The organism is Brenneria izadpanahii, assembly GCF_017569925.1.
GTDB classification, from domain to species: Bacteria; Pseudomonadota; Gammaproteobacteria; order Enterobacterales; family Enterobacteriaceae; genus Brenneria; species Brenneria izadpanahii.
On record NZ_CP050854.1, the window covers coordinates 1,782,938 to 1,840,055 of the forward strand.

The 57,118-nt window shown below is 50.9% G+C and carries 54 protein-coding genes and 14 pseudogenes (2 of these 68 cut by a window edge); 11 read left to right on the top strand and 57 right to left on the bottom strand.

Going from position 1 to position 57,118, the window contains the following annotated elements; all coding sequences use genetic code 11:
• From HC231_RS07860 to HC231_RS07885, 6 genes and pseudogenes are all read right to left on the bottom strand, one after another.
• Positions 1-120, bottom strand: partial view of an ABC transporter permease gene (locus HC231_RS07860; RefSeq protein WP_208230497.1) — the 5' portion only. Its footprint begins 753 nt before the window's first position; the window shows 120 of its 873 coding nt (coding positions 1-120); it begins with the start codon at positions 118-120; the stop codon falls past the left edge of the window.
• Complete coding sequence (locus HC231_RS07865; RefSeq protein WP_208230498.1) at positions 117-1,064, bottom strand: ABC transporter permease; 948 nt, start codon at positions 1,062-1,064, stop codon at positions 117-119. Before HC231_RS07865 ends, HC231_RS07860 begins: the two co-directional genes overlap by 4 nt.
• A gap of 283 nt (positions 1,065-1,347) precedes the next feature.
• Complete coding sequence (locus tag HC231_RS07870) at positions 1,348-2,859, bottom strand: ABC transporter substrate-binding protein (protein ID WP_208230499.1); 1,512 nt, start codon at positions 2,857-2,859, stop codon at positions 1,348-1,350.
• Positions 2,860-2,914: 55 nt separating this feature from the next.
• Entirely contained in the window at positions 2,915-3,658 is a 744-nt protein-coding gene (locus HC231_RS07875) for a FadR/GntR family transcriptional regulator (protein WP_208230500.1), read from the bottom strand.
• A gap of 412 nt (positions 3,659-4,070) precedes the next feature.
• Positions 4,071-4,666 (bottom strand): annotated as a pseudogene (locus HC231_RS07880) (ATP-dependent Clp protease proteolytic subunit).
• 1,216 nt (positions 4,667-5,882) lie between these two features.
• Positions 5,883-6,794: a LysR family transcriptional regulator gene (locus HC231_RS07885; protein ID WP_208230501.1), complete on the bottom strand. Its 912-nt coding sequence runs from the start codon at positions 6,792-6,794 to the stop codon at positions 5,883-5,885.
• 100 nt (positions 6,795-6,894) lie between these two features.
• Here HC231_RS07885 and aptA point away from each other — a divergent pair, with 100 nt between their 5' ends.
• Positions 6,895-8,226, top strand: coding sequence for an omega-aminotransferase AptA (gene aptA / locus HC231_RS07890; RefSeq protein ID WP_208230502.1), 1,332 nt, complete (start codon positions 6,895-6,897; stop codon positions 8,224-8,226).
• 31 nt (positions 8,227-8,257) lie between these two features.
• On the opposite strand, the gene HC231_RS07895 is transcribed toward aptA, so the two are convergent.
• Positions 8,258-8,647: a tautomerase family protein gene (locus tag HC231_RS07895; protein WP_208230503.1), complete on the bottom strand. Its 390-nt coding sequence runs from the start codon at positions 8,645-8,647 to the stop codon at positions 8,258-8,260.
• Between the two features lie 105 nt (positions 8,648-8,752).
• Here HC231_RS07895 and HC231_RS07900 point away from each other — a divergent pair, with 105 nt between their 5' ends.
• Positions 8,753-9,673 (top strand): LysR family transcriptional regulator, encoded by a 921-nt coding sequence (locus HC231_RS07900; protein WP_208230504.1) that lies wholly within the window; start codon positions 8,753-8,755, stop codon positions 9,671-9,673.
• 129 nt (positions 9,674-9,802) lie between these two features.
• Here the strand turns inward: HC231_RS07900 and HC231_RS07905 are convergent, their stop codons facing one another.
• From HC231_RS07905 to HC231_RS07925, 6 genes and pseudogenes are all read right to left on the bottom strand, one after another.
• Positions 9,803-10,195: a DUF2750 domain-containing protein gene (locus HC231_RS07905; protein ID WP_208230505.1), complete on the bottom strand. Its 393-nt coding sequence runs from the start codon at positions 10,193-10,195 to the stop codon at positions 9,803-9,805.
• A 57-nt stretch (positions 10,196-10,252) separates the two neighbouring features.
• Complete coding sequence (locus HC231_RS24335; protein ID WP_208231256.1) at positions 10,253-10,441, bottom strand: polymorphic toxin type 8 domain-containing protein; 189 nt, start codon at positions 10,439-10,441, stop codon at positions 10,253-10,255.
• Positions 10,442-10,601: 160 nt separating this feature from the next.
• A complete protein-coding gene (locus tag HC231_RS07915) occupies positions 10,602-10,943 on the bottom strand; it encodes a hypothetical protein (RefSeq protein WP_208230506.1) in 342 nt (113 codons plus the stop codon).
• A 183-nt stretch (positions 10,944-11,126) separates the two neighbouring features.
• Positions 11,127-11,309 (bottom strand): annotated as a pseudogene (locus HC231_RS24340) (hypothetical protein); the annotation flags it as partial.
• A gap of 167 nt (positions 11,310-11,476) precedes the next feature.
• Positions 11,477-11,962, bottom strand: a complete 486-nt coding sequence (locus tag HC231_RS07920) for a hypothetical protein (protein ID WP_208230507.1) — start codon at positions 11,960-11,962, stop codon at positions 11,477-11,479.
• Positions 11,959-12,455, bottom strand: a pseudogene (locus HC231_RS07925) (RHS repeat-associated core domain-containing protein); the annotation flags it as partial. The gene HC231_RS07920 and the pseudogene HC231_RS07925, both read right to left, overlap by 4 nt.
• 113 nt (positions 12,456-12,568) lie before the next feature.
• On the opposite strand from HC231_RS07925, the gene HC231_RS07930 reads away from it, so the two are divergent.
• Entirely contained in the window at positions 12,569-12,793 is a 225-nt protein-coding gene (locus tag HC231_RS07930; protein ID WP_208228357.1) for a SymE family type I addiction module toxin, read from the top strand.
• Between the two features lie 70 nt (positions 12,794-12,863).
• Here the strand turns inward: HC231_RS07930 and HC231_RS07935 are convergent, their stop codons facing one another.
• From HC231_RS07935 to HC231_RS07945, 4 genes and pseudogenes are all read right to left on the bottom strand, one after another.
• Positions 12,864-13,223 carry a hypothetical protein gene (locus HC231_RS07935; protein WP_208228356.1) on the bottom strand — a complete coding sequence of 120 codons (360 nt, stop codon included), beginning with the start codon at positions 13,221-13,223 and terminating at the stop codon, positions 12,864-12,866.
• Positions 13,217-13,666 (bottom strand): annotated as a pseudogene (locus HC231_RS24345) (RHS repeat-associated core domain-containing protein); the annotation flags it as partial. The pseudogene HC231_RS24345 and the gene HC231_RS07935, both read right to left, overlap by 7 nt.
• 784 nt (positions 13,667-14,450) lie before the next feature.
• Positions 14,451-15,464, bottom strand: coding sequence for a site-specific tyrosine recombinase XerC (xerC, locus tag HC231_RS07940; RefSeq protein WP_208230508.1), 1,014 nt, complete (start codon positions 15,462-15,464; stop codon positions 14,451-14,453).
• A gap of 33 nt (positions 15,465-15,497) precedes the next feature.
• A complete protein-coding gene (locus HC231_RS07945) occupies positions 15,498-18,491 on the bottom strand; it encodes a DNA primase (RefSeq protein ID WP_208230509.1) in 2,994 nt (997 codons plus the stop codon).
• A gap of 122 nt (positions 18,492-18,613) precedes the next feature.
• On the opposite strand from HC231_RS07945, the gene HC231_RS07950 reads away from it, so the two are divergent.
• Positions 18,614-19,024: a helix-turn-helix domain-containing protein gene (locus tag HC231_RS07950; protein ID WP_085690227.1), complete on the top strand. Its 411-nt coding sequence runs from the start codon at positions 18,614-18,616 to the stop codon at positions 19,022-19,024.
• Positions 19,025-19,114: 90 nt separating this feature from the next.
• Complete coding sequence (locus HC231_RS07955; RefSeq protein ID WP_208230510.1) at positions 19,115-19,453, top strand: SymE family type I addiction module toxin; 339 nt, start codon at positions 19,115-19,117, stop codon at positions 19,451-19,453.
• Positions 19,454-19,517: 64 nt separating this feature from the next.
• On the opposite strand, the gene HC231_RS07960 is transcribed toward HC231_RS07955, so the two are convergent.
• The 7 genes and pseudogenes from HC231_RS07960 to HC231_RS07985 all read right to left on the bottom strand — a co-directional run bounded on the left by HC231_RS07960 (position 19,518) and on the right by HC231_RS07985 (position 26,169).
• A complete protein-coding gene (locus HC231_RS07960; protein ID WP_208230511.1) occupies positions 19,518-19,844 on the bottom strand; it encodes a barstar family protein in 327 nt (108 codons plus the stop codon).
• Positions 19,798-20,211, bottom strand: a complete 414-nt coding sequence (locus HC231_RS07965; RefSeq protein WP_246494729.1) for a ribonuclease domain-containing protein — start codon at positions 20,209-20,211, stop codon at positions 19,798-19,800. The genes HC231_RS07960 and HC231_RS07965 overlap by 47 nt, the downstream gene beginning before the upstream one ends.
• Positions 20,212-20,397: 186 nt before the next feature.
• Positions 20,398-20,835 carry a hypothetical protein gene (locus tag HC231_RS07970; protein WP_208230512.1) on the bottom strand — a complete coding sequence of 146 codons (438 nt, stop codon included), beginning with the start codon at positions 20,833-20,835 and terminating at the stop codon, positions 20,398-20,400.
• Between the two features lie 2 nt (positions 20,836-20,837).
• On the bottom strand, positions 20,838-21,155 hold the full coding sequence (locus tag HC231_RS23870) for a hypothetical protein (protein WP_246494731.1): 318 nt from the start codon (positions 21,153-21,155) through the stop codon (positions 20,838-20,840).
• A gap of 102 nt (positions 21,156-21,257) precedes the next feature.
• Positions 21,258-21,344: pseudogene (locus tag HC231_RS24350) on the bottom strand (RHS repeat-associated core domain-containing protein); the annotation flags it as partial.
• Positions 21,345-22,128: 784 nt separating this feature from the next.
• Positions 22,129-23,142 carry a site-specific tyrosine recombinase XerC gene (gene xerC / locus HC231_RS07980; protein ID WP_208230508.1) on the bottom strand — a complete coding sequence of 338 codons (1,014 nt, stop codon included), beginning with the start codon at positions 23,140-23,142 and terminating at the stop codon, positions 22,129-22,131.
• Between the two features lie 33 nt (positions 23,143-23,175).
• Positions 23,176-26,169: a DNA primase gene (locus tag HC231_RS07985; RefSeq protein WP_208230509.1), complete on the bottom strand. Its 2,994-nt coding sequence runs from the start codon at positions 26,167-26,169 to the stop codon at positions 23,176-23,178.
• 122 nt (positions 26,170-26,291) lie between these two features.
• On the opposite strand from HC231_RS07985, the gene HC231_RS07990 reads away from it, so the two are divergent.
• The 3 genes from HC231_RS07990 to HC231_RS08000 all read left to right on the top strand — a co-directional run bounded on the left by HC231_RS07990 (position 26,292) and on the right by HC231_RS08000 (position 27,463).
• Positions 26,292-26,702 (top strand): helix-turn-helix domain-containing protein, encoded by a 411-nt coding sequence (locus tag HC231_RS07990; RefSeq protein WP_085690227.1) that lies wholly within the window; start codon positions 26,292-26,294, stop codon positions 26,700-26,702.
• Positions 26,703-26,792: 90 nt separating this feature from the next.
• Positions 26,793-27,122, top strand: a complete 330-nt coding sequence (locus HC231_RS07995) for a SymE family type I addiction module toxin (RefSeq protein ID WP_208230513.1) — start codon at positions 26,793-26,795, stop codon at positions 27,120-27,122.
• The gene (locus HC231_RS08000) at positions 27,119-27,463 is read left to right on the top strand and encodes a SymE family type I addiction module toxin (protein WP_208230514.1); all 345 of its coding nucleotides are present in this window, start codon (positions 27,119-27,121) and stop codon (positions 27,461-27,463) included. Before HC231_RS07995 ends, HC231_RS08000 begins: the two co-directional genes overlap by 4 nt.
• Before the next feature lie 65 nt (positions 27,464-27,528).
• On the opposite strand, the gene HC231_RS08005 is transcribed toward HC231_RS08000, so the two are convergent.
• The 4 genes and pseudogenes from HC231_RS08005 to HC231_RS08020 form a co-directional block, all read right to left on the bottom strand.
• Positions 27,529-27,879, bottom strand: a complete 351-nt coding sequence (locus tag HC231_RS08005) for a hypothetical protein (protein ID WP_085653871.1) — start codon at positions 27,877-27,879, stop codon at positions 27,529-27,531.
• Between the two features lie 5 nt (positions 27,880-27,884).
• Positions 27,885-29,162, bottom strand: a pseudogene (locus HC231_RS08010) (RHS repeat domain-containing protein); the annotation flags it as partial.
• A 194-nt stretch (positions 29,163-29,356) separates the two neighbouring features.
• Positions 29,357-29,719, bottom strand: a complete 363-nt coding sequence (locus tag HC231_RS08015) for an SMI1/KNR4 family protein (RefSeq protein ID WP_208230515.1) — start codon at positions 29,717-29,719, stop codon at positions 29,357-29,359.
• A 32-nt stretch (positions 29,720-29,751) separates the two neighbouring features.
• Positions 29,752-30,267: pseudogene (locus HC231_RS08020) on the bottom strand (Rhs family protein); the annotation flags it as partial.
• Positions 30,268-30,416: 149 nt separating this feature from the next.
• On the opposite strand from HC231_RS08020, the gene HC231_RS08025 reads away from it, so the two are divergent.
• Positions 30,417-30,611 carry a SymE family type I addiction module toxin gene (locus HC231_RS08025; RefSeq protein ID WP_208230516.1) on the top strand — a complete coding sequence of 65 codons (195 nt, stop codon included), beginning with the start codon at positions 30,417-30,419 and terminating at the stop codon, positions 30,609-30,611.
• A gap of 69 nt (positions 30,612-30,680) precedes the next feature.
• On the opposite strand, the gene HC231_RS08030 is transcribed toward HC231_RS08025, so the two are convergent.
• From HC231_RS08030 to HC231_RS24355, 7 genes and pseudogenes are all read right to left on the bottom strand, one after another.
• On the bottom strand, positions 30,681-31,037 hold the full coding sequence (locus HC231_RS08030; protein ID WP_208230517.1) for a hypothetical protein: 357 nt from the start codon (positions 31,035-31,037) through the stop codon (positions 30,681-30,683).
• Positions 31,038-31,394: 357 nt separating this feature from the next.
• Positions 31,395-32,102, bottom strand: a pseudogene (locus tag HC231_RS23875) (RHS repeat domain-containing protein); the annotation flags it as partial.
• A complete protein-coding gene (locus HC231_RS23880; RefSeq protein WP_246494734.1) occupies positions 32,083-32,268 on the bottom strand; it encodes a transposase in 186 nt (61 codons plus the stop codon). The gene HC231_RS23880 and the pseudogene HC231_RS23875, both read right to left, overlap by 20 nt.
• A gap of 116 nt (positions 32,269-32,384) precedes the next feature.
• Positions 32,385-32,672, bottom strand: a complete 288-nt coding sequence (locus HC231_RS08040; RefSeq protein WP_208230518.1) for a hypothetical protein — start codon at positions 32,670-32,672, stop codon at positions 32,385-32,387.
• 11 nt (positions 32,673-32,683) lie between these two features.
• Positions 32,684-34,048, bottom strand: a pseudogene (locus tag HC231_RS23885) (RHS repeat domain-containing protein); the annotation flags it as partial.
• A 448-nt stretch (positions 34,049-34,496) separates the two neighbouring features.
• Positions 34,497-34,790 (bottom strand): TNT domain-containing protein, encoded by a 294-nt coding sequence (locus tag HC231_RS08050; RefSeq protein WP_208231260.1) that lies wholly within the window; start codon positions 34,788-34,790, stop codon positions 34,497-34,499.
• A 60-nt stretch (positions 34,791-34,850) separates the two neighbouring features.
• Positions 34,851-34,934 (bottom strand): annotated as a pseudogene (locus HC231_RS24355) (RHS repeat-associated core domain-containing protein); the annotation flags it as partial.
• Between the two features lie 122 nt (positions 34,935-35,056).
• Here HC231_RS24355 and HC231_RS08060 point away from each other — a divergent pair.
• Complete coding sequence (locus HC231_RS08060) at positions 35,057-35,281, top strand: SymE family type I addiction module toxin (RefSeq protein ID WP_208228357.1); 225 nt, start codon at positions 35,057-35,059, stop codon at positions 35,279-35,281.
• Positions 35,282-35,351: 70 nt separating this feature from the next.
• Here HC231_RS08060 and HC231_RS08065 read toward each other — a convergent pair whose 3' ends face one another.
• Both HC231_RS08065 and HC231_RS08070 read right to left on the bottom strand, forming a co-directional pair.
• Positions 35,352-35,711, bottom strand: a complete 360-nt coding sequence (locus HC231_RS08065; protein ID WP_208230519.1) for a hypothetical protein — start codon at positions 35,709-35,711, stop codon at positions 35,352-35,354.
• A pseudogene (locus HC231_RS08070) lies at positions 35,705-36,548 on the bottom strand (RHS repeat domain-containing protein); the annotation flags it as partial. The pseudogene HC231_RS08070 and the gene HC231_RS08065, both read right to left, overlap by 7 nt.
• A gap of 5 nt (positions 36,549-36,553) precedes the next feature.
• Here HC231_RS08070 and HC231_RS23895 point away from each other — a divergent pair.
• A pseudogene (locus tag HC231_RS23895) lies at positions 36,554-36,755 on the top strand (transposase); the annotation flags it as partial.
• Between the two features lie 13 nt (positions 36,756-36,768).
• Here the strand turns inward: HC231_RS23895 and HC231_RS08080 are convergent.
• The 20 genes and pseudogenes from HC231_RS08080 to tssG form a co-directional block, all read right to left on the bottom strand.
• On the bottom strand, positions 36,769-37,140 hold the full coding sequence (locus tag HC231_RS08080) for a hypothetical protein (protein WP_208230520.1): 372 nt from the start codon (positions 37,138-37,140) through the stop codon (positions 36,769-36,771).
• Positions 37,137-41,599: pseudogene (locus tag HC231_RS08085) on the bottom strand (glycohydrolase toxin TNT-related protein). Before HC231_RS08085 ends, HC231_RS08080 begins: the two are co-directional and overlap by 4 nt.
• Positions 41,600-41,602: 3 nt before the next feature.
• Entirely contained in the window at positions 41,603-42,043 is a 441-nt protein-coding gene (locus tag HC231_RS08090; protein WP_208230521.1) for a DcrB-related protein, read from the bottom strand.
• 463 nt (positions 42,044-42,506) lie between these two features.
• A complete protein-coding gene (locus HC231_RS08095) occupies positions 42,507-42,854 on the bottom strand; it encodes a hypothetical protein (RefSeq protein ID WP_208230522.1) in 348 nt (115 codons plus the stop codon).
• 233 nt (positions 42,855-43,087) lie between these two features.
• Positions 43,088-43,945: a hypothetical protein gene (locus HC231_RS08100; protein ID WP_208230523.1), complete on the bottom strand. Its 858-nt coding sequence runs from the start codon at positions 43,943-43,945 to the stop codon at positions 43,088-43,090.
• 175 nt (positions 43,946-44,120) lie between these two features.
• On the bottom strand, positions 44,121-44,720 hold the full coding sequence (locus HC231_RS08105) for a hypothetical protein (protein ID WP_208230524.1): 600 nt from the start codon (positions 44,718-44,720) through the stop codon (positions 44,121-44,123).
• A gap of 239 nt (positions 44,721-44,959) precedes the next feature.
• A complete protein-coding gene (locus tag HC231_RS08110) occupies positions 44,960-45,676 on the bottom strand; it encodes a hypothetical protein (RefSeq protein WP_208230525.1) in 717 nt (238 codons plus the stop codon).
• Positions 45,673-46,041, bottom strand: a complete 369-nt coding sequence (locus HC231_RS24230; protein WP_343073018.1) for a putative peptidoglycan-binding domain-containing protein — start codon at positions 46,039-46,041, stop codon at positions 45,673-45,675. The genes HC231_RS08110 and HC231_RS24230 overlap by 4 nt, the downstream gene beginning before the upstream one ends.
• A gap of 65 nt (positions 46,042-46,106) precedes the next feature.
• Positions 46,107-46,655 (bottom strand): hypothetical protein, encoded by a 549-nt coding sequence (locus HC231_RS08120; RefSeq protein WP_208230526.1) that lies wholly within the window; start codon positions 46,653-46,655, stop codon positions 46,107-46,109.
• Between the two features lie 237 nt (positions 46,656-46,892).
• Entirely contained in the window at positions 46,893-47,261 is a 369-nt protein-coding gene (locus HC231_RS08125; RefSeq protein ID WP_208230527.1) for a hypothetical protein, read from the bottom strand.
• Between the two features lie 229 nt (positions 47,262-47,490).
• Positions 47,491-47,847 carry a hypothetical protein gene (locus tag HC231_RS08130; RefSeq protein ID WP_208230528.1) on the bottom strand — a complete coding sequence of 119 codons (357 nt, stop codon included), beginning with the start codon at positions 47,845-47,847 and terminating at the stop codon, positions 47,491-47,493.
• Positions 47,848-47,903: 56 nt separating this feature from the next.
• Positions 47,904-48,698: a glycoside hydrolase family 73 protein gene (locus HC231_RS08135; RefSeq protein WP_208230529.1), complete on the bottom strand. Its 795-nt coding sequence runs from the start codon at positions 48,696-48,698 to the stop codon at positions 47,904-47,906.
• A 20-nt stretch (positions 48,699-48,718) separates the two neighbouring features.
• The gene (locus HC231_RS08140) at positions 48,719-49,429 is read right to left on the bottom strand and encodes a hypothetical protein (RefSeq protein WP_208230530.1); all 711 of its coding nucleotides are present in this window, start codon (positions 49,427-49,429) and stop codon (positions 48,719-48,721) included.
• Positions 49,426-49,707, bottom strand: a complete 282-nt coding sequence (locus tag HC231_RS23905; protein WP_246494802.1) for a putative peptidoglycan-binding domain-containing protein — start codon at positions 49,705-49,707, stop codon at positions 49,426-49,428. Before HC231_RS23905 ends, HC231_RS08140 begins: the two co-directional genes overlap by 4 nt.
• 30 nt (positions 49,708-49,737) lie before the next feature.
• Positions 49,738-49,881, bottom strand: a pseudogene (locus HC231_RS23910) (glycosyl hydrolase 108 family protein); the annotation flags it as partial.
• Entirely contained in the window at positions 49,812-51,992 is a 2,181-nt protein-coding gene (locus HC231_RS08145) for a type VI secretion system Vgr family protein (protein WP_246494739.1), read from the bottom strand. The pseudogene HC231_RS23910 and the gene HC231_RS08145, both read right to left, overlap by 70 nt.
• A 55-nt stretch (positions 51,993-52,047) precedes the next feature.
• Positions 52,048-53,535 (bottom strand): serine/threonine protein kinase, encoded by a 1,488-nt coding sequence (locus tag HC231_RS08150; protein ID WP_208230531.1) that lies wholly within the window; start codon positions 53,533-53,535, stop codon positions 52,048-52,050.
• 26 nt (positions 53,536-53,561) lie between these two features.
• Complete coding sequence (tssH, locus tag HC231_RS08155) at positions 53,562-56,174, bottom strand: type VI secretion system ATPase TssH (protein ID WP_208230532.1); 2,613 nt, start codon at positions 56,172-56,174, stop codon at positions 53,562-53,564.
• Positions 56,175-56,255: 81 nt separating this feature from the next.
• Positions 56,256-56,813, bottom strand: a complete 558-nt coding sequence (locus HC231_RS08160; protein ID WP_208230533.1) for a hypothetical protein — start codon at positions 56,811-56,813, stop codon at positions 56,256-56,258.
• 172 nt (positions 56,814-56,985) lie between these two features.
• A protein-coding gene (gene tssG / locus HC231_RS08165) for a type VI secretion system baseplate subunit TssG (protein ID WP_208230534.1) crosses the window boundary here: on the bottom strand, positions 56,986-57,118 show its 3' portion. 932 nt of this gene lie beyond the right edge of the window; the window shows 133 of its 1,065 coding nt (coding positions 933-1,065); its start codon lies beyond the right edge, outside the window — the gene reads right to left on this strand; its stop codon occupies positions 56,986-56,988.

A 57,118-nucleotide genomic window follows, 5' to 3' on the forward strand; every position in this document is an offset into this window, starting at 1 on the left:
GGTGAAAAAGACGATGATGATCAGACCGGCAATCGAGCTACGGTTGCGCTTCATCTTTTTCCAGGCCCGGCTTTCCCGAACGGCCTGCGGCGCGGCCAACTGTGGATCGGAAATACTCATAGCGCGCTCCTCATTCGCGGGTTAAGCAGAACGGCGATAACATCGGCCAGCAGATTCATGAAAATAAAACCCACTGCGGTGCAGAGCACCACGCCCTGGACCACCGCATAGTCGCGGTTGAATACCGCATCGACAATCAGCTTGCCGAAACCGGGAATGGTAAAGATCTGCTCGGTCAGCACCGCACCGGCGAGCAGTTCGCCAAACAGCAGCGCCGTCAGCGTAATAATCGGCGAAAGCGCATTACGGAAAGAGTGGCTGAGCACCACCTCGCGATTGGAAAGCCCTTTGGCCCGCGCGGTGCGGATATAATCCGACTTCATCACCGACAGCATCGCCGAGCGGGTATGGCGCATCAGCGTCGCCGCCAGCGCCGTGCCAAGCACGAATGCGGGCATGATCGTGGTTTGCAGCGAGCGTGCCGGATCGACGAATATCGATTCATAACCGGAAGCGGGCAGCCAGCCAAGGTTTACGGAAACCAGCAGGATCAGCATGATGCCGAGCCAAAAGTTGGGAATGGAAAGGCCGGAAAGCGCCACGATATTGGCGATATAATCAACGAACGTGTTTTGTTTTACCGCCGCCAGAATACCGATCGGCACGCCGATAATCAGGGCGAAAAACATCGACATTAGCGCCAGTTGGATAGTGACCGGCAATTTTTCGCCGATAAGATCCAATACCGGTTGATTGGTGCGCAGAGATACGCCGAAATCTCCCCGGACAACGTCGCCAAGCCAATAGAAATACTGATAAACGACGGGATCGTTCATCCGGTACTTATCGCGCAATAGCTCAATAACGGCCGGATCGCGCTCTTCGCCCGCCATCGCCAGTATGGGATCGCCCGGCAGCAGCTTCTGCAATGAAAAAACGAAAATAGAAATGATCAACAGAGTCGGTATCGCTACCAGCAGCCGTTTACCGATGTAGATATGCATGAAAGCGACTCCTCGTTCAGACAAGGCTTAACCGGATATCCCGAAAAGCGCCGCAGACGTTTCCGGGATGTTGACGGAACAGGCTTACCCCTTCATCTTTCAAGCCGCAGGTGTGTTGGCTACGCTCATTACTTGGCCCTTCCCTGGGCCTCGCCCCGGTGGGGCCGCTGCAAGCAGCGTTCAAATCTGCTCCAGGCAGATTTGTCACCCGAATCACTTACTGGTGTAAGCTCATCGGGACTCTCTCTCTTGCCGCCTTCCTGCATCTTGAAATCTATCGGGCTTAATTGCCTTTCTTCACCCCCGTCAGGCGGATCATGCCGTCGGCCGACGGTTCGAAGCCGGTGATTTTTTTTGAGTAGGCATAAAGGTAGGCCTGATGGCCGAGATAGATAAGCGGCAGATCGTCATCCAGGATCTTGGTCGCGGCATCGTATTTTTCCTTACGCACGGCGTTGTCCGTCGATGCGCGAGCCTCGTTCAGCAGCTTGTCGACTTCCGGGTTGCAATATTTGGTGTCGTTGATGCCGCCCTTGCAGGTGACGAACTGGTGAATATTGCCGTCCGGATCGGGGCGGCCGGACCAGTCGGAGCGTGACAGAACATAATTTCCCGCCGTCTGTTCAGACAGCAGGGTGGCGAACTCGGTCGCCTTCAGCCTGACGTTAAAGCCCGCTTCGGCGGCCATCGACTGAATCACCTGCATCATCTGAGTCTGCGTGGTGTTGTTGGCATGCTGAAGTTCGATGTCGTATTTTTCGTACCCGGCTTCTTTCATCAGGGCTTTGGCTTTTTGCACGTCGCGCGCCGGAACCGGAATATTCTTGTTGTACCACGGGCTGGTGGATGGCCATGGCTGATTGCCGGCCAGCGCGGTTCCTTCAAACACCACCTGATTAATTGCTTCACGGTCGATGGAAAGCGAGAAGGCCTGACGCAGCCGCTTATCCTTGCCGAACGGATTATCAGCCTGCGGGCCATTGCCGATGTTGACGTACAGCGCCATATAGCCCGGCCCGACGACTTTGCCGTAAACGAGGTTCGGGTTTTTTTGCACCGCTTCGGTATCGGACGCCGACAGGCGCTCAATCATATCAAGCTCGCCGGACTGCAGGTTGGCCAGGCGCACCGTGGTGTCAGGAATTGGAAGGAAGGTAACCTTATCGATAAAGATATTGTCGGCATTCCAGTAGTCGGCAAATTTCTCCAGCACGATACGATCCTGCTGAACGCGCTGAACGAATTTAAAGGCGCCGGAGCATACTGGATTGGAGCCGAAATTGGCGCCCAGTTGTTTGCCGGCCGTCGGCGAAATCATCATGCCGGCACGGTCGGATAGCTGGGCCAGAAGGCTGGCGTCCGGACTTTTTAGCGTGAATTTGATCTGATATGCGCCGGTCGCCTCGACTTTAGCGATGGAGGCCAGCTCGCTCTTGCGGCGCGACTCCGGCATCGTCATGTAACGTTCGATATTATAGACGGCGGCCTCGGCGTTGAAGGGCGTCCCGTCATGAAACACTACCCCTTGACGCAGATCCATGGTTAGCGTGTTGCCGTTGTCGCCCCATTCCCATTTAGTCGCCAACTGGGGAATAATCGACAGGGTATTGTCCACATCGACCAGCTTGTCGCACAGACTAGTGTAGACGATACGACCGACGAAAGTTCGGGACTGTGCGGGATCCAATACGTCCGCATCATCTTGCAGACCGATACGCAGTTCCGCTGAAAACGCCGCGGAAGCCATTAAAGTCCCGGCCAGCAATAGCCCGGTCTGTTTGGTAAGTCGGTTCATGTCGTCATTCCTCTGGTCGGTTATCGCTGGCCGAATTGACGGCCCGCCTAAAATATCAGTCTGACTCTTCACCCAATGCCGCCGGGGCGAAGTAGCCCAGCGACGTTTGACGTATCAGCCTTTCCTCAAGGCTGAGCAAATGCCGGCGCATCGCCTCGCCGGCTTTTTCCGGATCGCGCGCGGCGATGGCCTCTATAATTTCGTTGTGGTGAATTCGTGATTCAGCCAGCGAAGCGTTCTGCCTGCGCGCCCGCTCGCGAATGGCCTGCCAGGCCGGGTCTTGCCGGACGCGGTTGACGACGTCGAACAGCGACAGAAAAAGCTGGTTGCCGGCGCTCTGCGCAATCAAACGGTGCAGTGAACCATCCCAGAGTTCGCGCCAGTCTGCGTCGGTTCGTTCGTAAATTTTATCGCGCAACGCCCGCATGCGTTCGATATCCCTCGGCTTGGCCCGCAACGCCGCCAACTGCGCCAACTGCGGCTCGATACGCAGTCTCACCTCCATGATCTCCATGAAATTGGTACCTTCGATGAGGTCGGCGGCGTGGGTGCCCCAGTGGTCCGGTTTTTGTCCGAGGAAGGTGCCGGCCCCCTGTTTGCGCCAAATAAGCCCCTCCGCTTCAACCACTTCCAGCGCCCGGCGGACCTCCCGTCTGCCTACGCCCCAGCGTTCCGAAAGCGCCCGTTCCGTAGGTAACTTGCCATTCGGCTCAATGGCGCTTTCGCTCAACAGCTCCCGTAATCGCTCCAACGCATAATTGGAATTCTCTGCCGCTTTTTTTTCTATGGTTCTACTCATTGGTTCATCCCAATTCTCAATTGGTTCAAACAGACCATGATATGTATGGGATGTCAATATGTCGGATAAAGGCGGGAAAGCGCGGCTATCTCACGAAATCACTACGGCATTGATGCTTTTTGCATCAATGTACCGTCAATTGAGTCGTAAATGGTTCAAAGGTTATTTCCGCAGCGGTTTTTACAGAGAGATATATCGTTCCGGGATGGCCATATTTTTATGTTATGCGTGAAAAATAGGGCAACGCCGGCTGGGACAGGTAACATCGGCGATAGGCATATAGACGCGATATGCCGGCAGAGATATTGATGGGATAAGCGGTTATATGGCGTTCCATGCTTGCAAGGCTACTATGCCGCCGCTTTTCGGCCAGCGTGCGGCATGAGGCGTGAATCCGTTTGGGCTGGCGGAGTTAGGCTTCCAGCTCGTCCCAACGCGTAATCAGATGGCTGGCAATGCCATAATCGATGGCTTGTTCCGGCGTCATCCAGTAGTTGCGATCGGTATCTTCCACGACTTTTGTCAGCGGTTGCCCGGTAGCCTCGCTGATCAGTTTGTTAATGCGAGTGCGGATACGCAACAGTTCATTCGCTTCAATCTGAATATCGGTGGCCGGACCCTGAACGCCGCCTAATGGCTGATGTATCATGAAGCGGGTATTCGGCAGGCTATAGCGATTCTGTTTATCCGCCGCCAGATAAATAGTAATGCCCGCGCTGGCCACCCAGCCGGTGCCGATAACCAGCACTTTGGGCTTAACGAATTTAATCATGTCATGGATAGTATCGCCCGCTTCGACATGTCCCCCTGGCTGTTAATAAATAACTTGATGGGTTCATCGCCCATTTCCTGCAAAATAAGCAATTGAGCGGTGACTTTCTCTGCCAGCGCTTGTGTTATTTCACCTGAAATAATAACCGAACGTGATTTAAGTAATTCATTGGTGGCGAAGGAAGCACTTTTATCCTGCTTGTCATTTTCTTGTTCTTTTTGCGGTTCTTTAGGCATTATCAATACTCCATTGTTTGGCGTCTTTAATATTTAGGGCTAGTTTAGCATGGTGAGGGTAATTATCGTGCGCCGATCGGATAAATAGCCGTAATAATAGACTATGCGTTTATTCTTCCATTAATTTCCCGGTAATGCAGTGACCGGGCGAATCCCCGAACGCGCGCCGAAACATCGCGATGAAATTACTTGTCGAGGCATATTCCTGCGAGTCCGAAACTTGCGTGACGGAGATGCCTTGCTCCAGCATCGCCAATGCGTGGAATGCTTCGCCTGCTGCCGCCAGTGCGAAATGCTTGGTCCCGTCTTCTTAACATCAGACCGTAATGTGCCGACTGACATCGCGCCCGCCTTGGCCCATTTTTCCAGCGTCAGGGGGCTTGCCGGGTCGGCAGGTATCTTCAGTGTTACTCGCAGCCGTCGCGGATTCGAGGGTAAAGGCAGAGGAAGGGGTTTGCGCGGCGCCGACGAGCTTCATCCTGGACTATGGAAGCAACGAGCGCTGGCTCTTTCCCTTGAGGCGTTATCTCTTTTTATGAATTTGTCTTTCAGTCTCTCTCTTTGGACTTGACAACGAAGCCAAAATAGAACAAAACTAAACCGTTTGGTTTTGTTATGTCTCTTTATAAATGGTTTTGTGGTTATGGGGGTTATATGAAGGCCGTGATTTTCCTGGGGTGTTTGGCGTCAGCGCTGCTGCTGACCGGGTGCGTTTCTCTGTTCTGATAAATATGTGAAGGATGGTGCGCGGCCGATGGCTGCGCTTACCGGAGATGATTTTATGAAAAAGCTATTTTTGCTGAGCAGTATAAGTCTGGTGTTTTTGCTATCCGGTTGTTTATCTATTGGGACTCATATCTAGATACATCGTTTTGTTACGAGCTAGAGAAGAAGGGGAATATCAACATTATCTGCATTGGTTGGCGTTCTAATGAGAAACGATGCAAGTTTTTCGATGAGTCCTGATTCTTTATCTTACATAAAATCGAATGATATTGATTCGCGTTGTTGGTACGGGCCGTCACTCATTGCTGCGGCAAAAGAAAGATATTTGCCGCAGCTTGAGGGCGAGCTACGTATTTCGCCGTTACCCAAGTCCGCGCCGTTCCCATTAAGCCGTTAAAAGATTATTTATATATAACTGGGTGATTATCCCATTCTGTAAAGTTGCCGGCGCGTTGGCCTGCGGTACGGCCATATATATAGATGGGGAAGATTATTTTTCGATGCCAAGTGCGGAGAGAAACAGTTTCAATATCATATTGGGTTGAGTGCCTTTGCGGGTAACGATGGCTATTTTTGAGCTGTAGAACAACCTGTCCGTTTCGATGGCTCGCATCATACCTCGCTCCACCCAGATATTCGCATAATGGTCGGGGAGGAAGCCTACAAATTTCCCGGTAAGAATCAGAAATGCGATGCCTTCGCGATCTGACGCCGTTGCACAGCAGTTAATCATCCGGTGGAGGGATATCTCTTCGGCGGTCATTCGATAACTGGGGGCCACCGCCTCCGTTGCGTTAAGTTGGCCAATACTGATAGGTTCCGTTTTGTCGAACAGTGCGTGCCCGCGTCCGCAATAGAGATTCGTCCGCTCTTCATAAATCTCAATATAATTAAGACTTGGCAGCGGGGAGATTAACGGCAGGGCGCCGACGTGTAATCGTCCCTCTATCAACCCGCGTTCAATCTCCGAAGGGGTGCTCATGCTTAAGTTGATTCGCACATCCATACCCTGACCGCGTAATACCGTTAGCGCGTTTGAAATAAGCATTCTGGGTTGGGTGATCAGGTTATTGATAATACCGATGTTGAATTCACCTCGCAGTTGCTTGTGCAACTGATTGACCTGCTGACGAAATGTTTCGATAGAGGTCAATAGCGATTCGCTGATACGAAGGATTTCCCGCCCCTCGTCCGTTAGCGCGAAGCCCGCGCGTCCCCGCTGGCATAGTCGCATACCCAGGCGTTTTTCCAGATTGGACATATGCAGGCTGATTGCTGAGCGGGTAATGCCTAGCAGACTTTCGGCGGAGGAAAAACTGCCGCATTCGGCGACGGTTTTAAATACTCTGAGTAGTTTGAGATCGAAATCGGTGACTTGCCCCAAACCTTTCTGTCTGCCCATAGTTTTAAAAAAACATAACTGATGATCGAATAATCTAGATTTAACTCACCATTGAATCTGAGGCAAACTTTTATTACAGAATCCTGTCTGGAATTGTCTCATGGCCGAAGTTAATGCACTAGATTCACTGAATCTCAACTCTCATTGGATGCCGTTTAGCGCCAACCGCAATTTTCACCGCGATCCGCGAATCATCGTCGGCGCGGATGCCCGCTGGTTAGTGGACGCTCATGGCCGCCGAATTTATGACAGTCTCTCGGGACTCTGGACCTGCGGGGCAGGGCATTGCCGCAATGAAATCCAGCAAGCCGTAGCCAAACAGCTTAGCACGCTGGATTATTCCCCAGGCTTTCAATATGGTCATCCGCTGTCTTTTCGTCTGGCGGAAAAGATCGCGGAGTTGATGCCCGGCGATCTCAACCACATATTTTTCGCCTGTTCCGGTTCTGAATGTGCGGACACCGCGGTGAAGATGGCTCGCGCCTATTGGCGGCTAAAGGGGCAACCGGCGAAAACCCGGCTGATCGGCCGCGCCCGTGGCTATCACGGCGTGAACGTTGCCGGGACCAGCCTCGGCGGTATCGGTGGCAACCGCAAGATGTTTGGTCAACTGATGGAGGCCGATCACTTGCCGCATACTTTGCAGGATGGTATGGCCTTTACCAGAGGAATGGCGGCGACAGGCGGCGTGGAGTTGGCTGATGAACTACTCAAACTAATCGAATTGCACGATGCTTCGAACATTGCGGCGGTGATTGTGGAGCCGCTTTCAGGCTCGGCCGGCGCGATCATTCCTCCGCAGGGCTATTTGAATCGCCTGAGAGAGATCTGCGATCGGCATGATATCCTGCTGATTTTCGATGAAGTTATTACCGCATTCGGACGCATGGGCAAATATACCGGCGCCGATTATTTCGGTGTTACGCCCGATATCATCAACTTTGCGAAACAGATCACCAACGGCGCCATCCCGATGGGCGGCGTCGCAGCCAGCAGCGAAATATATAATACCTTTATGCAGGCGCCGCTGCCTGAACACGCCATAGAGTTTGGTCATGGCTACACCTACTCGGCGCATCCCGTGGCTTGTGCCGCTGGTTTGGCAACGTTGGAACTGTTAGAGAAGGAGCAATTGATTCAGCAATCCGCCGCGCTGGCGTTGCCTTTTGAAAACGCGCTTCATACCCTGAAAGGAACGAAGAATGTCGTTGATATTCGTAACTGCGGGCTGGTGGGGGCGATTCAGATTTCGGCCCGAGACGGCGATCCTTCCGTGCGGCCGTTTGAAGCGGGAATGGCTCTATGGAAGAAAGGTTTCTATGTTCGTTTTGGCGGAGATACGCTTCAATTCGGACCGATATTCAACAGCACCGCTGACGAATTAGATCTGTTATTCAACGCAGTGGGCGAGACACTACAGCATCTCGCTTGAAAAATTCTGGCCGATAATTATAACGCCGGCACTACAAGGTGCCGGTTGCATATTGCGCTTCGCCATAACCGAAGCTCCAATCGCTTTTCTGATTAGTGATGAAGGTGATCATTAGATCATTGCCATTAATTCCGCAATGCCGTTTAAATTCCTCAGCCAGCAGCTTCATAAACCGCTGTTTCTGTTCATCGCTGCGAGGGCTGGTATAAACGCGCACCATAACCAGCTTATCGCTGCGTGTGAAACCTAATCCCGTATCCTGAAACAGCATCTGATTACGTTTTCTTTCATTAATAATCTGATAACGATCGCGTTCCGGCACTTGAAAAGCGGCCAGAACCACTTGGTGCGCTGTATCAAGCAGGGTTTGCAACTCGGCGTCCGAGCGGCCTTCAATAACATCAAATTGTAATAACGGCATACTTATTCTCTAGTAGGTGATATCAATGATGCCATTTTAGCTTTTCAGCTAGCCGAGAAAAAGCGCTATAGTTGAATTTATTATTTACTATTTTGAACAATCCCAATGAAGACTCCTCCAACAGATGCGTTATGGATGCACTTATACTTGCTGACCGTGCTGGCTGAGCAGCAAAGTTTCACCCGCGCAGCGGAACGGCTTGAAATAAGCAAAGCGGCAATGAGTCAGAAAATTAAACAGTTGGAGGAACAGATCGGCGTGGCGTTGGTACAGCGCACCACCCGCAGCGTCCGCCTGACCAGCGCAGGGGAGCAATTGGTGGCGGATCTGCAGCAGCCGTTTGCCCAAATATCCCAAAGTTTCTTGGCCGTGCGGGATGCGAGCGGCCCGGTACGCGGGCTGGTACGCGTTACCGCGCCGGTGGCGTTTGCCCGTCAGCAACTGGTTCCGCGCATCAGCGAGTACTTGCGCGCGTATCCTCAGGTACGCGTTCAGCTTGAAGTGTCTGACCGCATGGTGTCGCTGGTCAGCGAAGGATTCGATTTGGCTATTCGCCATAGCAACCTTTTGCCGGAAACCCATGTGGCGCAGCAACTGTGCGCTACGCGAACGCTATTGGTCGCGTCGCCGGATTATCTTGATTCGCACGGAACGCCCGACCATCCATTGACGCTGGCGGATCATGACTGTCTTTATTATCCGCGCGGCACCGATCTGCCGCGTTGGCGTTTTATGCATTGCGCGCGGGCCGGGGAAACGCTGGCGGTGGATGTGAAGGGGCCGTTCGCCACGAATAATAGCGAATCTGTACGCGATGCCGCGTTAAGTGGGCTGGGGATTGCGATGCTGCCGGACTTCAGCGCGCGCACGGCCATTGAGTCAGGCGCGCTGCGTGAAGTACTGCCGGATTGGCGCATTGTCGACGCGTTCGCCGACAATATTTGGATTATACGCCCTTATGCGGCCCATGTGCCGCGTGCGGTAATATCGTTTTCCCATTGGCTGCGCTCGCAGTTCGTCCATTGACCAAGCCGGTGCCTACCTTCTTTTTACAACGGTTTATTTACCTAGCTTTGCTCATTTGAGAACGTAAACAATTTTAGTTTATATTAGGAGCTAAAATAAAAAGCTGGAGGCGCTTACGGTAATTATTAACTATTCATACTTCTCACATTCCGCAAGCAAATCTTTCAAAACATTTTTTGCAGGTAATGTAGGAACATTTATTTCATTTGAAGACATAAATATAACAAGGTCTACTGCATCTTCGATCAGTTGTGGCAACAATTCGTCAAGTAACTCGTCAAGAGATATTTCTTTTAATTGCAGACCCTCCCACTTACCTTTAGCATTAATTTGAGCATATTCTTTTGCTGGCCAGAGAGGAAGAAAGGTTCTACCATTATCATCTTCAGCGACGACATAACTATCGTCATCGCCTAAAGTCCATGCAGACTCCCAATCGACTACACGCTTAATGAAATATATATACCGATCTTTCGCAGGCTTACTGAACATAACTTCAATTTCTTTAGCCGAAACTTTCATTTTAATTCCTTAGCAACCTAATCCACGTTTACTTTACATGTATCACTGACTCTGAGCTTATTTTTTCCTGCCCCAATCATAACGCTGCTGAGAACGATATTGTTCATGAATCTGGGACTCAGAATAATGGTAATCAAATCCTTTTGTTGATTCATATCCTCTCCCGTGTACTAAGTCATATCCGGGGTATTTCGAATCGTTTTTCGACGCCCATCGGCAATCATATTCATATCCTGTGTGACCCAGCCTCTAATATGACTAGGCTGTTTAGGATCACTCGCCAGTGCCCTCAAATGTGCTAAAAAAGCTGGAAGGATCGTTAAGATCACTTTCGGCATTTATTTAACTATAAGTCATCAGGTTTCTATTTATTACTATAATCATCAAACCATTCACCATACTGGAATTAACCATCGCTAAGAGCCATTTTACTTAGCAGATAGTCGTATAATTTTTCAGCAATAAATTCAGCATGCTCATACTTCACAATTAAATTAAAAAAATAATACTGAGTATATAGATCATCTATGGCAGGATGATTGCACATGAAAAACGTAATATAAGATAAATATATGTTTTTCATATCATTAGATATATCTTCTAAATTAATATGATAATTAGTAATATCATAAAATATATTCATATACTCATGATTAATCCGACTAATTTCTATAAAAGGAGCGTTCAACTTTTCACACTGTTTCCAATGAGAATTTTTCTGCTTGCTATCTTTATAGGTGAATTTCATAATCAATCCTTTATCTTGTAATCAGTAACATGCGTCATTTTTCCACTCTTATCAATCTTTGCCATATAATGAACAATTACATTATTGATCTTCTGTTCACCTTCGCCCACCCTTTTCCTTTAAAATGGGGATCTCCAATTTGATCCGTTTTAATAATTACCGTTCCGTTTTCAGGGTGTTTCATTACATGGCCGAAAGCAAACCTTTCATTCTTATTCCGTAGCTTTGTTCTACCTGTAGATTTAGATTTAATTTTTTAGGTTTATGTGATAAAGAGCATTTTCTTAACCCAAACGGATCAATCCACCCCAACGCATTCGGCGCATACTGATAAAGGTTAATACCACCCGCCAGTCCTATCGGGTCAAATGCAATATATCATCCGACTCTTAGCTCGTACTACCGACCTAAATCATAAACTACCTTCATTTAATCACTGTAATGTAAGAAAACGTTCACGCTACGTAGCATAATGCCGATAGGAAAATGAGTTAATATTATATACCTTGTACGTCAAGTTATTTTTTAATAACTTAATAATTGATATATGTTATATATATTCCACAATTAAATGATTTGGTTTCATAGGATACGGTAATTCTACCCCAATTAAATTCCCATCTTTTACCATTATTATCCATTTTATTGCTATCATAGAGAGAAAATTTATCCATAATCCAAATAGATAACTCAAGTACCTCTTTATCAAGCATTGTAATATTAGCTCGCTCATTCCAATTGCTAAGTGAACTATAATAGCTACCATTTTTATCTACTAAATAAAGCATAAAAGGAATATTATCGAAACATTTAGGTCGTATAGTAACCTCGAAATTTTTCCCCATCCATTTTACATCATTTATAAGATAATGATGTGGAGTAATTTCCCTTATCTCTTTTTTATTGACTAAATGCTTATAAGTCATTGAATTTATAAAATCATCTTCAGTTAGATCTTTTAAAAAAGCATTATCTAATGATATACTGCCAGTATTTATATCAAGCTCTAAATTAATCATATATCAATAACCTTTCCCGGAATAAGTAAATGTCTTGACTCTTCAGGTATGAAGAACTGTAATCCGCCACCATCGCCATATTGTTTATTAGCTAGAGCTCTCCCATATGCAACATCGATGTCCTCAGATACATAAAATGCTCTTACTTTTCCCCTAATCGGCCAACGCGGATCAAGCTTAACTTGCAGGGCTTCATGATACCCAATAGGATTTCCTTTATATTGTCTTACCGTTGGATAAGTAACTGTGTAAGAAGGCAACTGATCTCCGTTTGGATATAATGCATACAAAATTGTGCCTTTTTTCAATCTCCTGTTTTTGTACACATCAATACCAGGATAATCATCGTTAGCAGGTCCTTGCCATTTCGTTGCTTCTTTGGATGGATCTTTACATGTTTTTGCTAACCCCAACGGATCGATCCAAGTGAGGGGATTTGGGGCATAAGCATAAAGATTCAGTCCCCCGCCAGCCCTATGGGGTCCGTCGCAATAATCTATCCGACTTTCGGATCGTACTACCTGTTTCGGCTGTAAATTATCTTCATATCGTCGTCATAGTGCAGGAAATCGATCATGCTACCGCCCGCCCACGAGAAAGTTGACTATGGCTGAGATGCATTCTAAGTCAGACAGCGTGCTAAATAAAGCAGCTAAAACAGAACGTTACTACACGGTGGGATACGCCACGCAAAACGGCAGACCCAACCCGCCCTCCGCCATCAACCTTAAAGGCCGCTGGCTGGAAGAGTCGGGGTTTATGACCGGGATGCCGATAACGGTGACGGTTGAGTGGGGAAGGATAGTGATTGAGAGCGAAATTAATCTCTGATATCGCACATAATAAATAACAGATAAAAATAATCCGGAAGGATCTTGGAGATCGCTTCCGCATTTAATAACTATTTGTAGCTCACTTCACATTGGCCAATTACATCAAAAACATGATCGTAAGTACTTAAAATATAATGATCATCTTTTTCTTTATCGAATATTTTATCGAAACATGATTTCTTTGACAATTGATATTTTGATTCATCAATCATCGTAATAGTTAGGCTCTTTATATTTTTAAACTTAAAGCAAACTAAAGCTTCCTCACTTAAATCCTTGCTTGGTTGGCAAAACGACAAATCAAGAGAGGTTATTACCTCTATTTCCATAGGATACATATCTAATATGACGTTTTTTAAAATTAAAGCGTCTCTTCCATGTATTTCCCCATATATTGTCTCAATGGCTTGATTATTTACTGTTAGCATCTCACTCTTATCCCTTTTCCACCAGTTTTTGTTGAAAATCTATCATTTAGATTAATTGACTTCAAATCAGATTCAGTTGCCCAGACAGAAGGCATATTCTTTATACCAGCCTCTTTAGCTGCGTATAGTCGTCGATTATCTAAAGTAAATACGGAATGTTTATTTGCACCTTGTGAGATTAATCTTTCTTGAATGTTAGTAGGTAAATCAGTAAGTCTTACCTTCCTGATTGGTTCTACTTGATTGATATACGAAGGATCATTTTTCAATCTATAGATTAGATCATTAACTTTTTGACCATTCGAGAAAACGGAACCAATGCTATCTTGAGAGAATAAAACAGTGTTAGGACTGACAGGCGATAACCCCCACGGATCCACCCACCCCAACGCATTCGGCGCATACTGATAAAGGTTAATTCCCCCCGCCAGCCCAATGGGGTCATAGGGACGATCCCGACGCCGTCGTACTTTTTATCGCACCTAACTCACTGATACCAATGGTTTTTTAAAGAGCACTTTTTATAGCATTAACACCACCTTAACCCGAACACCCCGACGCGCACTTTTGCCCCCGCACACGCTACCGCCACGCTGTGACTGCCCTGTCTGCCTGTGCCACATCATAGCAGCGGCGTCAGCCGCTGCCATTAGTCGTTTGCTGTTGAACCGGGGTTAGCGCGGCGCGAGCCGTTCCGCAGCTTGCTGTGGGACGGTGAAGCGTCTGCCGGGGGCGGGCTGGCGAAGCCCGCAGGAGAAGAGGTTGAACAGGGAGGCCCCCGGCGGGGGCCGCACGGGGCGGAGATGGCGAGCACGGGAACGAGCAAGGAGCCTGCGACTGCGAGCCGGGCGCAGCAAGTCGCAGCGGGGTTGGGGCGGGGGCGAGGTGAAGCCGTTTAACGCCGTGACGAAGGAACGGCTTCTGCTTTGGGGTTGACGTTGATGTTGGCCGAGCGTTGGCACAGATGCCTGCGCCGCCAGGGACGGCGGCCACGCCGTGGATGCCGAAGAACGCTTGCCGCTGCCGACAGCAGAGGGCGCAGCCCTGTGCGCCACACTGCACCACGAACCCGACCCCGGCGGCCAGCCGCTCACCGTGGCCGGGGCAGACCGCAGCGCGCCCTTGCGCTAGACGGCGCCGGAGTGCCGAGTCTGACCAAGGCAAGCGGTGCGCCACGGACGGCGCAGCGTTTGCCCTGCACCGTCCTGCGGCCTTGAAGGGAACGAGCTACTTTTTGCCACTGTCCCGTTTACGTCGGGCTGTCTGCTTCCGCTCTGCCGGATGCGTCTGTTCATGCACCTTCTGTAAGTGACCGATGGCAACCCGCGTATAGATTTGCGTCGTCTCCAGCTTCTCATGGCCAAGTATCGCCTGGATATGTCGCGTGTCAGCCCCGTTCTCCAGCATCTGCGTCGCCATACTGTGCCGGAACACATGGCACGCGCCCGGTTTATCCAGGTGACCCGTGCCCCGGATGGCCTTGCCCGCCATCTGCGTCAGCGTCGCCCGCGCCAGTCCTTTTCCTCTGTGGCTGATAAACAAGTGGCCGCTGTCATACCGTTTCGCCAGTTCAGGCCGGGCATGGTTCAGATAACGTACCAGCCACTTACACGCTCGTTCACCCAGCGGCACCACCCGGTCTTTATTGCCCTTGCCCTGACGCACCGCCATCACGCCCCGACTCAGGTCGATATCACTCAGCATCAGATTAGCGGCTTCTGTCCGGCGAACGCCCGTACTCCACAGCACTTCCAGTATCACCCGGTTACGCAGCCCGATAACGGTGCCGCTCTCCACCGACTGCAACACGCCGCCCGTTTCCTCCTCGCTCAGCACCTGCGCCGGTAAGCGTTTTTCCTCTTTCGGCAACGCCAGCATCTCCGCCGGGTTATACAGGATAACGTGACGCCTGAGCAGCCAGCGGAACAGCATGCGGATAGCCGACAGGCGGTTTAACTGACTGCCCGCCGTTAACGGTTTCCCGTCCGCTTTACGATAGCCCCGCAGCCAGCGCTGATACCCTTCCAGCACTGACAGACTTACTTGTGGTGCATGAAGCAACCCTCTGTCCTCGCACCATGCCACGAACGGCAACAGCCGCTCCCGGTAGCTCTCCATCGTGCGCCGGCTGTAGCCTGCCGCGCTCAGATGGTCGAGGTAGTCCGTCAGATGCTGGCGCAGCGTCTCGCTCTGGCGGCTAAGATAAGTGGCTTCGGGTGTCGGCGGTATCGGTCGTGTCATGGCGGCGCGTCCTGCGTGAGGATGAGAAGGGAACTACGGTACGACAGGTTTATTGCGTATCACCGGAACAGCGGTTTTACCGTTAACCCGACCGGATGACGCGGAAGCCTTGCGGGTACTGACTTTAACAGAGATGGCCTTATCCGACTGACTACCGACCACACCCCGACCTGAGGCCGACCGCTTTTCATTTACCCCCGACCGGACGGCGTCGTAGTTATCTTTCTCTGTCGTTTTTACTGTTTTAGCAGGCGCTTCTGGCACGTCGATAAGCCCGCACAGGTGCGCGTTATCGGTCTGTGCGTCTCCGTCGAACAGCAGTTCGTAGCAGAACGTCAGCCCGCGCTTGTGCAGCAGCAGGTATTCCAGTTCAACCAGTCGCGCAAGGTGGATTTTCAGTTGCGTATCACCCCACTGCACCGCATCCCGTAGCTGTTTGCGGGTAAAGTGAAGCTCCGTTTTCGGCTGGCCGCTGTCCGCTACCCAGCTCTGTATCAGCATCAGCAACTTCCGCGTCTGCGGCGGCATTTCGTCCAGCGTGCGGCCAAGGATTTCATGCGCTAACCGATTGGCCAGCACGATATCCGACCGTTCGACCTCGATATACTCGATAACCGCGCTACGGTGCTCCACCGTCTTCACCTCCCGCTGGTACTGGTGCAGCAGCGCGATGCTCTGTATCAGCGTCAGGTACTTCATATGGTCACGCCGCGTGCGGGTTTTGTCGCTCAGGAACGTTAACTGGCTGGCGAACGGGTTCACCACCTTTAACGGTTTCAGTAATCGCTGGGCATTCTGGTGCAGCCCGGTGAGATACCCTTTCTCGTTCTCCATCAACAACCCGTCCAGCGTTTGTTTATGCCGCTGCAACGCGTGGATAGCTTCGGTCTGTTCGCGGGATTCGTTCACCGTCAGCACCAGACAGCGGTTCAGCAACTCTTCATCCACGTCGATGGCCGTGGTGGTCAGCATCAGCATCACCGGGCCTTTCACCGTATATTGCTTCGTCACCAGATTGCCTGTGGCGTCATCCTTGCCCGTGCTGGCGATGGTTAGTTCACCATCTGACTGCAACAGCTTCAGCGCATACGCTGCTTGTCTGACGCCTTCTTCTTCGGCGATGGCGAGGATTTTATGCTGGAGATTGGTTTCACCCAGATAGAACAGGCTTTGTCCGGTCATGGCCGAGTATTGCAGCCGCTCTTCCGGCGGGATAAGGCCCAGCACCGCGTCCATTAAGCTGGATTTACCCGCCGCCGAACTGCTCTGTATCAGCACCGCCAACGGCTTGTCCAGCTTGCGCGATACCGCCGACAGATAACCGGCCAGCAGGTTGGTCGATTCGCCCACCACGCCGCAGGCCGCGAGGTCGTCCGTTATCCTGCCGGTAAGCGCCGGGTCGCGCAGCAACGCCAGCGCCTCCGCTTTGGCGTCGTCATCCAGTTCAGGAACGCTTTCACCGTGGGTTTCCGGTCGGCTCAGATGGTTTTCCAGTGCCAGCAGCACCCGCCCCAGCGACTGTTTCAGTGCGCTTTCAGCCAACCCTAACTCCGCCGCGGCCAGCCGCGCATAGCCCGCACGACTGCGGGCGCTCATCATGTCCACGCTGTCCGCGAACACCACGCCGCTGGCCGTGTCGAGTACCTGCGCGTTCACCTTGAGCGCCGCCGCGCCCGGTTTTACCTGCGCCATGCCCCGGATGCGCCATTGCTGCCCGGATAAGGTGATTTCAAGCTCACCACCCGGCAACGCCTCAAGCACCACGCCCGGTTCATCCGCCTGCGCCGCTCTCACCGCCTCAACCCCGGCGGCTAACGATGAGACGGGCAGCGTCGCTGCCTCTCTCTCCGGCAACGTGTCCGCCACGTCTGTGCCGGCCGCATCGTTCATCGGCACCGCGCCGTCGATTAACAGTCCGAACTCGCGTTCAGGCGCCGGACAGGGATGTCCCAGTGTCGCGGGCGCAGGATGCGCAGGAGCGACCTCCGCCACCTGACACAGATAGCCGTTGGCGTCCATTTCCGCCGGGAACACTACCCTGAACGGTGCGATGCCGTCAGCGGCTAACGATGAAGCCAGCCTGACCGCCGCGTCATTGCCCGCCGCATCGTTATCGAACGCTATCAGCACCTGTTTGACGCCGTGGCGGATAAACGCCTGCCGCATCTCATCCGTGAACCCGTTCACCCCATACGCCGCCGTCACGTTACGATAACCCGCCACCCAGAACGACATCGCATCGATGAGCGATTCACACAGGATGACCGTTTTACCCGCCGCTAACGCCGGCTCGTTCCACACCCCGCCGTGTGGCCCCGGCAGGTACAGATGCAGCGGCGTGCCTTTGCGTAACTCACTGCTGACCTTGCGCCCGTACAGTTCACGCATCTGACCATTCATATCGATAACCGGCACCACGAGCGACCCCGCCAGATGTTCATGACCGGATGAACGCAGTATTCCCAGCGCCTGCAACTGACCCCGGATAGCCGCGCCGTCTTTGAGTTTCTTTGCTGGCAGACGATACGCCAGCGTGCGGTTGGCGAACCCCAACTTAAAGGCAGCGACTAACTCAGGATGATTCAGGCGGCGCTTTTCCAGATAGGCGATGGCCTCCGGCGCGTTCAGCAGCGTGTGATGGTAGAACTCAACCACGCGGGAGAGCAGCGCCTGACGGCCCGCCTCATCCTCCGCGAACACCGCCGGTTCATCCTGACCGACCAGCGGCAGAACAGACGGATTCTCGCCCAGTTCGCCGCGCAGCCGTTCGACCGCCTTGCGCAGACTTAAGCGTTCCGTCTGCATCACCCAGTCCAGCACCGACCCGCCCGCATTGCAGCCGAAGCAGTGATAGAGATTCTTCTCCGGGCTGAGCACGCATGACGGCGTTTTCTCGTCATGGAACGGACACAGCACCACGAAGTCTTTACCGCGCTTAAACACCTGCCGCCCCTGCGAACGCACCACGCCCACTAACGGCACGGAGGCTTTCAGGTGCTGTAACTCGGAGTCGGGGATGCGGGCCATAAACGGATTTCCTTAAAAATGCGTCAAGATTTATTTTGATTCGACATGCGATACATTATATATTCGTATTACGATAGTAAAGCAAGTCGTTTTCAGAACACACCTTACACTTGGAGCACCTTATGGCTGACGTGATAGATGAGATTATGCAGACCGAAGAACAGCGCCGGGCGTTTGGTCAACGACTTAAGGCATTACGTAATCAGCAACGCAAGACACAGAAGGAAGTCGCCGCCCTGATTGGGTTACAGCTTTCCCAGTACAACAAGTATGAGTCGGGGATGCACATTCCCCCGGCAGACAAGCTCATTCAACTGGCCGAGTTGTTCACCACAACCATTGATTACCTGTTGCTTGGCTCGCACGACGAGCAGGCACCGATTAGGAACACGCGATTAATGGAACGGTTTAAAGCACTGGCTCAGTGCCAGCCGGAAGAGCAGGAGACAGTGATTAAGCTGATTGATGCGGTGATTGTGAAGCACCGGGTTGAGTCGGCGATACGTCCGGTTGATCAGGAGAAGGGCAGCTAGCAGCTAACGTAAACGATTTTTTTAGCGCGGGGTTGAAGTGCGCGAACACAACAACCCCGCTCACCACAACCAACTGACAAGGAGTTGACTATGGCTGACGCGCATTCTACGCCAGATACCACCATTTTTAAAATCTCTCAGCCGGAGCGCTATCAGCGTGTCGGCTACCGCCCCAACAGGGGCGACACCTCCACGCCCGCCATCAATATCAGCGGCAAGTGGCTACAGGAAGCCGGATTTAGCTCCGGGCAGCCGCTCAAGCTGCGTGTGATGCCTGGCTGCATCGTCATTACCGTGCAGGATTTACGGGAACTGTGGCACTGTCTTGAAGGACTCAGCCGGGAACCGTTCGATGAACGCGCCGCCGCCGACTGGCTTAACCGCTTTCCCGGCGGGTTGGATCTGGCGGGGATTACGAGTAGTGAATGACCGATAATTAAAAAGCCGGAAGGATCGTTGAGATCACTTCCGGCTTATTAAATTACAGCCTCTATTAATCAAATAATAAATATATTAAAGGGTCGTCACCAAATGATATTGAACCATAATTAATTGCCTTTATTGATAGCAAGAAATTATATCTAAGTTCATCAGATATGAGGTCTATTTTTTTCACTTCCAACAACAAATATTCATCTTTCTTGAGATGAATACTACTCATGCCATCTTCTGGATATCTAAGACTATTCAAGCAATCATTAAATGCATTAAAATTCATCCCGTAAAAATCAGGGAATCCAAATAATACTTTCATCGCATTATGAAAATCATCATCAGTTTTGATATAAGAAAAATCGATAGACAGCTTTTTTAACTTCATTACTTCCACCCCCAAGATTAATTTCTATAAAAGAATCATAGTGATCGTGGCTGTAATATGCTTGACCAGTTTTTTTATCAACAACAACACGTCTTGTTCCTCGATTACCCACCCCAGGCGTTCTTACTGTCCATTCTTGGTAAGGCCCACTACCTGTATTAAGACGTTGGCTATTAGGAGATATACGATAATTATTTTCAAAAGTTATGCCATCTCTAGCATGAGCCGGACGGTTTAACTTTATATTATCTATAGTATTTTGAAGTTCTCGCATTTCTTTCGGGGTCATATCATGTCCCCATTTATCTTTAATGGCAGCATGAGCCTGTTTTGGATTCTTAGCTGAATGAGTACATTTCAACCCCAACGGGTCGATCCACGTCAGCGGATTAGGAGCGTATTGGTAATTGTTTAATCCACCAAGTAGCCCTATCGGGTCATCGGGACGACTCCCTTGAACTTTTGGATCGTACTACCTGTTTCGACTGTAAGTTATCTTCATTTTTTCGTCGTAGTGTATGAAAAATCGCTAACGTTTATGCTATCTCTCATCCTATTGAGTATAATGGCATACGATTTCCGCTGTCTGATTATGAGGGTCATATGCAGCATCAATTATTCCCCAGTCTGCACTTACTGGCAAGATAATAGCTGTTCTTGAATTAAACCAAGTTCGAAGAGCTTTTGTGAGCTTGCCTTCTGGTCTTTTTTGCTGACCTGTAAATTTATGAGTTGGGGCACATAGCCAACTTTTTAATGAAGAACTGTCCAACGATGAACCATTAAAATTTATTACGACAGTTATTTTTTCATGACCGTGAATATCCTTTATATCAATTACTGTTCTATAATTAAATACTACACCATTTATCTTTGGAAACCATTCTTCCCATATAACATTTTGAGACAGAATCTCTTTCTTTTTCATATATGGCGAAAGAGATAATTTTTCACTTAACTCAAGAATTCCGTTATCACAATTAAAATTCATAATCACATTCCTAATAAAAAAGGCGAACCTATTGGTTCAAGTACTGTTTTATAATTTGATAAGAAAAATTGTGTTCCACCGCCTTGACCAAATATAGTGACATCTTGTGATAGCGCTTGCCCTGTTCCTGCAATTGCATCGCGTTTTACACGATAAGCTTGAATTTGACCTCGATAGCCGAAATCACGGTGTGGCAGCACCTGCAAACTTTCCCATAATTTCTGTCTGCTACCGCCAGCGGCATCAAGCGTCGCCTTATCAAAATAAAAGCCAGACTGTCCAGGCGCACCGCCGTAGACGATATCACCTTCTTTTAACATAGTGTTAGACCACGAGTCGCGTCCTTTATACGCACCATGACCTTGCCACTGCCTACCGAAAGCAGCCTGATTATGGTCATTTGCTTTCGTCGGTGCACATTTGGGTTTCAACCCCAACGGATCTATCCACGTCAGCGGATTCGGCGCATAAGCGTAGTTGTTTAATCCCCCCGCCAGCCCTATCGGGTCATCGGGACGATCCTGACGCCGTCGTACTTTTTAGCGCACTTAACCCATTGATGCAACATGCTTTTCAGACAGTGTTTTCGGCCTATTTAACATCACCGCAACCCGAACACCCCGACGCGCACTTTTACTCCCGCACACGCTACCGCCATGCTGTGACTGCCCTGTCTGCCTGTGCCACATCATAGCAGCGGCGTCAGCCGCTGCCATTAGTCGTTTGCTGTTGAACCGGGGTTAGCGCGGCGCGAGCCGTTCCGCAGCTTGCTGTGGGACGGTGAAGCGTCTGCCGGGGGCGGGCTGGCGAAGCCCGCAGGAGAAGAGGTTGAACAGGGAGGCCCCCGGCGGGGGCCGCACGGGGCGGAGATGGCGAGCACGGGAACGAGCAAGGAGCCTGCGACTGCGAGCCGGGCGCAGCAAGTCGCAGCGGGGTTGGGGCGGGGGCGAGGTGAAGCCGTTTAACGCCGTGACGAAGGAACGGCTTCTGCTTTGGGGTTGACGTTGATGTTGGCCGAGCGTTGGCACAGATGCCTGCGCCGCCAGGGACGGCGGCCACGCCGTGGATGCCGAAGAACGCTTGCCGCTGCCGACAGCAGAGGGCGCAGCCCTGTGCGCCACACTGCACCACGAACCCGACCCCGGCGGCCAGCCGCTCACCGTGGCCGGGGCAGACCGCAGCGCGCCCTTGCGCTAGACGGCGCCGGAGTGCCGAGTCTGACCAAGGCAAGCGGTGCGCCACGGACGGCGCAGCGTTTGCCCTGCACCGTCCTGCGGCCTTGAAGGGAACGAGCTACTTTTTGCCACTGTCCCGTTTACGTCGGGCTGTCTGCTTCCGCTCTGCCGGATGCGTCTGTTCATGCACCTTCTGTAAGTGACCGATGGCAACCCGCGTATAGATTTGCGTCGTCTCCAGCTTCTCATGGCCAAGTATCGCCTGGATATGTCGCGTGTCAGCCCCGTTCTCCAGCATCTGCGTCGCCATACTGTGCCGGAACACATGGCACGCGCCCGGTTTATCCAGGTGACCCGTGCCCCGGATGGCCTTGCCCGCCATCTGCGTCAGCGTCGCCCGCGCCAGTCCTTTTCCTCTGTGGCTGATAAACAAGTGGCCGCTGTCATACCGTTTCGCCAGTTCAGGCCGGGCATGGTTCAGATAACGTACCAGCCACTTACACGCTCGTTCACCCAGCGGCACCACCCGGTCTTTATTGCCCTTGCCCTGACGCACCGCCATCACGCCCCGACTCAGGTCGATATCACTCAGCATCAGATTAGCGGCTTCTGTCCGGCGAACGCCCGTACTCCACAGCACTTCCAGTATCACCCGGTTACGCAGCCCGATAACGGTGCCGCTCTCCACCGACTGCAACACGCCGCCCGTTTCCTCCTCGCTCAGCACCTGCGCCGGTAAGCGTTTTTCCTCTTTCGGCAACGCCAGCATCTCCGCCGGGTTATACAGGATAACGTGACGCCTGAGCAGCCAGCGGAACAGCATGCGGATAGCCGACAGGCGGTTTAACTGACTGCCCGCCGTTAACGGTTTCCCGTCCGCTTTACGATAGCCCCGCAGCCAGCGCTGATACCCTTCCAGCACTGACAGACTTACTTGTGGTGCATGAAGCAACCCTCTGTCCTCGCACCATGCCACGAACGGCAACAGCCGCTCCCGGTAGCTCTCCATCGTGCGCCGGCTGTAGCCTGCCGCGCTCAGATGGTCGAGGTAGTCCGTCAGATGCTGGCGCAGCGTCTCGCTCTGGCGGCTAAGATAAGTGGCTTCGGGTGTCGGCGGTATCGGTCGTGTCATGGCGGCGCGTCCTGCGTGAGGATGAGAAGGGAACTACGGTACGACAGGTTTATTGCGTATCACCGGAACAGCGGTTTTACCGTTAACCCGACCGGATGACGCGGAAGCCTTGCGGGTACTGACTTTAACAGAGATGGCCTTATCCGACTGACTACCGACCACACCCCGACCTGAGGCCGACCGCTTTTCATTTACCCCCGACCGGACGGCGTCGTAGTTATCTTTCTCTGTCGTTTTTACTGTTTTAGCAGGCGCTTCTGGCACGTCGATAAGCCCGCACAGGTGCGCGTTATCGGTCTGTGCGTCTCCGTCGAACAGCAGTTCGTAGCAGAACGTCAGCCCGCGCTTGTGCAGCAGCAGGTATTCCAGTTCAACCAGTCGCGCAAGGTGGATTTTCAGTTGCGTATCACCCCACTGCACCGCATCCCGTAGCTGTTTGCGGGTAAAGTGAAGCTCCGTTTTCGGCTGGCCGCTGTCCGCTACCCAGCTCTGTATCAGCATCAGCAACTTCCGCGTCTGCGGCGGCATTTCGTCCAGCGTGCGGCCAAGGATTTCATGCGCTAACCGATTGGCCAGCACGATATCCGACCGTTCGACCTCGATATACTCGATAACCGCGCTACGGTGCTCCACCGTCTTCACCTCCCGCTGGTACTGGTGCAGCAGCGCGATGCTCTGTATCAGCGTCAGGTACTTCATATGGTCACGCCGCGTGCGGGTTTTGTCGCTCAGGAACGTTAACTGGCTGGCGAACGGGTTCACCACCTTTAACGGTTTCAGTAATCGCTGGGCATTCTGGTGCAGCCCGGTGAGATACCCTTTCTCGTTCTCCATCAACAACCCGTCCAGCGTTTGTTTATGCCGCTGCAACGCGTGGATAGCTTCGGTCTGTTCGCGGGATTCGTTCACCGTCAGCACCAGACAGCGGTTCAGCAACTCTTCATCCACGTCGATGGCCGTGGTGGTCAGCATCAGCATCACCGGGCCTTTCACCGTATATTGCTTCGTCACCAGATTGCCTGTGGCGTCATCCTTGCCCGTGCTGGCGATGGTTAGTTCACCATCTGACTGCAACAGCTTCAGCGCATACGCTGCTTGTCTGACGCCTTCTTCTTCGGCGATGGCGAGGATTTTATGCTGGAGATTGGTTTCACCCAGATAGAACAGGCTTTGTCCGGTCATGGCCGAGTATTGCAGCCGCTCTTCCGGCGGGATAAGGCCCAGCACCGCGTCCATTAAGCTGGATTTACCCGCCGCCGAACTGCTCTGTATCAGCACCGCCAACGGCTTGTCCAGCTTGCGCGATACCGCCGACAGATAACCGGCCAGCAGGTTGGTCGATTCGCCCACCACGCCGCAGGCCGCGAGGTCGTCCGTTATCCTGCCGGTAAGCGCCGGGTCGCGCAGCAACGCCAGCGCCTCCGCTTTGGCGTCGTCATCCAGTTCAGGAACGCTTTCACCGTGGGTTTCCGGTCGGCTCAGATGGTTTTCCAGTGCCAGCAGCACCCGCCCCAGCGACTGTTTCAGTGCGCTTTCAGCCAACCCTAACTCCGCCGCGGCCAGCCGCGCATAGCCCGCACGACTGCGGGCGCTCATCATGTCCACGCTGTCCGCGAACACCACGCCGCTGGCCGTGTCGAGTACCTGCGCGTTCACCTTGAGCGCCGCCGCGCCCGGTTTTACCTGCGCCATGCCCCGGATGCGCCATTGCTGCCCGGATAAGGTGATTTCAAGCTCACCACCCGGCAACGCCTCAAGCACCACGCCCGGTTCATCCGCCTGCGCCGCTCTCACCGCCTCAACCCCGGCGGCTAACGATGAGACGGGCAGCGTCGCTGCCTCTCTCTCCGGCAACGTGTCCGCCACGTCTGTGCCGGCCGCATCGTTCATCGGCACCGCGCCGTCGATTAACAGTCCGAACTCGCGTTCAGGCGCCGGACAGGGATGTCCCAGTGTCGCGGGCGCAGGATGCGCAGGAGCGACCTCCGCCACCTGACACAGATAGCCGTTGGCGTCCATTTCCGCCGGGAACACTACCCTGAACGGTGCGATGCCGTCAGCGGCTAACGATGAAGCCAGCCTGACCGCCGCGTCATTGCCCGCCGCATCGTTATCGAACGCTATCAGCACCTGTTTGACGCCGTGGCGGATAAACGCCTGCCGCATCTCATCCGTGAACCCGTTCACCCCATACGCCGCCGTCACGTTACGATAACCCGCCACCCAGAACGACATCGCATCGATGAGCGATTCACACAGGATGACCGTTTTACCCGCCGCTAACGCCGGCTCGTTCCACACCCCGCCGTGTGGCCCCGGCAGGTACAGATGCAGCGGCGTGCCTTTGCGTAACTCACTGCTGACCTTGCGCCCGTACAGTTCACGCATCTGACCATTCATATCGATAACCGGCACCACGAGCGACCCCGCCAGATGTTCATGACCGGATGAACGCAGTATTCCCAGCGCCTGCAACTGACCCCGGATAGCCGCGCCGTCTTTGAGTTTCTTTGCTGGCAGACGATACGCCAGCGTGCGGTTGGCGAACCCCAACTTAAAGGCAGCGACTAACTCAGGATGATTCAGGCGGCGCTTTTCCAGATAGGCGATGGCCTCCGGCGCGTTCAGCAGCGTGTGATGGTAGAACTCAACCACGCGGGAGAGCAGCGCCTGACGGCCCGCCTCATCCTCCGCGAACACCGCCGGTTCATCCTGACCGACCAGCGGCAGAACAGACGGATTCTCGCCCAGTTCGCCGCGCAGCCGTTCGACCGCCTTGCGCAGACTTAAGCGTTCCGTCTGCATCACCCAGTCCAGCACCGACCCGCCCGCATTGCAGCCGAAGCAGTGATAGAGATTCTTCTCCGGGCTGAGCACGCATGACGGCGTTTTCTCGTCATGGAACGGACACAGCACCACGAAGTCTTTACCGCGCTTAAACACCTGCCGCCCCTGCGAACGCACCACGCCCACTAACGGCACGGAGGCTTTCAGGTGCTGTAACTCGGAGTCGGGGATGCGGGCCATAAACGGATTTCCTTAAAAATGCGTCAAGATTTATTTTGATTCGACATGCGATACATTATATATTCGTATTACGATAGTAAAGCAAGTCGTTTTCAGAACACACCTTACACTTGGAGCACCTTATGGCTGACGTGATAGATGAGATTATGCAGACCGAAGAACAGCGCCGGGCGTTTGGTCAACGACTTAAGGCATTACGTAATCAGCAACGCAAGACACAGAAGGAAGTCGCCGCCCTGATTGGGTTACAGCTTTCCCAGTACAACAAGTATGAGTCGGGGATGCACATTCCCCCGGCAGACAAGCTCATTCAACTGGCCGAGTTGTTCACCACAACCATTGATTACCTGTTGCTTGGCTCGCACGACGAGCAGGCACCGATTAGGAACACGCGATTAATGGAACGGTTTAAAGCACTGGCTCAGTGCCAGCCGGAAGAGCAGGAGACAGTGATTAAGCTGATTGATGCGGTGATTGTGAAGCACCGGGTTGAGTCGGCGATACGTCCGGTTGATCAGGAGAAGGGCAGCTAGCAGCTAACGTAAACGATTTTTTTAGCGCGGGGTTGAAGTGCGCGAACACAACAACCCCGCTCACCACAACCAACTGACAAGGAGTTGACTATGGCTGACGCGCATTCTACGCCAGATACCACCATTTTTAAAATCTCTCAGCCGGAGCGCTATCAGCGTGTCGGCTACCGCCCCAACAGGGGCGACACCTCCACGCCCGCCATCAATATCAGCGGCAAGTGGCTACAGGAAGCCGGGTTCAGCACCGGGCAGCCGCTCAAGCTGCGCGTGATGCCGGGCTGCATCGTCATCACCGTGCAGGATATTCGGGAACTGTGGCGCTGTCTCGAAGGACTCAGCCTGCAACCGTTCGATGAACGCGCCGCCGCACAATGGCTGAACGCCTTTCCCGGCGGGCTGGACAAGGGAGGCGCGCAATGAGCATACAGACGGCGTTTTATCAGGGGGAACTGCCGGAACTGACCTTAACAGGCAGAGAACTGGCTCAGGCGGGCTTTACCGCCAATACCCCGTTCCGTATCAGCCTGTACCGCAACGGGTTGATACTGACACGACTCGATGAGGATACCGATATCGCCGCGTTGCTGGCAGAACTCGACGGCCATGACAGCGAAGGCGCCGACTGGATACGCGAGAACGGCGAACTGACTCTGGCGGGCGACTGGCTGACACGAAGCGGCTTGCTCGGCCAACCGCTGGAGATTGAGGTGCTGCCCGGCAAGATGATTATTCGGGCGGAGTTTGGGGTGATACTGGCTTAATAATATAAGCCGCCAAATAAAATAGCCGGAAGGATCTTGGGGATCGCTTCCGGCTTTGTTTTTATTTAATTAGCATTGAAGATGTCGTGCAGATCTTTATTGGCATTCAGCGTAACTGTTGAGTTTTTAGCGTTCTGATAATTAAGGATCAATTCACCTTTATTATCATCTTCTATCGCACGAACACCATCGATTACACACAACATTCCGAACACCGCATCGTCAGCAACATATTTCATTATCTTATTAATTAATAACTTACTCTCTTCATTTTGTTTATTATAAAACTCAGATAATTTAATAAGTTCTTTAGCTGGCTTTCTACCAGGAGGAGACTCAAGGATTGAGATCGTGTCTTCCACCGCAGCATCTCTAACCACAGTATTCAATACATCAATAAATTCTTGGGCATCCATTTTTATCACCTTAATTTAATAAAAGCTTCAGGGAACGTTTCTTTGTTTAATCTGATTAAGTCCTTAATAGCCGAAGGAGGGGCATTGGTATAGTTACGAAGATCTCTTATATCTTTTGCAAGCAGGTCTCTTGCTGTACCTGTAAACGGTCCTTTGATGGTGGGTATCCGCTTGTGCTCAGTTCTAGGAACAGCCATTGATGGCGCTGTTTTCGGATCATATCCGGTAATAATCTGACCTGCTGGATGCTTTTGCGTGACATGATGGATATCAAGTTTATCACCCACTTTTGAACGTCGTTGCAAATCGTCAAAAGTGCCAACTTCATACTTTTCAGTCGGACTACACTTACTCAACCCCAACGGATCGATCCACGTCAGCGGATTCGGCGCGTATTGGTAGAGGTTTATTCCCCCCGCCAGCCCTATCGGGTCCGGCTGGGTAAACCGTCCGCAGTCCGGGTCGTAGTAACGAAACAAATTGTAGTGCAGCCCGGTTTCCCTGTCGAGATACTGGCCCTGCATGCGCAGGTTCTGGGCGGCAACCGGGTCGGGCTGCGGGCTTTCGTGCAGCAGTTTGCCCCAGGCGCCGTTGCGGCCTTCCCAGCGCAGCCGCCCTTCGGCGTCCGTCAGCCGCTCCGGCGTGCCGTTGGGCTGGCAATGGAACCAGAAGATTTCGGGGGCGGTGACGCCGTCGATGCGCGCCAGCGGCGCGTAGCTGTCCGGGTCGGCGTACACATACGTCAGCGGCAGGCCGTCCCGGATTTCCTGCAACAGCCGGAAGCCCTCCCAGATAAAACGGGTGGTGACGGTTTTTCCCTGCGGCTCCCCGTGCAGCGTCTGCCGGCGGGTCTTGCTGATGCGCCGTCCCAGCGGGTCATAGCGGAAGCTGACGTGAACCTGCGGCGCATTGTGGCGGCGGGGCAGGCTGACCACGTCGGTCAGGCGGTGTTCGGTATCGTAGCGGTACTGCCAGCGGGTGTGGCCGTTGTCCTTTTCGACGGTGCGGCCGTGGACGTCATAACGCCAGCGGATGCCGTTCAACTGCGTGACGCGGTTATGGACAGGGGGAAGGGCGTCGGCAGCGTCGAGCGGATTGCCGGCGTTGTCCCAGCGCCACTGCTCGCGGCCGGGCAGGTCGCCGTCCTGTAGCAGCAGACGTCCGGCGCGGTCGTACTGCCAGCGCGTGGCGTTGAACAGGTCGTCGTCGCGCTCCTCGCGCACCAGGTTGTTGCGGTAGTCATAGTCCCAGCGCCGGGACCAGCGGCACGGGGCCGGGCGCTCACCCGGCTGGATGAGGATACCGATATCGCCGCGCTGCTGGCTGACCCGCAGCGGCTTGCTCGGCCGGTCGCTGGAGCTTGAACTGCTGCCCAGTAAGATGATTATTCGGGCGGAGTTTGGGGTAATGCTGGCGTAATAATAAAAAATCCGGAAGGATCTTATGATCACTTCCGGCTTTTATTTAATTATAAAAATTAAGCACGTAAATCATACAAATCCGTTGCTTCTTCATCCATATCTAAACTACCAAGAGCGCCAAGATCTAGGCTATAGATTTTATCATTATGTTTATCTAGACAAATGAAATAACCGATATCTCCATCTTGACCAATCAGAAAATAATTAGGAACAAAATCCTGTATCGCATAAGTTTCATTTCTTTCAAGTATATCTTGGTAATTATAAATATAAATAACATCTCCTCGATTATTATTTATTTCATAAACTTCTTTATCTCCCACTTCTTCAGATAAAAATTTTTTATATGCATTAGGTAAATTTTTACCTATGCTTTTTTCTATGGCATTTAATTCTTCTGTAATTTTATCTTTATCCACAGATAGTTACCTCACATTTAATTTATTGATTGTTAAATATCAAAGAAAGGATTGCCAATATTATTTTCTCTCAATCTATCAAAATATTTATATGCATCATTAAGGGACTTTTTGGCTTGACCAGAAGGAACGCCTGCATCAAGCATCTCTCTATAGCTAATATTGAACTCTTGTTTCAAGGAAGTGTCCCATCCTCCCGGCATAGCTCGTCTCGTTCGTTGAGCCGCACTAATTCCAGCATGAGGACTACCTGATGAGGATCCTAACAATGTAGCAGGAGCTGAGTTTCTCTGATATCCACCAATTCTTCTCTTAGCCCAGGCATCCTGAATAGGATGATGACTTTGAACAAAACCATCATATTTAGTATTCAGATGACCAGATGCTCTATTTGCACTTGGTGATAAATTACCGTGAGGATCAACGTCACCTGTTTTATATCCGTTTGGTGCATTACACCTTGCCAACCCCAGCGGATCAATCCACCCCAACGCATTCGGCGCATACTGATAAAGGTTAATTCCCCCCGCCAGCCCTATCGGGTCCTGCGCAATAATTTATCCGATTTTCGGATCGTACTACTTGTTTCGGCTGTAAATTACTTTCATTCAGTTGTCATAGTGCTGGAAATTGCTCACGCTACCGCCCGCCGACGAGAAAATTGACTATGGCTTAGGCGCATTCTAAGTCAGACGGCGTGGTAAATAAAGCAGCTAAAACAGAACGTTACTACACGGTGGGATACGCCCCGCAAAACGGCAGGCCTAACCCGCCGTCCGCGATTAACCTTAAGGGCCGCTGGCTGGAGGAGTCAGGCTTTATGACCGGGATGCCGATCACCGTTACCGTGGAGCGGGGCAGACTGGTGATTGAAACTGAGATTAATCTCTGATACCGCACGTAATAAATAACGGGTAATATAAGCCGGAAGCGATCTTAACGATCCTTCCGGTTTATTTTATTATTTTTTCTTGCTAAATTTATTTATCCATCCATCTTCTGTAAAAAGTTCACCGGATAACCCATCACTTATTTCGTTAATATTAACGTCTGATGCTAATATTTTTTTATCTTCATCTTCATCTTCTTCAAACATAAAAAGGAAATTAAATATAGTGTTATCAACGCACTCGGTAATTAAATCTTTAATTACCTCTTTTTGCTTTTCATCAAAATCCGACAATAGATTATGTAGTTCTATAGCTCTCTGTGATTTTAATGTTCCTAATTGAATTTTTTCAAACCTATCAATCGAACGGTCACGAACCATATGCATAACGGCACAACCAAATTTATCTAAAATCTCTTTATCTGCCATGGCGATAACTCACTTATACCAAGGGATATTTGAGGGAGCGATTGCACCTTGAGAGCGTAAATTCCATAGCGATTCAGCAACAAGACTTCTTGCTTGTTGTGTCGTTGCTCCTCCTGATTCTAGTGCATTGACTGCTATTTTCGTATGCTCTGCAAGAGTATTAGGCCGCCCACTATTATAAAGTTCCTTGAACGCCTGTCTTTGATATGAAGTCATAGCTTGATGATCTAACCCCATCTTATCCATGTAATCCTGACTAATTGAGAATCCTTTTTTAGGATCATATTTGGGATTGCTCTTAAAGCCTGCTTTAGCATGTATATGGTGTCCGCCGACATCTTTATATTCACCAGTTCCACACTTAGCAAGCCCCAGCGGGTCGATCCACGTCAGCGGATTCGGCGCATAAGCATACTGGTTCAACCCACCAAGTAGCCCTATCGGGTCCGGCTGGGTAAACCGTCCGCAGTCCGGGTCGTAGTAACGAAACAGATTGTAGTGCAGCCCGGTTTCCCTGTCGAGATACTGGCCCTGCATGCGCAGGTTCTGGGCGGCAACCGGGTCGGGCTGCGGGCTTTCGTGCAGCAGTTTGCCCCAGGCGCCGTTGCGGCCTTCCCAGCGCAGCCGCCCTTCGGCGTCCGTCAGCCGCTCCGGCGTGCCGTTGGGCTGGCAGTGGAACCAGAAGATTTCGGGGGCGGCGACGCCGTCGATGCGCGCCAGCGGCTCGTAGCTGTCCGGGTCGGCGTACACATACGTCAGCGGCAGGCCGTCCCGGATTTCCTGCAACAGCCGGAAGCCCTCCCAGATAAAACGGGTGGTGACGGTTTTCCCCTGCGGCTCCCCGTTCAGCGTCTGCCGGCGGGTCTTGCTGATGCGCCGCCCCAGCGGGTCATAGCGGAAGCTGACGTGAACCTGCGGCGCATTGTGGCGGCGGGGCAGGCTGACCACGTCGGTCAGGCGGTGTTCGGTATCGTAGCGGTACTGCCAGCGGGTGGCGTTGAACAGGTCGTCGTCGCGCTCCTCGCGCACCAGGTTGTTGCGGTAGTCATAGTTCCAGCGGCGTGCTGGAGAAAGCAGCTTCCGCCTTATCCTGATAGACTTTTTTCCAGTTGTAGAGCATGTTCTCTTTAATATCAAGCTCCTGTGCCATACGGGCAACAGACTTGCTGCTTTCGAGCAGTAACGCTACAGCCCTGCGCTTGAACTCTGGAGTATATTGTTGTCTCGTCATAGTGACCTCGCTTTCGTTGACTGATTTGAAAACAGGGTGGGAACTAAATCAAGGACAGATCAAACGTCAAAAGCGAGCATTATACATCAAGTTCAACTAATCAGAGGCATAACCCTTCAGCTGAGGCCGTCAGGCCGACTCCCTTTTTTTTTCTTAATCTCTTTTATCCATTCATTAAATTCCTTTTCTAAATAAGGATCTTTTTTCATCGACAATATTTTTTCCAGATATCGACATGTATCTTTATTACCCATGTCCACCACATATAAAGCAATGGAATCAACAATATCATTTTCAAACGAATCAACAGCTTCGCAATATATATTTATTAAATCTTTCAAACCACCATTAACATTTAATTCTAACTTATTTAAAGCTTCATTATACTGATGACGGATATCCATAAAACCTCGCATTAATTATATGGGAAGCGTCCCGGAGACATTGGAATGTGGACATCAGCATTATGATTTGGGTTGGTCCCTCGGTCGGAAATCCCCCCTGTAGCAGTACGCCTGTCAGTCACGTCTCTTGGACGATAATTCCCATTAGAAACACTAGACGTTGGAACTGTTTCAATATGCACATGAGGTACAGCATCAGCATAATGTGAAGGTGAACGAGGATTCGCTGGGTCAATTCTCACGGCAACAGTATTTCCGTCTGGTAAACCTTTTGTCCAGACTTCCCCACCACTATGAGCCTGTACGGATGAATAGCCTCGGTTACGCAAAGTTAGCCGTATTTGTCCTGGTGTTCTATTTGTAAAATTGGGTAGTCCAGATATTTCTTCCTGAATATTCCGGGCACTTCTGAACCGTCCATTACTACCTCTTAACCCACAGGTAGAAAGCCCCAGCGGATCAATCCACCCCAACGCATTCGGCGCATACTGATAAAGATTAATTCCTCCTGCCAGCCCTATCGGATCCGGCTGGGTAAACCGTCCGCAGTCCGGGTCGTAGTAACGAAACAGATTGTAGTGCAGCCCGGTTTCCCTGTCGATATACTGGCCCTACATGCGCAGATTCTGGGCGGCAACCGGGTCGGGCTGTGGGTTTTCGTGCAGCAGTTTGCCCCTGGCGCCGTTGCGGCCTTCCCAGCGCAGCCGCCCTTCGGCGTCCGTCAGCCGCTCCGGCGTACCGTTGGGCTGGCAGTGGAACCAGAATATCTCCGGGTCTTCCATACCGTCGATACGCGCCAGCGGCTCGTAGCTGTCCGGGTCGGCGTACACATACGTCAGCGGCAGGCCGTCCCGGATTTCCTGCAACAGCCGGAAGCCCTCCCAGATAAAACGGGTGGTGACGGCTTTTCCCTGCGTCTCCCCGTTCAGCGTCTGCCGGCGGGTCTTGCTGATGCGCCGTCCCATCGGGTCATAGTGGAAGCTGACGTGAACCTGCGGCGCATTGTGGCGGCGGGGCAGGCTGACCACGTCGGTCAGGCGGTGTTCGGTATCGTAGCGGTACTGCCAGCGGGTGTGGCCGTTGTCCTTTTCGACGGTGCGGCCGTGGGCGTCATAACGCCAGCGGATGCCGTTCAACTGCGTGACGCGGTTATGGACAGGGGGAAGGGCGTCGGCAGCGTCGAGCGGATTGCCGGCGTTGTCCCAGCGCCACTGCTCGCGGCCGGGCAGGTCGCCGTCCTGTAGCAGCAGACGTCCGGCGCGGTCGTACTGCCAGCGCGTGGCGTTGAACAGGTCGTCGTCGCGCTCCTCGCGCACCAGGTTGTTGCGGTAGTCATAGTCCCAGCGCCGGGACCAGCGGCACGGGGCAGAGCGCTCACCCGGCTGGATGAGGATACCGATATCGCCGCGCTGCTGGCTGACCCGCAGCGGCTTGCTCGGCCGGTCGCTGGAGCTTGAACTGCTGCCCAGTAAGATGATTATTCGGGCGGAATTTGGAACAATGCTGGCTTAATAATTGGGCGGGTAAATAAAATAGCCGGAAGGATCGCTGGAATCGCTTCCGGTTTTTTATTATCTATTCAATATGTTTAGATGACATTATTTAAAATATTAAAACCATTTTTTTATCCTCATGAGAAAAGCCTCACAAGCATCATGTTCATTTGTAAAATACTCAGGCTCAGTGCGATGACCCCGCTCACTATAAAAAACACACCAAACAAATCCATCGAAAATTAAACATAGAGATTCATTCTTTATATTATCAATGGAATAGCTGTCCTTTGGTATATGTGATTTATTTAAAGTATTTTTCAACTCTACTCTATCCACAAGATTTACCTTTTATTTTCTTAATCTCTTTCAAATGCCCAGAATCAATATAACTTTTCACAGATCTATCTAATTTATATTGAGTGCCCATACCTATCTCCCCAAACCATGGGGCAATTTTACTTTCCTGAATATTTTGCATCGGTTTAAGAACTTCATAAATAGTATAATCTCTATTATTAGTACCCGGAGGTAAAGCACGCATTGAATATGGGGTACCAACAGGAGACGTATAAGTACCACCAGGATGACCATAACGATCAATTAGAGATCCTGGTTCTAACATAGAGATTTTTATTTCACCATAGGCACCATCATTTGGTGGCCAATAGGTCACTAATTCATTACTCAACCCCAACGGATCGATCCACGTCAAGGGGTTAGGAGCATACTGATACAGATTTATCCCACCCGCCAGCCCTATCGGGTCCGTCGCAATAATCTATCCGACTTTCGGATCGTACTACCTGTTTCGGCTGTAAATTATCTTCATATCGTCGTCATAGTGCAGGAAATCGATCATGCTACCGCCCGCCCACGAGAAAGTTGACTATGGCTGAGATGCATTCTAAGTCAGACAGCGTGCTAAATAAAGCAGCTAAAACAGAACGTTACTACACGGTGGGATACGCCACGCAAAACGGCAGACCCAACCCGCCCTCCGCCATCAACCTTAAAGGCCGCTGGCTGGAAGAGTCGGGGTTTATGACCGGGATGCCGATAACGGTGACGGTTGAGTGGGGAAGGATAGTGATTGAGAGCGAAATTAATCTCTGATATCGCACATAATAAATAACAGATAAAAATAATCCGGAAGGATCTTGGAGATCGCTTCCGCATTTAATAACTATTTGTAGCTCACTTCACATTGGCCAATTACATCAAAAACATGATCGTAAGTACTTAAAATATAATGATCATCTTTTTCTTTATCGAATATTTTATCGAAACATGATTTCTTTGACAATTGATATTTTGATTCATCAATCATCGTAATAGTTAGGCTCTTTATATTTTTAAACTTAAAGCAAACTAAAGCTTCCTCACTTAAATCCTTGCTTGGTTGGCAAAACGACAAATCAAGAGAGGTTATTACCTCTATTTCCATAGGATACATATCTAATATGACGCTTTTTAAAATTAAAGCGTCTCTTCCATGTATTTCCCCATATATTGTCTCAATGGCTTGATTATTTACTGTTAGCATCTCACTCTTATCCCTTTTCCACCAGTTTTTGTTGAAAATCTATCATTTAGATTAATTGACTTCAAATCAGATTCAGTTGCCCAGACAGAAGGCATATTCTTTATACCAGCCTCTTTAGCTGCGTATAGTCGTCGATTATCTAAAGTAAATACGGAATGTTTATTTGCACCTTGTGAGATTAATCTTTCTTGAATGTTAGTAGGTAAATCAGTAAGTCTTACCTTCCTGATTGGTTCTACTTGATTGATATACGAAGGATCATTTTTCAATCTATAGATTAGATCATTAACTTTTTGACCATTCGAGAAAACGGAACCAATGCTATCTTGAGAGAATAAAACAGTGTTAGGACTGACAGGCGATAACCCCCACGGATCCACCCACCCCAACGCATTCGGCGCATACTGATAAAGGTTAATTCCCCCCGCCAGCCCTATCGGGTCCGGCTGGGTAAACCGTCCGCAGTCCGGGTCGTAGTAACGGAACAGATTGTAGTGCAGCCCGGTTTCCCTGTCCAGATACTGGCCCTGCATGCGCAGGTTCTGGGCGATACCCGCGCCGGGCAGCGGGCTTTCGTGCAGCAGCTTGCCCCAGGCGCCGTTCTGGCCTTCCCAGCGCAGCCGCCCTTCGGCGTCCGTCAGCCGCTCTGGGGTGCCATTGGGCTGGCAATGGAACCAGAATATCTCCGGGTCTTCCGTACCATCGATGCGCGCCAGCGGCTCGTAACTGTCCGGGGCGCTGTAGACGTAGGTCAGCAGCGTCTGGTTCTGGATTTCCTGCAACAGCCGGGAAGCCCTCCCAGATAAAGCGGGTGGTGACGGTTTTTCCCTGTGGTTGCCTAGAAGTTCCGGTTGCTGTTTCTGCCGACTTACTCGCCGTGGCTGAATCCGATAGAGCGGTTGTGGCTGTCGTCACACGGAACCATAACGCGAAATCATCAGTGTCGGTACATGTGGCAATTACTGGAATAGGTAAATCAATTTATGAATGCCGCCTCGCCATTTTCCGGTAATTAACATGGTCTGGTTTAAAGTAGAGCGGTAATATATGAAGTTATTTAGCCAAAAACACCTATAAGGTAAGATATATATCTTGCAGGTTGGACCTCGGAAAATGTAAAGAATATTAAAACGTTATGCTTATGGAGAGGGCATTTACTTTCAAAAAAGCATATCGCTTCTCCTTTATAATTATAATACCCAGGCTTTATCGTATTTTCTTTTACGCCTTTAATATGACTTGCAACCTCTTTTTTAAATGACTCGTCCTCCAGATCAAATCGCTTAGAATTAAAAACCGTAAAAATTACCTGACTGTCACAATACGGACAATCAATAAAGTTTTTTTTATGGATAAAATCATTTTCAAAACCATCATGCAATAATATAGGTTTTTTTATGAGGTTTTTTGTTATGTTAAATTTACTCATAATTTTTTCAATACTCCATCTCTTATAAGGTCTTCAACAAAGTCATGTGTTTCATATTGCGTACCCATCCCTGTTTTTCCAAACCACGGTATAGCAGGTCCAGCATTAACCTCATAAGGTTTTAATACTTCATAAGTAGAAAGTGGTTTTTCTAACGTTTTATTTGGAAGGGCTCGCCCTTCAAACGAGGATCCTGCTGGTGACAAGAAAGTCCCAGTATCACGGAAACCACTTTCATCAGTCCACCCACCATAACGATCTACCTTAGTTCCTGGCATGAGAGTCTTTTTCGTTGAAAAAACAAAACCACGATTAGGCGGCCAGGCACCATTCCCCATAAATTTCTCTAACGCGGCCCAATCTTGCTTTTTCCATAAAGCATATGCTTTAGCTGCATCCGTTCTGGAGGCAAACTGCCGTTTGTTTGATTTTGCCTGGAAATCATTCCAGCTATTCTTACATGACAACCCTAACGGATCGATCCAACCCAGCGCATTCGGCGCGTACTGATAAAGATTCAGTCCCCCCGCCAGCCCTATCGGGTCCGGCTGGGTAAACCGTCCGCAGTCCGGGTCGTAGTAACGAAACAAATTGTAGTGCAGCCCGGTTTCCCTGTCGAGATACTGGCCCTGCATGCGCAGGTTCTGGGCGGCAACCGGGTCGGGCTGCGGGCTTTCGTGCAGCAGTTTGCCCCAGGCGCCGTTGCGGCCTTCCCAGCGCAGCCGCCCTTCGGCGTCCGTCAGCCGCTCCGGCGTGCCGTTGGGCTGGCAGTGGAACCAGAAGATTTCGGGGGCGGCGACGCCGTCGATGCGCGCCAGCGGCTCGTAGCTGTCCGGGTCGGCGTACACATACGTCAGCGGCAGGCCGTCCCGGATTTCCTGCAACAGCCGGAAGCCCTCCCAGATAAAACGGGTGGTGACGGTTTTCCCCTGCGGCTCCCCGTTCAGCGTCTGCCGGCGGGTCTTGCTGATGCGCCGCCCCAGCGGGTCATAGCGGAAGCTGACGTGAACCTGCGGCGCATTGTGGCGGCGGGGCAGGCTGACCACGTCGGTCAGGCGGTGTTCGGTATCGTAGCGGTACTGCCAGCGGGTGTGGCCGTTGTCCTTTTCGACGGTGCGGCCGTGGACGTCATAACGCCAGCGGATGCCGTTCAACTGCGTGACGCGGTTATGGACAGGGGGAAGGGCGTCGGCAGCGTCGAGCGGATTGCCGGCGTTGTCCCAGCGCCACAGCTCGCGGCCGGGCAGGTCGCCGTCCTGTAGCAGCAGGCGTCCGGCGCGGTCGTACTGCCAGCGCGTGGCGTTGAACAGGTCGTCGTCGCGCTCCTCGCGCACCAGGTTGTTGCGGTAGTCATAGTCCCAGCGTCGGGACCAGCGGCACGGGGCAGGGCGCTGCGCCTCGCCGGTGAAGACGTCGCGGCGGTGGAGACGGCCAAGGCGGTCGTACTCGCTGCGGCTGGTGAGCGCGCCCTGCGTGCGGCTGATTTCGCGGTGCAGCGGGTCGCGGGTAAAATCGGTGACCGGCAGGCGGTCGAGGGCGATACTGAGCAGATGGCCGCTGCCGTAGTAAAAATGCTTCAGTTTTCGGCCGTCGGGCAGTTGCACGCTGGTGCGGTTGCCGAGCGGGTCGTAGGTCCATGCCAGCGCGCCGTGCTCGCCCTGTTCGCCGACCAGCCGGCCGAGGGCGTCGTAGTCGAACGTCAGAGCCTGTTCGGCTTCGCGGCTCCAGGCGTTCTCGCCCAGCGCGGGATGGCGCGCGACGCGGGCGAGCCGCCCCGACGGGGCGTAGTGGTAGCGCGTCTGTCCTTCCGGCGTGGTGCGGGCGAGCAGCTGTCCGCCGGCGCCATAGGCGAAGGCATGGGTGATGGCCTCGGGGTGGCCGGCGGCAAAGGTGCGGGACGTCATGCGGCCGCAGGCGTCGTAATCGTAACGCGTGACCGTGCCGTCCAGGCCCGTTTCCTCGCGCAGCAGCGAGTCCGCGCCCCAGTGGAACCGGTAGGCTTCGCCGTTTTCATTGTGCAGCGCGGTCAGTCTGCCGCGGGCGTCCCAGTCGCGGCGGACTTCCTCGCCCTGCGCGTTGCGGGTGGCCACCAGGCGTCCGGCCTTGTCGTAGAAAAATGCGTTACGCTTGCCGTCGGCGGCCTCATGGGCCTGCGGCAGACCGTGCGCGTTCCAGACAAGGCGCTCCCGCCAGCCTTCCGGCCGCTCCATCTGGACCGGGCGGCCGGCCGCGTCGTAGTGGTAGACGGTCTCCTCGCCGTCCGGCGTGACCTCGGCTTCCAGCCACCCCAGCGGGTGATAGCGATAACGGGTGGTGCGCCCCGAACAGTCGGTGGCGCGGATAACCTGCCCGGCGTCGTTGTATTCCTGACGGCGGAGGTTGCCGGCCGCATCCTGCTCCTCGACCACCTGTCCCTGTTCGTTGCGGCGGTACCGGGTCGACTGGCCCAGCGCATCCACCACCTGCGTCAGGCCGAGGTGCTCGTCGTAGTAAAAGCGGGTGACGGCGCCGTCCGGTTCGGTGACCGAGGCCGGAATGGCGCGGTGCGCCAGCCACTGGGTGGCGCGGACGTTGCCGTCGGCGTCAATTTCCCGCACCCGGTTGCCCTGGTCGTCATAGGCGAACGTGACGGCGTTGCCGAGCGGGTCGATACGGCGGGTGAGCTGTTCGTTGTCGTTCCACTCAAAGCGCCAGACTTCGCCGCGCTCATCGACAAACCGGGTGATAAGCCCCTGCGGGCTCCAGTAGTGCCGGCGTATCTGGTTGTCGTACTGGGTGACGGTGGTCAGCCCGGCGTCGAGGTCGTAGTCGATACGGCAGCCGTCGCCGGTGCTGGTGCGGCTTTCCACCACGCGCCAGTGGTCGAACATCCGCCAGCGGTACGCGTTCTCCAGGCCGCCCGGCAGCCGGTGCCAGACCATCAGGCCGTCATCGTTGTAGCGGTACTCGCGGGTGACGACGCCGGCGGCGTCGGTGACGGCGGCCAGTTGGCCGCGGTCGTCGTAGCGGTAGTCGGCCAGCGGCCAGCGGCGGCGGCCGTCAAAATGGCTGGCCGCCGTAACGCGTGACGGAAAGCGCGCGTCGTCATAGGCCAGCGTGAGGTCGATGGCGCAGGGGGCGTCGTGAATACGCACCAGGCGGCCCTGTTCGTCCCAGCCGGTTTCCAGCGCATTGCCGTATTCATCGCTGAGCGAGGCCAGCCGCAACAGCGACGGGTTGGCCCGGGTGGGTTTGAACAGCCGCCATACCGCGCCGTCGTCATCGGCGATGGCGACGTCGCCGTTTTCGTTGCGGCGAACGATAAGGCCTTCGCTGATGCTGTAGAGCGGCTGGTCGACGGGGGGCAGGGCAAAACGCAGCTCGCGCCCCGTGTCGTCAAAGAACATGACCTCGCCGTCCTCCAGCCGCAGATAGCTGTCGAAGGCGGTGGCCCAGCCCAGGCCGAACAGGCCTTCCCGCGTGGTCAGGCTGTTATAGCTGCGCTGCCAGTACAGCGGGAAATGCCCCGGCAGGGAGAAATCGAGTTCGTGCTCGTCATTGAGCACCTTCACGCCGGTGGCGGCATGGACGGGGTGCGGGGAGGCGAAGAGCGCATTGATGGCCATATCGGCCAGCATCCCGCCGCCGGCGGCGGCCAGCGCACAGGGCATGTTCTTGAGAACTTTGCTGGGGCGGCCGCGAATGAGGGAGAGCGCAATCATCGCCACGGCCAGGCCGGGCGTTTTGCCGCTTTTGATATCGCGCACGACAAGGGGCTCGCCGCCGATAATGACATCGGGCGAGACGCTGCTCGAGACGGTGGCTTCGCAGGTGGTGCGGTCCCCGGCGCGGACGGCGGGCTGGCCGTTGATAAAGACGCTTTTGGAGCCTTCGGCCAGATATTGCGGGCCGCTGTGTTTCTGGCAGGCGACGGTGTCTTTTTCCAGCGGGGAGGTGCCGGAAGCGGCGGCGGCGACGGAGGGTTGCCACATCTCGCTGCCGAACTGGCCGGCGGCGGCCAGCAGCATGCCGCCGTAGTCGGCGAAGCTGGTCGGCGACTGGGGCTCGGGGGGCGGCGTCTCGGCGGTGCTGAGCGTGCCGGCGGCGCGGGCGGCGGGTTTGCCGTTGGTGAGGACGTCCGAGGCCCCGGAGGTAATCAGGCCGGCCGGGGAGGGGGGAACAGGGCGTTGCCGAGGTTGTCGGCCACGTTGCTGATGTCATCGGTGATGCCGGCGGCGTTGGCCAGGGCGCCGCCGATAATCCCGGTCAGCACACAGCTGGAGCCCACGGCGGCAACGCCTGCGGCCGCGGCGCCGGCCCCCGCGGCGGCGAGCAGGGGGGCGGCGGCGGTGATGGAGGCGGCGACGATGGTGCCGATAGCCGCGTAGACAACCCCTTCGGCGACAAGACTGGTGATATCGGCAAAAATACTGGAATGGATAATGGCGTCGTCCTGGCGGGCCGCGTAGTTATCACTCATGTCTTAATCATCCTGATGGTCGTTCAGCGCCAGACTGGATTTAAAGTTTTCCCAACGCACCGCATCGTCGTCGTTGAAGGGGCGCAGGGCGGAGAAGGTAAACAGCAGCAACACCGGTTTGCCCGGCGCCTGCACAGCGAGCTGTTTTTGCCACAGGCGCTGGCCGCGGCGCTCAAAGGCGCTTTCCACTTCCACCGCGGGAAGCGTGCGCGCCGGCCCGACGTTCACCGGGATGAAATCGCTCTGGGTGATATCGCCCATTTGGGCGCGCAGCGTGTCCCACTGACGGTGAAACTCTTTCTCGGCGTTGCTGCCGTCAGGGATAGGGCCGCGGCTGACCACGAGCGAGAGGCCGCTGGCGTCGTCGCGCAGAATATTAAGGGTCGTGTCCTGCCATGCGGCGGGAAACAGTGAAAAAGTACCTTCCTGAAGGGTGTAATTCATAATTGGTCCATTATAAAAGGGACGGTCGCCGTAGCTCACGACGGTATCCGCGTATCCTGAAGAATTGATTAAGCGTTACGATGGAAAATGGTTTTTGCTTGAACCGTGGTTATTGGGTCCGGTGTATAAGATCGGAGCTCCGAGTTAATCTGGTTCCCCGATATACTCCTTTCCTGCAATTGGAATTATTTAGAATATATACCTTGCATGCTAATTATAACCTCTAAGGTTTTCACGCGATCAGCTATTCAAAAAGAATGGCATTTCTCTTTTCGACTATGTCTCGAGCTTATTTTTTTAATAAAAACGATAATTATCGTTGTTGCCTTAAAATATAAATTCCTCTATGGGTTTAGAGTATTATTGTTCGCGCGGTATCTGTATTCCACCAAATCTGAGTAGCCAACTGATGACTTGTTCGTTCTGCGGACTGATTGATGCACAACGAGTTTCTATGCTATGTTTATTTAGGTGCTACGCCGGTGTTGTTAGATTTCAATTGATTCTGTTTTACCCACCCCTCCACTTGCTGCCCATTTTTCTTAAAATACATTACATAGTAATATTCATTGTAGTCTAAATACGCGTTGACTTTATCTCCAGGGATAATGAACACTTGTTTTTTTATACAACCTTCATTAGGTGCTGTATAAAAATAGGACCTTTCCTTCCCAGTAACGGTATATCCATTATCAGTGCTATCAAAACGGATAGCTTTTTCTTGAGCTTTTTCATCAATAGCCCTGCAATCGGTATTAGCTACAACATGGGAGGAAAGGAATAATGTCAGAACTAATAATTTCTTAATCATGATAATTCCTGCGAGTTCATAATGTTAATATTACACCATTTGAATGCGCAGCGTATCCCATTGACGGTGAAACTCTTTCTCGACACTGCAGCTATCAGGCATAGGGCCGCAGTGACCCACGGGCGAGAGGCCACAAGCGTCGTCGTACAGAATATTGAGTCGGTGTTCCGCCATGTTTCGGGAAACAGTGGAAACGTGACTTCCTGAAGAGAGTGTTTCATTGTGTTTTCTTCTTAATGTGGGGAATCTGACCACTCTCCTGGTTCATTAACGATCATTTTACCATTTGAACTAACTTCAATAGATGGGTTTAGTACATTCAGAGTATAAATAACATTGTGGTTTTTGAATTCGTAACTATTTATAGGGCATGAGTAGGTTTCACATTGATAACGGATTGCTTTGCCGGAGAGTTTTATTTTTGCATGGTCGTGCTTTCTTTCTCCATCGTACGTTACATCATTACATATGGCATTTTTGTTATCACAGTTAAATGTAACTTTTACTATAAAATTTTTACTTATGAAATAACGAGGGGAGGTTTCACTTTCGATGAAATTGTCAGGTTTTTCTTTATCCTTGAACGATAAATACGGAGAGAATCTTTTCCCCCAACTTTCAATGTCACTATCGATTTCTTTTTTTTTCACTGAGTTTGTACGATACTCTATTTTAGATGTTTCAGGGGTTACCCATGCAACAAATATATCACCATCAGGCTCAATTACCATTGCCGAAGCGCTGTAAAGGTATAAGTCCATCATCCACCCTTCTGCGAATAGTCCTTCATTTTTTGTTAGGTGGGGTTCTCCAACAACATCGAAGTTATTAATGAAATTACCATAATTATCTTTAAGAATGGTTTTTAATGAATCTGTAATTTCTTTGTTTTTGAAAATATTATCAATTTTTTCTATTGAATTGTATTCTTTAAGGTTAGTTTTCCCCAGTGAAAAAAAAGAAACCAGGGATAGGGAAATTAAAAATGTAATGTTTTTTTTCAATTGAAATATCTCTATTTTATTTCGACAGGTTGAGAAATTCAATGGACTCTCTTTTGTACCTGTTTTGTAATCCCTTGTTATATGCATCCCATCAGTTCAATTTGGTGCCATCTTTAAGTGTTGTCATAGTGTCGCCATATATCTCTTTATCATAATCTAATCTAGAGTTAAGTAGATTTTCTTGAAAATCCTTAGCATCCATAGATTCAATATAGTCAATTGCTTGTGGTGTAAGTTTAGCTGATTTTACAATATTTCCAGATTACATGGAGTTTAAGATGGCCTGTGCTCCACCCACGCCACGCATATGGGCAAGAGGCATTACAGCCGCTTGTTTCCCCGGATCGGTGAAATTAAGCGCTCCCGCCTTGCTTGCAGTTTCATTCATATATTTCTTTACGACCGCGAATTCTTGCTCGCTTCCTATTCCATATGTATTTCTTGCTTCAAGAATTTCGCCATAAGCAGGACCATTTCCTCTTCTAAAACCATAAACCTCCGGACGATTATCTTGCTTTCCTTTTGCTCCTTCAGACTCCATTATAAATTTCACGACCTTATCATCAATGGTCCTATTCTTGTTTTGCTCTGCTGCGTTTGTTTGGACTGGCGCTGCCTTTTTCCCACTCTGCGCCTGTTGTCTGGCCGCGGGTGCAGCAGACTTTGCGGCCGACGCCGACGCCGACGCCGACGCCGACGCGGCGCCTTTCTTAGCCTTTTTTTCCTGTGGGAACTGCGCCTCCACCGCCGCATCGATATCCGACTTATGATCCTTGCCCGGAGCGGAGGTTCCTAGAGCAGCGCTGAACGTATTCAGATGCAGCTTGCCGTCGCTGGTTGAGATATGACCGTCGCCTTCCACAAACAGGTTAATTAATTGTTTTTTAATACAGTCAACATCATAATTGTTAGAATCCTTTGTGAATGAAAGCTCTTGAAGTATATAACTCTTCAGATTGTGAGGGAGAGAGTTAAACTTCCATTTAAGTTCTCCCTCTATGTAAGTTTAATATGGTTTTATCCTTTTTAGCGTCAAACCATGTGCTAGAAGTAATATACCACCTGTGAGCAATGAGCGGTTATCTTATAAAATAACTGCGGCTATTTTTTCCACTCGCCATTTTCTATAATAGACTTACCAGCAATAGATAGCATAAAGGTATTCTCTTTTAATTCAGCTCTATTGTCTTTTTCAGCATCAAAAAATTCAAAGTTCAAAGTATTATCTTTTGTAATAATAGTCTTGCCTGGCAGCATAAACGCATCGTTTCCTTTATGGCTAATTACCATGAGCGTCACATTATCACAGGGTGAAATAAAATTATCACAATGATCAATAATGCGCATGCTGTAGGTTTTGGTACTGAATTCTTTGATGTATTTTATATCATTATAATTTTCCGATACCTTTTTTAGCTCAAAATAAAATGGAATATAACTTTGATGTCCATTGGGTTTTTCTACTAACTGCCAATGAAGCAATGCACCGTTAGCAACTAAAATAGCCTTGCCATTTTTGCCGCCAAACCAGCTATCGAAAGTGATATTTGCTTTTACGCTTCCTTCCACTTTTCCTCGAATATTTGTTTCATCATCTCCGGAGCAATCCGTTCGGTTACCACTTTGGTAAATCAGGCAATAGCGTCCGATAATTTTACCTGAAGACTCATGCAGCCATATTTTCATTGAAACATCATCAGCACCTTGGGAACTTTTGGTTTCTCCTCTCCACTGTCCTGTATACAATGAGCCAGCATAAGTGAAACTGGTTAGAGTGAATAAACTCAAAGCCAGTAGAGCCGTTTTTAATTGTTTCATTTTATCACCACTTCAGCACATCGATTCACTCGATTTACCCATCCCTTAATATTGGCTAGGTTCTTAGGGTCAGACTCAGTTAGAGCCCAATAATAGTCTTTTCTGATATCAGCAATTCTTCTCGTTAACTTAGCAGAGTCTTCCACGTTGTTCATAGCTTCAATTGTTTTTGGTCCAATAACACCATCCGTAGATAAATTACCTCCAAATTCATTATTTAAGAGTTTCTGAATTTGCTTTCCGGCTCCGCCTGATGTTATGGTCCAGTCATAAGATATTAAGGCTAACTTTGGATCTTCTATATTGTTAAAATTACTTGGGTTCCAATGTTTTTTATAGATGATTTCTGCCTGTTGTGTTGTTATGTTTTTACTTTATCCAAAGTCGGTTCAATATCTAGATCTTCTTTTGCGTATCGATAGATAAGCTATCATTGTTGGGACCATATGCCTTTTGTATGTAAAATGATTTTATTATTAGATATTATTATTAGGCTTTTATCTATTTTACTTACTAAATATTTTGTTCCTTTATTTTCGAATCTGTAGCTTAAAATTTCGCAATTATTATTGTTGCAATTTTCTCTTATGGATATTCCTGATAATTTCAATGTTGAACCATCTGATTTTCTTTTCCCTTCATAGGTGAAATTATTGCAGGAGTAAATGTTGTTATTGCAATTTGGTGATATTTTTATCAGATACTTATCTGTTTCAAAATATACAGTGTGTTCAAAGGCTGGAGCTTGTTTTCTATTTTTTTTTACAAAATCCATATCCTTAAATCTTGATGACCAATTTTTGATATCACTTTGAATAATATTAGAATTATCAACATTAGTTCGATACTGAATTGTTTCGTTATGCGGGCTTACCCATGCAGTGTAAAGTCTACCATCGGGATAAATTACAAAGGCAGAAGCATTATATAAATAAAGATCTTTCAGCCACCCTTCAACAAATAGGCCGTCATCTATCAACTTATGGGGTTCCCCATAAACATCAAAATTAGATATAAATGTATTGTAATCCTCTTTAAGTAAACTTCTTAATCGAATTTGGATTTCTCTATCTTCTATTATTTTTGAAACTTTACTTAAAGTATCATATTTTGATAACTCATCAATTTCATTCGCAAAAATTAATGTATTGTTTGTGAGGAAAAAAATAAAATAACATAAATAAACTTTTTCATAACTTGCTAGTCATCCTAAAATTTAATTAGATAGTTTTAAAAACTCTTTTGCTTCTTTGGCATATCGTTTCTGCAAGCCATCACCATAATGATCCCACCAGTTATATGTTATTCCTCCTTTGCTAGTGTTGGAATTTCCGTATATTTTTATATCATATGCAACTCTGACCTCTTTTAGCGACTCCTGAAAATCCTTAGCATCCATAGATTCAATATAGTCAATTGCTTGTGGTGTAAGTTTAGCTGATTTTACAATATTTCCAGATTCCATGGAGTTTAAGATGGCCTGTGCTCCACCCACACCTCGCATATGGGCAAGAGACATTACAGCCGCTTGTTTCCCCGGATCGGTGAAATTAAGCGCTCCCGCCTTGCTTGCACTTTCATTCATATATTTCTTTACGACCGCGAATTCTTGCTCGCTTTCCAGTCAATGCCAGGCTTTCGGTGAGAGGTAGAATGACTCTCATTAATAATCCTAATGAGCTTACTCAAGTAAGTGATTTGGATGACTGACCATCATCTGACAGGCTAAATTTAAACACTACTTGATGCGGCCCCAACGGACTGAAGTCCACAGAGGGGCCAAATATGCAGCTAACGCATTATCATAAAAATTATTATTTATTTATGGGATGAAAACTCCCATCTTCTGCGCCAGCATCAGTATATAAAGAAAAATCACTTCTGCTGATTTTGAATCTAAATAAATTTATTGATATGTTAGGGTCTCCTCCGCAAATTGCATAGCGTTTATTTTCCCTAACAGTAACAAGATAATATTCATTATCTGATGTATCATCGTAATCATAAGCTAGACAGTGGTCTCGTAATGTTGTCATTTTATTATCACGAATGGCTTTATTTACAGATAAAATAACTTTATCTTCAATATATCTTTCCTTGCCTGATACATGTTCACCTATAGGCGAATCAGGTTCAGTAATAGCACTGTAACTCAGCGTATTAATACTCAAAAATATAATGCATATCAATGTGGTAAATTTAATCTTACATGACATTTTTATGGCCTTTAATCAAATTCTGTTAAATTTTGAGAAGTGATTATTCTTTTTAGACTTTTTGCATGGTTAGGATCTGTGGCATATCCTGCTTTGGCAATTTTATCGATAAAATCATTAGGGCTATCAACGAAATTAAATGCTGATTTATATCGCGGATTGGTATTTAAAAAACGCCCATAGTCATCTGCGGATTCAGCGAAATCATTGTATGAACGAAAACTATCGGTGATTGATATCCTTTTGCCATTTATTACTTCTGATGTTCTAAATGATACACTATTTCCCGAAGTGGATTTTCCTTTAATTCCAAACCAGGCGTTATTTTTTACATGCTGTCCCCATCCTGTTTCTTGAGCAGATTGTGCCAATGTTACAGAAACAGGAATTCCCCAATCCTGTTTTACCTTTTTTGCTGCTTCTAAATTAGAATCAATAAATTTCTGAACATGTATGGGTCTAGGTTTTGAACGTGTGGTTTTCTTATCGGCAGTGGAGGATTCGGCTTGGGGATCCGCTGCCTTTTTCCCACTCTGCGCCTGCTGTTTAACTTCAGGCGCAGCAGGTTTTGCGGCCGCGGGTGCGGGCGACGCCGACGCTGGTGCAACTCCTTTCTTATTCTTTTTTTCCGCCGGGAACAGCGCCTCCACCGCCGCATTGATATCCGATTTATGATCTGGATCCGGTGCGGAGGTTCCTGGGGCGGCGTTGGACGTATTCAGATGCAGCTTGCCGCCGCTGGTTGAGATATGACCGTCGCCTTCCACAAACAGGTTAAAGCCGGTGCCTCGATTCGAACGGCTCATAAAGCTTGTTTTTTATTGGATTACGATATCCATGTGCCTGACTGTTTATTTAATGTTTTACTATTTTGTATAATTTCAATCGAAGCATCATTAATGTTTACCCGATAAATTATGTTTTTATTCTTGAATTCATATCCGCTGATCTCATCCCTGGAGAATGTTTTTCCATTAAGTATTATCGTTTTTTTATCAGAATTTCTAATTCCAATGTATGATGTATCATCGCATTTTTTATAAAACCCTCCACAGTAATTAATTATTGTGATGGTGAAATCCTTGGTCTTAAGTGTTCTTCTTACTGATGAGTCATCTTTGCTGAGGGATTTATCAAGGACGTATGTTCTAGGATAATAGTATCTACTGGTAGCAGGTTCGGATTTTATTTTCCATTCAATTTCATTTTCATTGCGAGAGAGTTCAATTTCACCTTCTTCACCATGAATGTCAGAATAAAAATGTAGTGCTGCTAAGGTATCAGATTTTACAATGCCATGAATATTGTCTGCATCAATTGAACAATCAGTTTTATTGCCTGATCTGCCTACATAACAGTATCTACCTGTCAAGCTATTTTCAATTTGACTGAGTGTTATAGTGAAGGTTGATTTTGATAATCCGTTATCTCCACCTAAAACTTCGCCTTGCCATGTTCCATCAAAAGATATTTCAGCAAATGCTGGTGCTGTACTTGCTAATAAAGATAGAATGGCAATGAATTTAAATTTTTTCATTTTATCTCCATGGATAAACAATCATCAACACGATTTAACCAACCGTCTATATATTTCTTGTTGATTGGTTTTTTTTCAACTAATAGTTTGTAATAATCTTTTCTTATTTCAGAGATTCGAGTCGTCAAAAACTCAGAGTCTGCCACGTTATTCATAGCTTCAATAGTTTTTGGTCCAATAACACCATCCGTAGATAAATTACCTCCAAATTCAGTGTTTAAGAGTTTCTGTATTTGTTTTCCGGCTCCGCCTGATGTTATCGTCCAGTCATAAGACATTAAGGCTAACTTGGGATCTTTTATATTATTGAAACCACTTGGATCCCAATATCTTTTTTTATAGATAATTTCTGCTTGTTGTGTTGTGATTTTTTTTAAGTTATCTAATGTAGGTTCAACCCCAATATCCTCTTTAGCATATTTCGTCCATGTAGGCCATGAAATACCTTTATTTGTCGGATCACCTGGGTCTTCTGGATCGTTTTTATACCCTCCTTCATGCCGCAAAATAATCGCAGATATTTTAGAAAAATTATCCGTGTCGTTGGGAGCTGCTGCCTTTTTCCCACTCTGCGCCTGTTGTCTGGCCGCGGGGCAGCAGACTTTGCGGTCGACGCCGGCGCGGCGCCTTTCTTAGCCTTTTTTTCCTGTGGGAACTGTGCCTCCACCGCCGCATTGATATCCGACTTATGATCCTTGCCCGGAGCGGAGGTTCCCGGAGCGGCGCTGGACGTATTCAGATGCAGCTTGCCGCCGCTGGTTGAGATATGACCGTCGCCTTCCACAAACAGGTTAAAGCCGGTGCCCACCAGATTAATCTGGCCGCCCGCCTGTAGTTCGATGGCGCTTTTGCCGCACACCAGTCGCAGCAGGGTGCCGGAGGCCAGTTCGTACTTTTCCACCACCGCGTCGAGTTTCCCTTGGCCGGTAAGAATTTTGGTGCCGCCTTTTACCGCCTGCAACTGGTTGGTTTCTACCCGATGAAGCTCGTTTTTGCGTACATAGTGGCTGTGGTGGCCGCCGATGGCGCGGGTGGCGTCATTTTTCACGTTCACATCCATATTGCGCTCGGCCTGCAGCCACAGTTGCTCTTCCCCCATCTTGTCCTCAAAGCGCAGGGCGTTGGCGTTATCCGGCGAGCCGTCTTTGGAACGGCTCATAAAGCCCATCTGGGTGGCGGCGGCCGGCAGCGCCCACGGCGGCATGCTGGCCTCGTTATAGACGCGGCCGGTGATAATCGGGCGGTCGGGGTCGCCGTTGATAAAATCAATCACCACCTCATCGCCCACGCGCGGTATCTGCACACCGCCAAAGCCCTGACCGGCCCAGGCGCTGGAGACCCGCACCCAGCAGGAGCTGGTGTCGTCGCCTTTGGCCAGCCGGTCCCAGTGGAACTTCACCTTGACCCGGCCGTATTTATCGGTCCAGATGGATTCGCCCTTGGGGCCGACCACTTTTGCCGTCTGCGGGCCGTAGGTGCGCGGCCAGGGGGTGGCCTGCGCCGGGCGGAAAGGGACGGCGGCGGGGATAACGGCAAAGTCGATGCGGTGGACGGTCTGACTGTCGGCGCCGCTGGCGTAGCGGTTTTCTTCGAGATTATAGGTTACGCCGGTGGTGAGATAGGCGCCGTTATCGCTGAAGAACGGGGCGTTGGTGAGGGTAAAGGTACAGCCGGGGGCGATGCCAAGGGCGGTGGCGGTGCCGTGAATCTGCTGATGCTCGACCTGCCAGCGCTCCTGGCGGATACGGGCGTAGAACTCGCCGTGGTCGTGGTCGACAAAGCGGCCCGGCCAGTCGTAAACGTCGATGCTGCCGGGCGTGGGGGAGGCGGGATTCTGGCGCGCCTGAAACAGCCAGGCGTTGGGTTTGCGGAAGTCATAGTCGTCGAGGCTGTAGATACCGGGCGTGACGCAGTCGGCCATCGCCCACTGGCTGATGCCTTCCTCACTGGTGCTGCCGCCGGAGGGGGTGACGTGATAGGGGATGAATTCATAGCCGGGGAAGGGCTGATATTGCTGGGCGGCGTCGGTTAAAACCAGCGTATGGCGGTCCTGGTCGTGGCGGAAGTGGTAGGCGATGCCTTCGAGCTCCATCAGGCGCTGGATAAAGCTCAGGCTGCACTCCTGATACTGAACGCAGTAGTTCCATACGCGGTAGCTGCCGGCGAGTTTGTCCTCGACGTTGACCTGATATTCGGCGAGCAGGGTTTTAACAATCTGCGGGACGGTCTGCTCCTGAAAGATACGCAGGTTGCGGTCGCGCTTCATGGGCCAGAGGTCGGATTCGACGGTCAGGGTGTAGACGGCGTAGCGGGTGCCGGAGAGCTCGACGGCGCTGACGGCGACGCGGGTGACCTTGCCGTTGAGGTAGCGTGGGGCAAGGAGATTTTGCGTGGGCAGTGTGAGGGTAACGGGCTGCCCGAGCAATTGGCTGCGGTCGATACGGGCGTCGGTGCCGAGGAGGGTGACGACAAGTTCAAAGGGTTTGGACAGGGCTTCGCTGCCTTCAAGCTTCCAGAAGAGCAGCCCCTCAACGGGCAGTTGTACGGTGATACGGTTGAGCATATAAATTCATCCTGAAATGAGAAGTATGGCGCAGATGCCACATGCAGCGTTGATGTTAAGGGTTGATAAGCCAGGTGCCGGGTTTGCCCACGGTAATTGTTTGGCTGCGGGTCCGCCCGTTACTCAGAATCGTGATTTCGTATTCACCTGGCGGCAGTTGCAACGAAGCGAAGCCATTGGCTTCAGGCGCCGCCGCCTGCGGTTTGCCGTTGAGCGAGATCTGCTCGTTTTCACCCATGCGTACATAGATCTGCGCTACCGGGTCAGCGATTACGGCCGGCGCACTGGTCTGCGCCGCCGCTTCTGCCGGTGCTGTACTGGCGCTCGGCGTCGGTGTTTCTGCCGGCGCGGTGCTGGCGGTCTGTATTGACGTTTCTGCCGATTCGTTGTTAGCGGGTTGTGTCGGCGTCGGAGTCTGCGCCGCAGAGGGCTGCGCCGTTTCGGCCGTTTGTACTTGCGGCGGGTTATCCGATCTGTCGCTGAAGAACATTCCTCCGGCCACCAGCCCCACCAGTACGCCAGCAGCTACCAATCCAGGTACTTTATAGCGCCTCCAGTCGAGAGGGGCGAATTTTGATTGCGCTACGTCCACCGGCACCAGCATGGTGCCTGGTTTTTTTAAGCCCAGCACATCGCTCAGCGCCGCCACCGGCATTTCAATCAGTGCAGAGAACTCGCCGATAGACTGAGGGCGGTTTTCAATTTTCAGCGCCAGCGCGCGATCCACCGCCTGTAGCAGAGACAGCGAATATCCTTCCGGGCGGCGTTCGACCAGCGGCTGATAGCTATCCTGAATGCTACGTACTACGCTGACCGGCGGCGGCGAACCGACGATTAAGGTATGTAACACGGCGCCCAGTGCATAGATATCGGTCCACGGGCCCTGTTCACTTTCGTTGTCGTCGGTGTACTGTTCAATAGGCGCAAAACCGGGACGCAGCATGGTTTCGGTTTCGTCGGATATATTGCCGATACTGCGGCGTGCCGAGCCGAAGTCCAGCAGCACCGGTAAGCCGTTATCCTGAATCTGGATGTTATCAAGCGAGATATCGCGGTGCAGGTAGCCTTCGTCATGAATGGTTTTGATGGCCCCGAACAGCATCGGCAGCGTGCGGCGGATCCAGGCTTCGTTAATCAACTCCGGGTGTGCCTCGCGCAGTTTCGAAAGCGTGGTGCCGCTGTAAAACACGGTGCCCATATAAGCCGTATCGTTCTGTACCCAAAACCGCAGCACATGCAACAGATTCGGATGGTTAAAACGCGCCAGCAGACGAGCTTCCTGAATAAAACTGTTCAGCCCGGCGGTATATGCTTTACTGAAACGCTCACTGCGCAGCACTAATGTCATGTCGTCGTTGCGCACCGCAAGCGTTGTTGGCATGAACTCTTTAATTGCGATGGTGCGCTCCAGTTGGTGATCCCAGGCGCGATAGACAATGCCAAATCCGCCGCCGCCAATCACTTCCTTAATTTCAAACTCGTTGAAGCGATACCCAGGCGGTAATGCATTGGGCACAGTCCGATTGTTATTGTGATCCGTCATATTGGAAAACTCTCTTGATGATAGCGTTATGCTGCGAACTGGCACTGAAACTCACCCTGCGCGAAAGTTACATGCAGGTGACGGTAATTTTCATTGTGCGCACTGGCGGTGAGCAATATCTGGCTCATCTGCGGCAGCAGAGTATTGGTAAGAATGGCGCTGACCATACGGCCACCGGATTCAACTTCGGTACAACGCTGAACGATTTGTGTAATTACGCTGTCGTCCACCTGGGAAATAATTCCGTGATTTTCTTCCAAACGGCGTTGAATGCGTTTGAGTTGCAGGCGCACGATTTCTTCCAGCATTGCATCGCTGAGAGGATAATAGGGCACCACCAGCAAGCGCCCCAGCAGCGCGGGCGGGAAAACCTGCAACAGCGGTTGGCGCAGCGCGCCCGCCAGTGCGTCCTGTTCCGGCATAAGGTCCGGATCGGCGCACATCGCGCTGATAAGCTCGGTGCCGACATTGGAAGTCAGAATAATAATGGTATTGCGAAAATCGATATGCCGCCCTTCGCCGTCTTCCATCCAGCCTTTGTCGAACACCTGGAAAAAGATTTCATGCACATCCGGGTGGGCCTTCTCGATTTCATCAAGCAACACCACGCTGTATGGGCGGCGGCGCACCGCTTCAGTCAATACGCCGCCTTCTCCGTAACCCACGTAACCCGGAGGCGCGCCTTTGAGCGTGGAGACGGTGTGCGCCTCCTGAAACTCGCTCATATTAATGGTAATGACGTTTTGTTCGCCGCCATAGAGCGCCTCGGCCAGCGCCAGCGCGGTTTCGGTCTTGCCAACGCCGGATGGGCCGCAGAGCATAAACACCCCTACCGGTTTATTGGGATCGTCCAGGCTGGCCCGGGAGGTTCGAACGCGCTTCGCTATCAGTTCCAGGCCGTGACGCTGACCGATGACGCGCTGACTGAGCGTATCTGCCAGATTCAGAACCGCGTCGATTTCATTTTTTACCATGCGCCCCAGTGGAATACCGGTCCAGTCGGAGACGACGGCAGCTACGACGTTAGCGTCCACCGCAGCGAATAACAGCGGCGTTTCGCCCTGAAGTTCGGTGAGCGAGTTTTGACGCTCCGCCAGTTTCTCGCGCAGTTCCGGCTGAGCGTCTTCATCGGCGATATGTAATTCCGATCGTAGTGCGATAATCTCATCCACCAGTTCACGCTCCTGTTCCCAGCGGGCCGTCAATGCATCGCGCTCGGCTTCAAGCGCTGCCTTTTCCGCTTTTAGCTGAGTCAGCCGCTCTTTATCACCGATTGCCACGCGAGCTTCACGTTCGGCGATGTCGGTTTCGACCTCAAGCGCCGTGATACGGTGCAGGCAGTTTTCTAATTGCGGCGGCGGCGCGCTTTGGCTGACGGCCACTCGGGCACAGGCGGTATCCAGTAGCGCTATCGCCTTGTCCGGCAACTGGCGTGCAGGGATATAACGATGTGAAAGTTTGACCGCGGCGTTCACCGCCTCATCCAGTAACAATATGCGGTGATGTTTTTCCAACGGCGAGACGGCGCTGCGCAACATCAGCAAGGCTTTTTCTTCATCCGGTTCATGCACCTGTACGGTCTGGAAGCGGCGGGTGAGCGCAGGATCTTTTTCGATGTGCTTTTTGTATTCGGCCCATGTGGTGGCGCCGATAGTGCGCAGTTGTCCGCGCGCCAGCGCTGGTTTCAACAGGTTGGCGGCATCGCCCGTTCCTTGCTGACCGCCTGCGCCAATCAAGGTATGAATTTCATCGATAAACAGGATGATGGGAGTTGCGCTGGCCTGAACCTCACTGATCAGCGCCTGCAGGCGCGCTTCGAATTCGCCTTTCATCCCTGCGCCAGCCTGCAACATGCCGATATCCAGCAGCCAGAGTTGCACATTTTGCAACGGCTCCGGCACATCGCCATTGGCGATACGCAGCGCCAGTCCTTCAACCACGGCGGTTTTCCCGACGCCCGCTTCGCCAGTAAGCAGCGGATTGTTTTGGCGACGTCGCATCAGGATATCGACCATCTGGCGAATTTCTCCGTCGCGCCCGACGACCGGATCGATTTTCCCTTCGCGCGCATGTTGAGTCAGATCCTGACCGTACTGCGACAGCGTACTTTGCTGTGCCGGCACGCTTTCCGTTCCCGGCGGCGCAGTGGTGGCCTGCTGCGTTTCTTTGCTGGCGGAAAAAATGGTATCGAACCGATCGGCAAGTATATCGGCGCTGACATGATCGAACTGCGTCGAAATGCCTGTAAGCACGTTCGCCAGATTTCTCGTTTTCAGAATACCTATCAGCAAGTGGCCGCCACGGATGCGGTTAACGCCAAATTTCAGCGAACCGTAGACCCAGGCGCGTTCCACCGCGCTGTCGATATGTTCGGAGAGATCGGAAATCGAACTGGCTCCGCGCGGTAGTTTATCCAGCGCTGCGACAATGTCTCGGCTGAGCGCCTCTTCATCCAGCGAGAAATGACGGATAAGTTGTTGCAGGTCACCATCCTGTTGCTGCATCAATTGATGCAGCCAGTGCGCCAACTCCACATAGGGATTACCGCGCAGTTTGCAAAATGCGGTGGCGCTTTCCAGCGAGGTAAATAACAGCGTGTCCAATTTGCCGAATAGTACGGCACGGCTGATTTCTGACATGGTTGATTCCGTTTATCAATAAGCGTAATGAACGCAACAAGCGGTATTATTTTCAGGTGTTACTAGGTAGTTACGCTAAGGCTAAGGATATATTGATTGCAAAACACTCTTTTTATCATAAGAAAAAATAGAGAAGTTATTTTCTAAACTATGATTATTTTTTATTAAGGTGTTTTTCTTTTTTTCAAATTTTTCATCATCAGAGAAAAAAAGAGCCATTAAGTAATCCATGTTCTCAGTGCCATTTTTTTCAGATAAAAAAACAACTTTTTTATAACAGCTTAAATCGGTTTTATTGATTCTATCTTTCAACATGCATTCCTGAAGCAATAATGAGGATGTTGTTTTTGATTTGTTTATAGGTTCAAGGTAAGAAATGGCTTTTTTATACATTCTCTCAGAAGAGAGTAAGCTGGTGTATATCCTGATGACATTAATATTTTCGGGGTTTGAATCAGCTAGTTTAGTAAGGTTGTTTAAAATTGATGGTTTGTCAGAGTCACCCGATATGACATATTTTTTTACTAATTCGGAGGCTTTTTCAGTTGGTTTGTCTATATAACCTCCACTATCGCTTGCCATCGCAGCTAAGCTAAAAAAAGTAAAAAAGAAAGTTATAGTAATGTATTTAATGTTCATAACATATCAATCCTGAAAGGGTTTTAAGTTTATGACACGCTTAAGGCTTCCCGGGATTGGCGGCACCGTGCCTGTATAACCGGAATCATAAAAATAACCCGCTTCCATCGTTAAAAACGGAGATGAGTCAGTTTAATTAGGCAAGGAAAGTGAAGTCGTCCCTATGGAGATATCATCCATGCCTACTGCCCAATGCTCCTTCTATACTAAACATCAGATCCCCGCACGGTGCGGGCTGAGGTTGGCGACCGAGCCATGTGCTGTAACCCAATTGAGCGTTGCCGCCGAGGGTAGCCCCGGAGACT

Coding starts and splice junctions, on each gene's coding strand:
- HC231_RS07865 (WP_208230498.1), bottom strand. CDS start 1,064: ATGCATATCTACATCGGTAAACGGCTGCTGGTAGCGATACCGACTCTG.
- HC231_RS07870 (WP_208230499.1), bottom strand. CDS start 2,859: ATGAACCGACTTACCAAACAGACCGGGCTATTGCTGGCCGGGACTTTA.
- HC231_RS07875 (WP_208230500.1), bottom strand. CDS start 3,658: ATGAGTAGAACCATAGAAAAAAAAGCGGCAGAGAATTCCAATTATGCG.
- HC231_RS07885 (WP_208230501.1), bottom strand. CDS start 6,794: ATGGGCAGACAGAAAGGTTTGGGGCAAGTCACCGATTTCGATCTCAAA.
- aptA (WP_208230502.1), top strand. CDS start 6,895: ATGGCCGAAGTTAATGCACTAGATTCACTGAATCTCAACTCTCATTGG.
- HC231_RS07895 (WP_208230503.1), bottom strand. CDS start 8,647: ATGCCGTTATTACAATTTGATGTTATTGAAGGCCGCTCGGACGCCGAG.
- HC231_RS07900 (WP_208230504.1), top strand. CDS start 8,753: ATGAAGACTCCTCCAACAGATGCGTTATGGATGCACTTATACTTGCTG.
- HC231_RS07905 (WP_208230505.1), bottom strand. CDS start 10,195: ATGAAAGTTTCGGCTAAAGAAATTGAAGTTATGTTCAGTAAGCCTGCG.
- HC231_RS07915 (WP_208230506.1), bottom strand. CDS start 10,943: ATGAAATTCACCTATAAAGATAGCAAGCAGAAAAATTCTCATTGGAAA.
- HC231_RS07920 (WP_208230507.1), bottom strand. CDS start 11,962: ATGATTAATTTAGAGCTTGATATAAATACTGGCAGTATATCATTAGAT.
- HC231_RS07930 (WP_208228357.1), top strand. CDS start 12,569: ATGGCTGAGATGCATTCTAAGTCAGACAGCGTGCTAAATAAAGCAGCT.
- HC231_RS07935 (WP_208228356.1), bottom strand. CDS start 13,223: ATGCTAACAGTAAATAATCAAGCCATTGAGACAATATATGGGGAAATA.
- xerC (WP_208230508.1), bottom strand. CDS start 15,464: ATGACACGACCGATACCGCCGACACCCGAAGCCACTTATCTTAGCCGC.
- HC231_RS07945 (WP_208230509.1), bottom strand. CDS start 18,491: ATGGCCCGCATCCCCGACTCCGAGTTACAGCACCTGAAAGCCTCCGTG.
- HC231_RS07950 (WP_085690227.1), top strand. CDS start 18,614: ATGGCTGACGTGATAGATGAGATTATGCAGACCGAAGAACAGCGCCGG.
- HC231_RS07955 (WP_208230510.1), top strand. CDS start 19,115: ATGGCTGACGCGCATTCTACGCCAGATACCACCATTTTTAAAATCTCT.
- HC231_RS07960 (WP_208230511.1), bottom strand. CDS start 19,844: ATGAAGTTAAAAAAGCTGTCTATCGATTTTTCTTATATCAAAACTGAT.
- HC231_RS07970 (WP_208230512.1), bottom strand. CDS start 20,835: ATGAATTTTAATTGTGATAACGGAATTCTTGAGTTAAGTGAAAAATTA.
- HC231_RS23870 (WP_246494731.1), bottom strand. CDS start 21,155: ATGTTAAAAGAAGGTGATATCGTCTACGGCGGTGCGCCTGGACAGTCT.
- xerC (WP_208230508.1), bottom strand. CDS start 23,142: ATGACACGACCGATACCGCCGACACCCGAAGCCACTTATCTTAGCCGC.
- HC231_RS07985 (WP_208230509.1), bottom strand. CDS start 26,169: ATGGCCCGCATCCCCGACTCCGAGTTACAGCACCTGAAAGCCTCCGTG.
- HC231_RS07990 (WP_085690227.1), top strand. CDS start 26,292: ATGGCTGACGTGATAGATGAGATTATGCAGACCGAAGAACAGCGCCGG.
- HC231_RS07995 (WP_208230513.1), top strand. CDS start 26,793: ATGGCTGACGCGCATTCTACGCCAGATACCACCATTTTTAAAATCTCT.
- HC231_RS08000 (WP_208230514.1), top strand. CDS start 27,119: ATGAGCATACAGACGGCGTTTTATCAGGGGGAACTGCCGGAACTGACC.
- HC231_RS08005 (WP_085653871.1), bottom strand. CDS start 27,879: ATGGATGCCCAAGAATTTATTGATGTATTGAATACTGTGGTTAGAGAT.
- HC231_RS08030 (WP_208230517.1), bottom strand. CDS start 31,037: ATGGCAGATAAAGAGATTTTAGATAAATTTGGTTGTGCCGTTATGCAT.
- HC231_RS23880 (WP_246494734.1), bottom strand. CDS start 32,268: ATGACGAGACAACAATATACTCCAGAGTTCAAGCGCAGGGCTGTAGCG.
- HC231_RS08040 (WP_208230518.1), bottom strand. CDS start 32,672: ATGGATATCCGTCATCAGTATAATGAAGCTTTAAATAAGTTAGAATTA.
- HC231_RS08050 (WP_208231260.1), bottom strand. CDS start 34,790: ATGTTAGAACCAGGATCTCTAATTGATCGTTATGGTCATCCTGGTGGT.
- HC231_RS08060 (WP_208228357.1), top strand. CDS start 35,057: ATGGCTGAGATGCATTCTAAGTCAGACAGCGTGCTAAATAAAGCAGCT.
- HC231_RS08065 (WP_208230519.1), bottom strand. CDS start 35,711: ATGCTAACAGTAAATAATCAAGCCATTGAGACAATATATGGGGAAATA.
- HC231_RS08080 (WP_208230520.1), bottom strand. CDS start 37,140: ATGAGTAAATTTAACATAACAAAAAACCTCATAAAAAAACCTATATTA.
- HC231_RS08090 (WP_208230521.1), bottom strand. CDS start 42,043: ATGAATTACACCCTTCAGGAAGGTACTTTTTCACTGTTTCCCGCCGCA.
- HC231_RS08095 (WP_208230522.1), bottom strand. CDS start 42,854: ATGATTAAGAAATTATTAGTTCTGACATTATTCCTTTCCTCCCATGTT.
- HC231_RS08100 (WP_208230523.1), bottom strand. CDS start 43,945: ATGCATATAACAAGGGATTACAAAACAGGTACAAAAGAGAGTCCATTG.
- HC231_RS08110 (WP_208230525.1), bottom strand. CDS start 45,676: ATGAAACAATTAAAAACGGCTCTACTGGCTTTGAGTTTATTCACTCTA.
- HC231_RS08125 (WP_208230527.1), bottom strand. CDS start 47,261: ATGAATGAAAGTGCAAGCAAGGCGGGAGCGCTTAATTTCACCGATCCG.
- HC231_RS08135 (WP_208230529.1), bottom strand. CDS start 48,698: ATGAGCCGTTCGAATCGAGGCACCGGCTTTAACCTGTTTGTGGAAGGC.
- HC231_RS08140 (WP_208230530.1), bottom strand. CDS start 49,429: ATGAAAAAATTTAAATTCATTGCCATTCTATCTTTATTAGCAAGTACA.
- HC231_RS23905 (WP_246494802.1), bottom strand. CDS start 49,707: ATGTCTTATGACTGGACGATAACATCAGGCGGAGCCGGAAAACAAATA.
- HC231_RS08145 (WP_246494739.1), bottom strand. CDS start 51,992: ATGCTCAACCGTATCACCGTACAACTGCCCGTTGAGGGGCTGCTCTTC.
- HC231_RS08150 (WP_208230531.1), bottom strand. CDS start 53,535: ATGACGGATCACAATAACAATCGGACTGTGCCCAATGCATTACCGCCT.
- tssH (WP_208230532.1), bottom strand. CDS start 56,174: ATGTCAGAAATCAGCCGTGCCGTACTATTCGGCAAATTGGACACGCTG.
- HC231_RS08160 (WP_208230533.1), bottom strand. CDS start 56,813: ATGAACATTAAATACATTACTATAACTTTCTTTTTTACTTTTTTTAGC.